Origin of the sequence: Streptomyces sp. NPDC029674, from assembly GCF_044903205.1 — a bacterium.
Taxonomy (GTDB): domain Bacteria; phylum Actinomycetota; class Actinomycetes; order Streptomycetales; family Streptomycetaceae; genus Streptomyces.
On sequence record NZ_JBJDPY010000009.1, the window covers coordinates 177,209 to 234,233 of the forward strand.

A 57,025-nucleotide genomic window follows, 5' to 3' on the forward strand; every position below is an offset into this window, starting at 1 on the left:
CGGGGGGGGGGGGGGGGCCGCGGGGGGGGGGGGGGGGGGGCCCGGGGGCCCGCGGGGGGGGGGGGGGGGGGGGGGCCCGGCGGGGGGGGGGGGGGCCCCCCCGGGGGGGGGGCCCCCCCCCACGGCCGGGCCGCGTCCGGACGGCGCCGGGTGGGCGGTCCGCGCCCACCTGCCGGGCGCGACCGGCACCCCGCACCAACAGGCCGCACGCCACCGTGCCCTGCGCGGCCTCGACCTGACCGACGGGGCCGTCGCCCTCGCCGTCGCCACGCTCCCCGTCTTCGTGGTCGTCGTCGAGGAACCCACCGCCGTCGCCCTGGCCTGCGCTCCGGCCGTCGCGCACGCGCTCCCGCTGCTGTGGCGGCGCCGCGCGCCCTGGGCGGTGCTCTGCGCGGTCCTCGGCACGGCCTGGATCGGGCCGCTCGGCCTCGCGTTCGGGCTGCTCTCGCCCGATGTGGCGCTGTGCCTGGTGACGGCGGGCGGCATGGCGGAGTGCGTCGCCGTGTACGCCGTGGGGGCGTTCGCGGGCCCGGCGCGGGTCACGTGGCCCGTGATGGCCGCGGCGGCCGCGGGCCTGTGTCTGTCCTGCCTCGCCCTCGCGGCGGCCGACGGCATGGCGGAGCTCGAGAAGGACGGCGGCGTCGGGCTCCTGCTGTTCCTGGGCGCCATCGTCGGCTTGGCGTTCCTGCCGCCGATGGCCGCGCTCTGGGGCCTCGGCGCCGTCGTACGGTCCCGGCGGGAACGCGTCAGGGCCTGGGAGGACCACGCGCTCACGGCCACGGTGTGGTCGGCGGTCATCGAGGCGCACGAGGAGCGCCGCCGCATCGCCGTGGAACTGCGCGGCCGAGTCCTGCGGCACGCCGACGCGGTGGTCGCGCGGGCCGAGGCGGGCGACCTGAGCGGCGTCGCGGCGGAGGCGCGGGCGGGCCTCTCCGCGATGCGTGAGCTGCTCGCCGCGCTGAGAGAGGTGACGGCTCCCGACGGCGTACCCGAGCAGCGGCCGCACTCACAGCCGGTGTTTGTGTCGTCCTGACCCCCGCCCGATCCACCCGCTGCCCGAGGAGGCACCCCATCACAGCCGAACACCCGACGGCCGCCGCCCCCATCCGGGTGGTGGTCGTCGACGACCAGGCCGTCGTCCGCGCCGGATTCGCCGCGATCGTCGACGCGGAACCGGACCTTCAGGTGGTGGCCGAGGCGGCGGACGGGGCCGGCGCCGTGCAGCTGGCGTCCGAGCTCGCCCCGGACGTCGTCCTCATGGACATCCGCATGCCCGGCATGGACGGTCTGACGGCGACCCGGCTGCTCACGGCCGCCGCCGGGCCGGGAACCCCGCGCGTACTCGTCCTGACCACCTTCGACCAGGACGCCTACGTCCACGACGCCCTGCGCGCCGGCGCCTCCGGGTTCCTCCTCAAGGACGCGCTGCCCGAGGAACTCCTCGCGGGCATCCGCGTCGTGGCCTCGGGCGAGGCGATGCTCGCCCCCACGGTCACGCGCCGCCTCATCGACGCCTTCGCCGGCACGGCCCAGGACCCCGCCCCGGACCCGGAACTCCTGGAGTCCCTCACGCCCCGCGAACGCGAGGTCCTGACCCTGGTGGCCGCGGGCCACACGAACGCGGAGATCGCCGGCACCCTGGGCGTCACCACCGGCACGGTGAAGTCCCACGTCAACGCGGTGCTGGGCAAACTGGGCCTGCGCGACCGCGTACAGGCCACGATCCTCGCGTACGACCTGGGCCTGGCCAGACCAAGGACCGCGCACCGGCCCTGAACGGCCGACAGCACCCGGCTCCGCGCGGATGCCGGGTGCTGTCGGATGAAGCGGTGAAGCTCGAAGGAAGGTGACGCGGTGCGTCAGGCCTTCTTCGTCTCCCAGAAGATCTTGTCGATCTGGGCGATGTAGTCCAGCGCCTTCTGGCCCGTGGCCGGGTCCGTCGAACCCTTGGCGGCCGAGAGGGCCTTGAGGGTGTCGTTGACCAGCTGGTGCAGCTCCGGGTACTTCTCGAAGTGCGGGGGCTTGAAGTAGTCGCTCCACAGCACGGAGACGTGGTGCTTCGCGAGCTCGGCGCGCTGCTCCTTGATGACCACGGCGCGCGCCTGGAAGTGCGCGTCGTCGTTGGCGGCCATCTTCTCCTGCACGGCCTTGACCGACTCCGCCTCGATACGGGCCTGGGCCGGGTCGTACACGCCGCAGGGCAGGTCGCAGTGGGCGCTGACCTTCACCTTGGGGGCAAACAGGCGGGAAAGCATGTTGCTGTCCTCCTCGTGATCGTCTTCTCAGGTGGGACATTACTCCGTGAGAGACGTGATTTCGCGAGTGCCCCCTAGGGCTTAGGACAAAAGTCCAGGGTCAGACTGGGACTGGTGGAGGATAGGACCGGGGAGGTGCCGGTGATGCCGGAGCTGTCGCAGGAGACCGAGCGCGGGAGGGCCGTCGTGCCGTGGGGAGCCGCGGAGGTGACGGGTCCTTCGATGGTGCCGACGCTGCACCACGGGGACCGGCTGCTCGTGCGGTGGGGCGCGCGGGTGCGTCCGGGTGACGTGGTGATCCTGTGCCATCCCTTCCAGCAGGACCTGTTGGTGGTCAAGCGCGCCAAGGAGCGGCGCCCGGGCGGCTGGTGGGTGCTCGGCGACAACCCGTTCGCGGGCGGCGACAGCACGGACTACGGCGTCGTCCCCGAGGAGCTCGTCCTCGGCAAGGTCCGCTTCCGCTACCGGCCGCCCGCGCCCGGCCGCCGCTCGCCGTTGGCGCTGGTGCGCTGGGCGCTGGGCGCGGTGCGTCCTGTGCCGGCGGACCGCTCCGTCTCCAGGCGCTTCCGGGCCCGGTAGGCGGCGACGTTGGCACGGGTCGCGCAGCGGTCCGAGCAGTAGCGCCGGGAGCGGTTCGTCGACGTGTCGAGGTAGGCGTTGCGGCACGGCGCCGCCTCGCAGAGACCGAGGCGGTCCACCCCGTGCTCGGTGAGGTGGAAGGCGAGACCCATCGCGGCGATCGCGGCGTACCCCGCCGTCGCGTTCGACGGATGGTCGGCCAGGTGCATGTGCCACAGCGGGCGGCCGTCGTCGTCCCGGTGGTCGTGGCCCGAGATCTGCGGGCTGACGGGGAACTCCAGGAGCAGCGAGTTCAGCAGGTCGACCGCGAGCGTCTCGTCGCCGCCGTCCGCCGCCTCGAAGACCGCCCGGAGCCTGGCCCGCACGGACCGGAAGCGCGTGACGTCGGAGTCCGTCGCACGGCGCGCCATCTGCGTGCTCGGCCCGAACAGCTCCCTGATCGCCTCGACGGACGTCAGCGTGTCCTTGTTGCGGCCCGGCTCCTCGCTGTTGACCAGGCGTACGGCGTAGTCCGAGTAATAGGCCAGTTCCACTTGTAGTCCTTACGAGGGCGGGCTAGGGTCATTCCCGTCGGCCGGTAATGGCCGACTGTGGTACCAGGGTATTACGTGTCGGGTATTACGTGTCTTACGCAGTGGAGGGGTTCTGATGACGGATACGGGGACCGGAACCGAGTCCGGAGCCGCGCTCGGCACCGACTGGCGCGCCTGGCAGGACAGCTGGGACCGGCAGCAGCAGTGGTACCTGCCCGACCGCGAGGAGCGGTTCCGGATCATGCTCGACATGGTCGAGGCCGTGGTCGGCACCGCGCCGCGCGTCCTCGATCTGGCGTGCGGTACGGGAAGTATTACGGACCGGCTGCTCAAGAGGTTCCCGGACGCGACGAGCGTCGGCGTCGATCTCGACCCCGCGCTGCTCACCATCGCCGAGGGCACCTTCGCCGGTGACGACCGGGTCACCTTCGTCACCGCCGACCTGAAGGACCCCGGCTGGACCGCCGCGCTGCCGCACGACTCGTACGACGCCGTGCTCACCGCCACCGCCCTGCACTGGCTGTTCAGCGAGCCGCTCGCCGCGCTCTACGGCCAGGTGGCCGGGCTCGTCCGCGATGGCGGCGTCTTCATGAACGCGGATCACATGCCGGATCCCGCCACGCCGCGCATCAACGCCGCGGAGAGCGCGCTGCGGCATCGGCGCATGGAGCGTGAGAAGGCGGAGGGAGTTCTGGACTGGAAGGAGTGGTGGCAGCTGGCCGCGCAGGATCCGGTCCTGGCCGGCCCCACCGCCAAGCGGTTCGAGATCTACGGGGAGCATGCGGACGGTGACATGCCCTCTGCGGAGTGGCATGCCCGCACCCTTCGTGAGGCCGGGTTCGCCGAGGCGCGGGCCGTCTGGGCTTCGCCCTCTGATGCGGTGGTCCTTGGTCTGAAGTAGGACGCCGGCTGCGGGTGCGTCGTGGCTGGTCGCGCGGTTCCCCGCGCCCCTTACGGGGCGCGCCGAAGGGGCCGGTACGGAATCCGTACCGGCCCCTTCGGCAATCAGCTCACCCAGCGAAGCGCTAGAGCACCTTCGACAGGAACGACTGCGTGCGCTCCTGCTGCGGGTTCGTCAGGACGTCGCGCGGGTTGCCGGACTCGACGACCACGCCGCCGTCCATGAAGACGAGGCTGTCGCCGACCTCGCGGGCGAAGCCCATCTCGTGGGTGACGACGACCATCGTCATGCCGGTCTCGGCGAGGTCGCGCATCACGTCGAGGACGTCGCCGACCAGCTCGGGGTCGAGCGCCGACGTCGGCTCGTCGAACAGCATCAGCTTCGGGTCCATCGCCAGCGCGCGGGCGATCGCCACACGCTGCTGCTGGCCGCCGGAGAGCTGCGAGGGGTAGTTGCCCGCCTTGTCGGCGAGGCCCACCCGCTCCAGGAGCTGGCCGGCGCGCTCCCGCGCCTCGGCCTTCGGGACGCCCTTGACCTGGACCGGCGCCTCCATGACGTTCTCCAGCGCCGTCATGTGCGGGAACAGGTTGAAGCGCTGGAAGACCATGCCGATGTCGCGGCGCTTGAGGGCGACCTCGCTGTCCTTCAGCTCGTACAGCTTGTCGCCCTTCTGGCGGTAGCCGACCAGCTCGCCGTCGACGTACAGCCGCCCGGCGTTGATCTTCTCCAGGTGGTTGATGCAGCGCAGGAACGTCGACTTGCCGGAGCCGGACGGGCCGATGAGGCAGAAGACCTCACCCGACTTGACCTCCAGGTCGATGCCCTTGAGGACCTCTACGTTGCCGAAGGACTTGTGGACGCCTTCGGACTTCACCATGGCGGTCATGCGGTGCCTCCCCGCGGGCTGTTGAGGGACAGCATGTTGGCCTTGATCTTCTGCCACGGCGTGTCCGGCAGTGAGCGCGACGAACCGCGCGCGTAGTAACGCTCCAGGTAGAACTGTCCGACGCTGAGGATCGACGTCATGATCAGGTACCAGCAGGCGGCGAGCAGCAGCGTCTCCACCGTCGCGCCGGACGACGTGCCGATGTCCTGGGCGTACTTGAGGAGCTCGTAGTACTGGACGGCGGCGACCAGCGACGTCGTCTTCAGCATGTTGATGAACTCGTTGCCGGTCGGCGGCACGACGACGCGCATCGCCTGCGGAAGGACCACGCGGCGCAGCGTCTTGTTGTGGCTCATGCCGAGGGCGTGTGACGCCTCCGTCTGGCCCTCGTCGACCGAGAGCAGACCGGCGCGGCAGATCTCCGCCATGTACGCGGCTTCGTTGAGGCCGAGGCCGAGCAGCGCCGTCAGGAACGGCGTCATGAAGTCCGACCACTCGTCCTTGTAGACCGGGCCGAGGTTGATGTAGTCGAAGACGAAGCCGAGGTTGAACCAGACGAAGAGCTGGACCAGGACCGGCGTACCGCGGAAGAACCAGATGTAGAACCAGGCGATCGACGAGGTCACCGGGTTCTTCGACAGGCGCATGACCGAGAGGATCACACCGCCGACGACGCCGATGAGCATCGAGAGGAAGGTGAGGATCAGCGTCTCGCGGACACCCTTGAGGATGCGCTCGTCGAAGAAGTTGTCGGGGATCGCGCCCCAGTTGATGTCGCCCTGCGAGAAGGCGTAGACGATCGAGGCGAGGACGCCGATCGCCAGGACCGCGGCGATGTAACGGCCGAAGTGCCGGACCGGGATGGCCTTGATGGCCTCCGCCGGGCGGGCCGTGGGGACGTCGTCCGCCGGGCCCTTCTTGGAGATGTCTGGGGTCACGTGCGTGGCCTTTCAGCGACTGGGAGGGAGAGGGCGGGGGTCACTTGCCGCCGTTGATCTTGGCTTCCTCGACCGCGCCGTCCTCGACGCCCCACTTCTTGATGATCTTTTCGTAGTCGCCGTTCTTGATGATCGCGTCGAGGGCGGCCTGGATCGCGTCACGCAGCTCGGGGTTCTTCTTGGAGACGGCGATGCCGTACGGAGCCGCCTCGACCTGCTCGCCGACCAGCTGGAAGTCCTTGCCGCCGCCCGACGTCTTCACCGCGTACGCGGCCACCGGGAAGTCGGACGAGCCCGCGTCGGCGCCGCCGGAGCGCAGCCGGGTCTGGGCCTGCTGGTCGTTGTCGAACTGCTCGATCGAGATCTTCTTGCCGCCCTTGCACTTCTTCGACTCGGCCTTCGCCAGGTCGTGCGAGACGGTGCCGCGCTGGACGACGATCTTCTTGCCGCAGAGGTCCGCCCAGGTCTTGATCCCCTGGTCGTCGCCCTTCTTGGTGTAGATCGAGACGCCCGCCGTGAAGTAGTCGACGAAGTCGACGCCGTCGCCGACCTTCTTGCCGGTCTCCTCGTCGACGCCTTCCTGGCGGTTCTTGGTGTCGGTCATGGCCGACATCGCGATCTGGTAGCGCTTGGAGCGCAGACCGCCGAGGAGGGTGTCGAAGGTGCCGTTCTCGAACTCGAACTTCACGCCGAGCTGTTTGCCCAGCGCCTCGCCCAGGTCCGGGTCGATGCCGACGGTGTTGCCGGACTTGTCCTTGAACTCGACCGGCGGGTAAGCGATGTCGGACCCGACCTTGATGACGCCCTTGTCGCGGATGTCCTTGGGGAGCTTGTCGGCGAGCGGGGCGTTGCTGACCGTGTTGCTCTCCGTGTCGTCGGTCTGGTCGCCGCAGCCGGAAAGCAGCAGCGAACCGACGACCGCGATCGTGCCGACCACCGCAATCCGGGACTTCGCGGACTTCGCTGCGGTCTTACGACAAATGGAGCGTGCGGTCATGGTGGGTCCTCCGGCGGATGAGGGAGTTGCCGATGGGTCGGGCACACACCTTCGGGTGTCGCGACCTCGTGTGATGACGGCATCTTGCCATTCGGACCGTCCGATTCTGGGTGCCGGAGATGTCAAAATCGGATAACGGGCGAGCCTCGAAAGCCAACATCCCGGTACGGCAAGGGCGTAACGGGGTGGAGCGAATCGTCGCCAACCGATGAATATCCGGTGAATCTCGGAATGTGGACTCTCCGGCTCCTTGAGTGCGCTATGGAGCGCACTATTCGGAGAATTCGGACATCAGGCTGTTTGTGGACGCCGAAAGATCCCTATTTCCCAGTGCCGCTCGTCCCTGCCTCGAGGGACGTCTGCGGAGCATGCTGCAACCAATGTCACTCGCCCGTGCCCGCCGCCTTCGGGTACAAAGGTTGGCTACACCCCTCATCCGGGGCTCAGGGCGCGTGTGCGGCGCGCCCGCGTGTCCGTACCTCCCCCCGCCGACAGGCGGGGAACGGACGCGGTGCCCGCCCACTTCTCAACCGGGAGTGGACACCCTCAACTGATGAATAAGACTTAAGGGGTCAGACAAGTGGCAGCGGAGATCGTCAATCCTCGCAGCGACAGCAGTACGGATCATGAGGGCCCCGCGGGTGCGGCCGAGCCCTTCGATCCGGCGTTTGCGCTGCACCGCGGCGGCAAGATGGCCGTGCAGGCCACCGTGCCGGTCCGCGACAAGGACGACCTGTCCCTGGCTTACACGCCCGGCGTCGCGAAAGTGTGCAGCGCGATCGCCGAGCGGCCGGAGCTCGTCCACGATTACACGTGGAAATCGAATGTCGTCGCCGTGGTGACCGACGGGACCGCGGTGCTCGGTCTCGGGGACATCGGCCCGGAGGCCTCCCTTCCCGTGATGGAGGGCAAGGCCATCCTGTTCAAGCAGTTCGGCGGCGTGGACGCGGTGCCGATCGCGCTCGCGACCACGGACGCCGACGAAATCGTCGAGACGGTGGTGCGGCTCGCCCCCTCCTTCGGTGGCGTCAACCTGGAGGACATCTCGGCGCCGCGGTGCTTCGAGATCGAGCGCAAGCTCCAGGAGCGGCTCGACATTCCCGTCTTCCACGACGACCAGCACGGCACGGCCGTCGTGACGCTCGCCGCGCTGCGGAACGCGGCGAAGCTGACCGGGCGCACGCTCGGTGACCTGCGCGCCGTCATCTCCGGCGCCGGCGCGGCCGGTGTCGCCATCGCCAAGTTCCTGCTCGAAGCGGGGCTCGGCGACGTGGCGGTCGCGGACCGCAAGGGCATCGTGAGCCGCGACCGGGACGACCTCACCCCGGTCAAGCGGGAGCTCGCCGAGCTGACCAACAAGGCCGGGATCAGCGGCTCGCTGGAGACCGCCCTCGACGGTGCCGACGTGTTCATCGGCGTCTCGGGCGGCACCGTTCCCGAGCCGGCCGTCGCCTCCATGGCGCCCGACTCCTTCGTGTTCGCCATGGCCAACCCGAACCCCGAGGTGCACCCGGACGTCGCGCACAAGTACGCGGCCGTGGTGGCGACCGGACGCTCGGACTACCCGAACCAGATCAACAACGTGCTGGCCTTCCCCGGCATCTTCGCGGGCGCGCTCCAGGTGCGGGCCTCCCGCATCACCGAGGGCATGAAGATCGCCGCCGCCGACGCCCTCGCGGACGTCGTGGGCGACGAGCTCTCCGCGGACTACGTGATCCCGTCGCCGTTCGACGAGCGGGTCGCCCCGGCCGTGACGGCCGCGGTGGCCGCCGCGGCACGGGCGGAGGGTGTGGCCCGCAGCTGACGCGTGCCTCGCAGCGGATCTCCGCCGGGTTCTCCCGCGCCCCCTGTCGTGCACATCGCGCGGCAGGGGGCGCGGCGCGTGTCACAGGCGTACGTGGTTCCGTCCGGGCCGCGGTCGCGCCTAGGGTCGCCTCATGTTCGCTGCCTACGCTGCTCGTATCGACCGTGACCAGCCGCTCACCGGCCTCGAGTTGGGGGAGCGGCCCGCCCCCGAGGCGCGCCCCGGCTGGTCGACCGTGAACGTCAGGGCCGCCTCCCTCAACCACCACGACCTCTGGTCGCTGCGCGGGGTCGGACTGCCCGAGGAGAAGCTGCCGATGATCCTCGGCTGCGACGCCGCGGGGATCGACGAGGACGGCAACGAGGTCGTCCTCCACTCCGTCGTCGGACAGACCGGGCACGGCGTCGGGCCCCGCGAGGGCCGCTCCATCCTCACCGAGAAGTACCAGGGCACCTTCGCCGAACGCGTCGCCGTCCCCACCTGGAACGTGCTGCCCAAGCCGAAGGAACTGTCCTTCGCCGAGGCGGCCTGCCTCCCGACCGCATGGCTCACCGCGTACCGCATGCTGTTCACCAACGCCGGGGTACGTCCCGGTGATTCGGTCCTCGTGCAGGGCGCGGGCGGCGGTGTCGCCACGGCCGCGATCGTGCTCGGCAAGGCGGCCGGCCTGCGGGTCTTCGCGACGAGCCGGGACGAGGCCAAGCGCAAGCGTGCCCTTGAGCTGGGCGCCGTGGAGGCGGTCGAGTCGGGCGCGCGGCTCCCGGAGCGGGTGGACGCCGTCATCGAGACGGTGGGCGCGGCGACCTGGTCCCACTCGGTCAAGTCGCTGAAGCCGGGCGGCACGCTGGTGATCTCGGGGGCGACGAGCGGCGACCGGCCCTCGCACGCCGAGCTCACCCGCATCTTCTTCCTGGAGCTGAAGGTCGTCGGCTCGACCATGGGCACGAAGGACGAGCTGGAGGACCTGCTCGCCTTCTGCGCGGCCACGGGCGTGCGGCCGGTCATCGACGAGGTGCTGCCGCTGGACCGGGCCCGCGAGGGCTTCGAACGGCTGGAGTCCGGCGACCTGTTCGGAAAGATCGTGCTGGAGCCCTGAGATCTGAGCTGCCGGTCGGCCTTACGTCAACTTCGGTTGACGCCTGCCTGATGTCAACGTAAGTTGACACGTATGACCGAAGCAACGGATCTCGCCGAGCGCGCGGGTGATCACGACCCACGGGTCGGGCTGCGAGCCGTCACCGCGCTGCGGAAGCTGGTGGAGCAGCTGGAGGCCGTGCAGGTGCGCAGCGCGCGCCTGCAGGGCTGGTCGTGGCAGGAGATCGCCGCGGAGCTCGGAGTGAGCAGGCAGGCCGTGCACAAGAAGTACGGGAGGCAGTGATGTTCGAGCGATTCACCGAGGACGCCCGCGCCGTGGTCCTGGGCGCGGTCGAGCAGGCGGAGCGGGCGGGGGCTTCGTCGGTCGACGACGGGCACATGCTCCTCGCCCTGCTCGCACTGCTCGACGACGGGACGAGCGCCGCTACCCGCGCCTCCTTCGCGCTGACCGCCCTGGGGGCGGCGGACCGGCGCGAGTCGATCGAACGGGCCCTCGCCGAGGCGCGGCGCCGCGGTGGCCTCTCGCAGGCCGACACCGAAGCGCTCGCCGGCCTCGGCATCGACGTCGAGGAGATCGTCGCCCGCGTCGAGGAGGCGCACGGGGCCGGGGTGCTGGCCGGCTCCGGCTCCCACGCGGGCGGGCGGAACCGGGACCGGGACTCGGGCCGTGGCCGGGGCCGGAAGGCCTGGTTCGGCCGGCTGTCCTTCACGCGGGACGCCAAGGACATCCTCACCAAGTCCCTCCGGATCGCGACCGCGCGTCGCGACCGGGTCATCGGAGGACACCACATGCTCCTGGCGCTCACGGTCCGGCCCGGAGTCGTCTCCGAGGTCCTCGCGGACCACGGGGTGACGTACACGGAACTGGAACGGGTCCTCTTCGCCGGAGCCGCCTGACGCCCCCACCCCGAGGCCGACCTTCCTGGGCGGCTCCCCGCACACCCTGGCGGCACAACGGGTCGGGTACGCCGCACGCCGCCCTCCTGACCGTGATGTCACCTCGGCCAGGAAGGCGGCCCGCCGTCACGGGTGAGGCAGGGGGGTCAGGACGGGTCGCCGTACTGGAGGCCGCGGCCGTTGGTGCCGATGTAGACGCGGCCGTAGGTGTCGGGGTCGCCGGTGACGACGCCCTGGCTGCCGATGGCCCCCCACTGGTGGGTGTTGTCGTTGACGCGGGTCCAGGTGGCGCCCTTGTCGGTGGACCGGAAGACGCCGGTGACGTCCTTGACCGTGCCGATCAGGTACAGCGTCTGATACGAGGCGCGCGGCGCGGCCTTGCCGAAGCCGACCGCCGAGGCGGACGTCACCGAGGTGAGCCGCGTGAATGTGCCGCCACCGTCCGTGGAGTGGAACAGGCCCTTGCCGCCGCCCGCGATCCACAGGTCTCCGGCCTGGCCCGGGAGGGCCTTGAGACGGCCGTCGGCGGGCAGGCCGGTCGCGCGGGCGGTGAAGGTCGCGCCGCCGTCGGTGCTGGCGTAGAGGGTGCCGCCGGTCAGGGAGTAGAAGGTGCGGGCCAAGGAGCGGTCGGCGACGACCTCTGCCCCCGTGCCGAGCCCCCGCGCCTTCGACCAGGTCGCTCCCTTGTCCGTCGAGCGGTACGGGGGCTGCCCGGCCTGGGTCCACACCAGCGTGGAGCCGTCTGCCGCGAGGGCGATACGGCCGCTGTGGGCGCTAGTCACCGGTTCGGCGGCGAAGCCCCGCCAGGTGACGCCGCCGTCGGTGGAGTAGGCGCCGTCCTGCGCACCCCCCGTACCGACCCGCGCCATCACCGACGGCTTCGACGCGGCGTAGTCGATGTCGGTGCTGTTGCTCATCAGCGGGTTCTTCATCCGCCCGGACGGCACTTGCGTCAGGTCGGTGTGGCGGAATCCGCCCTGGTCACCCATGGCGGTCAGGACGGTCGCGCCGCCGGGCGGCGCGATGGCGTCGAGGATCGCCGTCTCCTCAAGCCCCTTGGCCCCTACGGTCCAATGGCTCGTCCCGGCGTCGGCGTCCTCGCTCCGCCAGATTCCATTGCCGGTGCCGTACAGCACATGCCCGGAGTCGAACGGGTCGATCGCGAGGGCCGTCATCCAGTGACCGGTGTGGGTGCCGACGTACGGCGCGCCGGAGGCGTCCCGCACGGACTTGCCGGAAAGGGCCGTCCAGGTCGAACCGCCGTCCGTGGTGCGGTAGATCTCGTCCTCGGGGTACCAGCGGTCCAGCGTCGTGACCATCACCGTGGACGGCTTGCGCGGGTCGACCGCGAGTCCGGAGAAGCCGTACGAGCCCTGCGAGGGGGACACGTCCTTCCAGCCCCCGCCGCTCGGCGTGTACTTCCGGACCGAGCCGCCGGTGACGCCGTTGGGCCCCAGGTTGTCGGTGTACGTCACATACAGCGTGCCGTCGCCCGTGACGACACCGTGCTGTGGCAGCTGGCCGGTCGGCTGCCCGGCGACCGCCCGCCAGGTGGCACCGCCGTCGGTCGACCGGTAGAGGGACGTGGACTTGTCGGCGACACCGGCGTACACGGTGTCGCTGCCCTTCGGACCGTACGTCACGAACGAGATGCCGGCACCGCTGCCCGCCCCGTCCTTGACCGGGAAGGACTCGACCTGCCGCCAGGTCGCACCGAAGTCGGTGGACCGCCACAGCCCGTTCTTACGGGAGCCGAGGAGCAGGTTCGAGTGGTCCGACGGGTCGACGACGAGGCGTTCGCCGGCGCCGCGGCCGTCCTCGTTGCCGCCGAGCTTGAAGGGCAGCTCGGTGCGCTGGAAAGTGCGGCCGCGGTCGGTGGAGCGGAGGATCGCGCCGTTGCCCGCCCAGTCATTGGTGTACGTGCCCGCGCCGAGGTAGAGCCGGTCGGGGTCGACGGGGTCGGTGGCGAGGGAGTCGATGCCGAGCAGGTTCCAGTCCTTCTCGCCGAGCCAGTCGGTGAGCGGGGTCCACTTCTCGGCACGGGCGTCCCAGCGGTACGCGCCGCCCATGTCGGTGCGGGCGTACAGCAGACCCCGCTCACGCTGGTTGAAGACGAGGCCGGAGACGTAACCGCCGCCGACGGCCTGCGCGTTCTTCCACTTGTACGGTGCTGTCGCGGTCGTCCGGGCCTTCGCGGCCCGGGAGTCGTCCTGCGTGAGGAGCAGGTACGGCACGGCCGCGGCGGGCACCGCGAGCAGCAGGGCGACGGCGCCCCGGCGGCGACGGTGCAGACCGCGCCGCCGGGAGTTCGTGCGGGTGGGGGGTGAGGTGTTCATGGAGGGGACTTGTGCTCCTTGTACGTGATGGGCTGTCCGCGGAATTGCTCAGCGCTTCAGGGTCAGAACGCCCGGCCGGTACGGCAGCGCGTCGTAGGGGGCATCCGACTTCGGGTCCTTGCCCTGATAGAGCAGCTGGAGGTTGCACGGGTCGACGGTCATGGTCTGGTCCGGGTTGCTGCGGATCAGGTCACCGTGGCTGATGTCGTGGGTCCAGGTCGCACCGCTGTTGGCCTTGCCCGCGAAGGGGTTGGACTCGGTGGCGGCCTGCGGGGTCCACGTACCGTTCAGGCTGGTCGCCGTGAAGGAGCGGAAGTAGCGGCTCTCGTTGGCACCCCGCGCCTCGACGATCATCAGGTACTGGTTCCGGCCCTGGACCTTGTAGACCTGCGGTGCCTCGAAGAGGTTCTTGACCGTGTCGCTCATGACCGTGGTGTACGACGAGCCGAAGTTGCCGGGGAAGTTCCCGATCGGCATGGACGCCCGGTAGATCTTGCCGTTGTCACCGGCGAAGAAGAGGTACATGTTCTGGTCGTCGCCGATCAGCGTCTGGTCGATCGGACCGGTCCGGGAGTCGGGCAGGCTGCCGGTGAACAGCGGCTGCGGCGCGGACCAGCCGTTGGGGTCGGTCGGGTCGGCGGAGGTGCGGTAGCTGAAGGGCGAGGCCCCCCACTGGTACGTCAGCACCCAGATCTTCTTCGGCGCGAAGTAGAAGAGGGTGGGCGCGACCGCGTTCTGGTTCATCTTCGTCTGCGTGGCCGCCCCCATGCCGGACCAGTCGGTGAACGGGGCGAACGCCATCGAGCCGTACGAGGTGCCCGTCGACATCGATCCGTAGACGAGGTGCTTGCCGTTGTACGGGACGTGGGTGAAGTCCTTCAGCGAGGCCCAGCCGTTGGCGGGCTTCGCGAGGACGCCGGTCGAGCTCCACTTGTACGTGGACGGCAGCGCGCACGTGCCACCGGCCGACCCGGAGGGGGCGGTCCACTTCTGGTTGCCGACGTCGGCGCAGGTGTACAGCTGGATCTTGGTGCCGTTGGACGTGCCCGCGCCGACCGCGTCCACGCACTTGCCGGACTGGACGCCGGAGATAGAGCCGTTGGCGTTGATGTTCCACTGCTGGTTCGTGCCGCCGTTGCAGTCCCAGATGACCACCTCGGTGCCGTTCGCCGTACCCTTCGCCTTCGCGTCCAGGCACTTGTCGCCGAACACCTTCAGCTGCTTGGCGGCGGTGTGCGTCCAGCTCTGGTTCGACTGCTCGTTGCAGTCCCTCAGCTGTACTTGGGTGCCGTTGGCGGTCGAGGAGTCGGGGACGTCCATACAGCGACCGGAGGGCACGCCCTTGATCGCGCCGGTGCCGTCGCCCGGGCCCGCCGGGGCCCTGCCCGGCCCGGTGCGGAACGCTTCCTTGACGGCGTCGTACGCGGGCTTCGGCTTGCCGGCCGCGTCGAAGAGCAGTGGTTTCTCGTCCGCGCGCCACGAGTCGCTGTCGCGGACGCCCCACACCGTGATGCCGGTGCAACGCTGCACGCCGAGGCAGGCGTTGACCGCACTCGCGTAGTGCCTGGGGGACGCCTGGGCGATGTCCAGTTCGGTGATCTGCACGTCGACGCCGAGAGCGGCGAAGCTGTCGAGGGTCTTCTTGAAACTGGCCGGCGGGCCGCCCGCCCCGAAGTGGCTCTGGAAGCCGACGCAGTCGATGGGCACACCGCGCGCCTTGAAGTCCTTGACCAGGCGGTACACACCCTGCGTCTTGGCGGCCGACCAGTCCTCGATGTTGTAGTCGTTGTAGCAGAGCTTCGCGGCCGGGTCGGCCGCGCGGGCGGTGCGGAACGCCTCCTCGATGAAGCCGCTGCCGAGCACCTTCTTGAACACCGACTCGCGCAGCGCACCGCTGGCGCCGTCCTGGAAGGCCTCGTTGACGACGTCCCAGGCGTAGATCTTGCCCTTGTAGCGGCCCATCGTGGTCTTGATGTGGTTGTTCGTGACGCCGCGCAGCGTGCTCGGGTCGTTGATCGCTTTCACCCAGTCCGGCAATTGCGAGTGCCACACCGTGGTGTGGCCGCGCAGCCGCTGGCCGCGCTCCAGGGCCCGGTTGACGATCTTGTCGGCGGCCGCGAACCGGAAGGTGCCGCGGGACGGCTCGATCGCGTCCCACTTCATCTCGTTCTCCGGGGTGATCATGTTGAACTCCCGGTCGGCGATCGACGTGTACGTCGAGTCGCTCAGCCGCCCTGCGGCTATCGCCGTGCCGAAGTACCGGCCCGACGAGGATGCCTCGGCCTCCAGGCTCGCGGCCCCGGCGGAGTTGGGGAGCAACGTCACTACACCGGCCACGAGGGCCGAGGCGGTCAGGCCGATCGTCAACGTCCGGCGGGGCCGGCGGAGGCGGTGCAGGCCTTTGCGGGGTTCGTCGGTGTGTCTGGTCATGGGGGGTGGCCTTCTTCAGGGGACAGATCAGCGGGGGACGCCTGTGAAGGGGCGCCCCTGAAGAGGAGGCCGGGAAAAGCGGGTCGGCGTAACGAAAAATGTGCGCGCCCGCGCAGTGAGGGATCTCGCAGCAGAAAAGCGTAATGCGGGGCGCCGTCGTGAAGTCGGCGGATCCCCGCGCTCACCTCTGCGGCGCGCGGACGACGAAAGAGGCCTGGCCGGTGAAGGTACGCGTGCCGTTGAAGCCGTCGAGGTGGATCGATCCGTCGCGGGGGCGCAGGGCGGAGCCCGGGTAGTTGTGCGCGTACAGAGTCACCGATCCGTCGACCGTGCCGGGGCGGGGGCAGAAGGTGGCGTCCTCCCGGAACAACCGACTGCCGTCGTCGGCGCTCAGGCGCAGCCGCAGATAGTGGTGGCGCAGGTACCGGCCGTCGCCCGCCCGGAACGTGACACACCGGCTGTCCGCGAGCCCCTTGCTGACGGTGAAGGCGGCCTCACCGCTGCTGAGCGTCGCGAAGTCGCCGTCATACGTGAGGAATTGACCGGGCCGGTCCACGGACTCGAGGGACCGCACACCGAGCGGAACCACGGCCGGGCCTGACTGCGACGGCGTGGCCGAGGGAGCCGACGTGACCGAGGGAGCCGACGTGGCCGATGTGGCCGACGGAGCCGGGGTGGTCGTACCGGCCGTCGGCGCGGCGGCTGCACCGGGCGCCCGGTGCTCCGGTTCGGGCCAGGCGACGTATGTGGCGGTCCCGGTGACGAGCACCACGCCGGTGGCGAGGGCCGCGATCGGATGGGCGGTCACCGCGTGGAGCTTGCCGAGCAGAGCGCCGCCCCCTGCCGCCGTCCCCGTGGCGCTCGCGGTTGCCACCGTCGTCACCGTCGTACCCGACAGCAGGCCCTTCGCGACCAGCGCCCCGAGGAGCGTCGCCGGCACGGCCAGCGGCGTGAGGCCGGACAGGAGCAACTCGGCCGGTACCCGCTCGGCCGCCGTCGCCGTACATGTCGCGCAGTCGCGCGTGTGCCGAGCGATCCGCTTGCGCCACACGGACGTTCGCGCGCCGTCCCAGCCGGAGACGGTCGCGCTCAGGCCCGGACAACGCGGGTCGGCCGCCAGCGCGGCGACAATCGTCCGGCTCAGGTCCAGCTGCTCGCGCATGCGCTGCAGGCGCACCCCTGTGTGGGAGACGCCGAGGCCTGTCGCGTCGGCGATGTCCTGGCGGTTGAGCAGCCCGGCGCACTCCTGCCACCACAGCGAAAGGAGCGCCCGGTGTTCCGGGTCGAGCCAGCGGCCCGCTTCGGCCGCCTGTGCGCGCTCGTCCGACATGCGCAGCCGCAGGATCGTCGTGTCCTCCAGAGGGGCGGTGGCGTCCGGCAGCGGGAGGGCCTCGTCGATGAGCGTGGCCCGGTCGGCGAGTGTGCGCTGCCGCTGCCAGTACGTATTGATCTGCCGGAGCGTGATCGACACCAGCCACGAACGGAAGCTCTCCGGGGCCCGCAGGGCGGGCAGGTCGCGTACCGCGCGCAGCAGCGTCTCCTGGACCACATCGTCCACGTCGGCATGGCCGCTCAGCGCCCGTCCGACGATGTTGTACAGCAACGGCAGATACGCGGAAACGAGCTCCTCGCGCGCCCGCTCGTCACCGCGCTGCGCCGCGACGACCAGCCTTACGTGATCCGCGTCCATGAGCCCCGGTCCCATCTCTTCAGGGGAGTGATCCGCCGAATACGGCGCCACACCCTAACCGCCGGCTTCCTGTCTGAGGATCACCTGCCGGGACTGGATGGCCCTTCGTGACTCGTTGACAGACCTGTTCGAGATCATGCCCACATGGACTTCGACCTCGCCCCACCGACCGGCGTTGGGACGTTGCGGATCGGCATGACTCGGCACGCGGCCAACACGGCGTTGGACTCGCTCCGCGATCTCTCTGCGGTCTCGGAGTCTGATCGGCCGGGCCAGCACGTCTTCCGTCCCAGCGGGCTGATGATCAGCATCCACTGCATGCGAAACATGCTTGAAGCCATCGAGTTGGGAAGGCCGTCGTCCCAGACGGACCGAGTGTTGTTTCAAGGTGTGGACGTGTTTGCGCTTCCGGCCCGCGAGGTTGTCCAGCACATGAGCGAGTTCGTCTCGATTGAGGAAGACCCTGACGACGATGCTTCCTTCATTGCCCCGGACTTGCTGCTGAGCTTCTGGCGTCCATTCGCAGCCGACGATGAGCCCGAAGAAGAGCAGGGCTACCACTTCAGCTCGGTCCTGCTGGCACGGCCTGGCTATTACGACACCCCTGCTCAGGCTGCGGAGCGACTCCAGCAGGGCTCGTGACGGGCCCGTCAGGACGCCGGCAGGACTCGTTGCCGCAAGAGGCCGGAGCCGGCGCCTCGGTCCCGGCTCGGGGCCGGCCCGGCTCGGGACCGGCCCGGCTCGGGGACGGTGTGAGGTCGGTGTCGCGTCCGGGTCAGTGGCTGGGTGTCCGCAGGGACGCTCCGATGTGTGCCGCCGCCTGGGACAAGTGGCGCCGTGCCTCGCGGAGTTGGTCCTCCGTCACTCCGTGGTCGCGGGCCGCGTCCCGGATGTCGTCGCGGAAGCGGTCCAGGAGGCGGTCGAGGTCTCTGCCGGGGTCGCCGGTGAAGTCCTCGCGGGCCCAGTCCGGGGCGTAGTCCACGGGGATGTCCTCGCGGGCGGCGCTGAACTTGGGCTCGGGGGTGGGTGTCTTGAGGCTCGACTCGGCCTTGGAGTCCGGGTCGCTGTTGGGTCCGGTGCTGGTGCTGGTGCTGGTGCTGGTGCTGGTGCTGGTGCTGGTGCCGGTGTCGGTCTTGGTCCCCGCGCCGTTGCCGGAACCCGTGCCGAAGTTCTTGGCGAAGTCCTTGCCGAACTCCATTCCGAAGCCGCTGAGCTCCTTGGCCAGTTCGGACAGGCCCTCGCGCACGCCCGTCGGCCAGTCGCCCCGCGCGAAGTGGTCCTGGACCTGCTCCTGCACACGCCTGGCGATCCGCTCGACCTCCTCCTGGGCTTCCTTGGCCTGGCGGCGGGCCCGCTGGGCCTCCTCGCGTGCCCTGCGGCTCTCGTCCTTCGCGCGCCGGGCCTGCTCCTTCCACTCCTGCCTCGCGCGCTTGAACTCCTCCTTCGCCTGGCGCCAGCTCTCCTTGTCGCCCCACGTGCCGTCGAAGAAGTCGCTCGGATCGGGGAAGGGTTTGCCGGTGTCCGAACCGCCCGACGCCCGCGCCTCCTTGGCGGCGGCGCGCATCTCGCGGCGCAGCTCGCCCGCGGCGCCCTGGACGCCGTCACGGATCTCGGCGGCGAGGCCGGCGACCGACTCGCGGATCTCCAGCTCCAGATCGGCCAGCTCGCCGCTGCGGCCGGCCAGCTCGGCGCGGCCCGCGTCCGTGATGGCGTAGACCTTCCGGCCGCCCTCGGTGGTGTGGGTGACCAGGCCCTCGGCCTCCAGCTTGGCGAGGCGGGGGTAGACCGTGCCTGCCGAGGGTGCGTACAGCCCCTGGAAGCGTTCTTCGAGGAGGCGGATCACCTCGTAGCCATGGCGCGGGGCCTCGTCGAGCAGCTTGAGCAGGTACAGGCGCAGGCGGCCGTGGGCGAACACGGGGGGCATTTCAGAGCACCTTCTTGTCGGTCGGGCCGTTGGAATCGGAGCCCGCGTTGGAGTTGCGGTCGGCGTCGGAGTCGGCCGGAGGGATGTCCAGGGAGACCTCGTCGTATGGATCTTCCTTCATCGGTCCTCCCGCTGGTCCTCCCGCCGGTTCTTCCTCCGTCTGTGGCTTGCGCAGCAGCGCGATGGATCCGGATATCGTCGTCGCCTTGAGCCGTCCGCGGCCGGTGCCCAGCCGGCCCGTGATCCGCTTGGCGCCCCACTGCCCGCCGACCCGCAAGTCCTCAAAGGCGTTCGACACCGCTCCACTCGCCGTGTCGACCTCGACCTCCGCGTCCGCCGGGTGCGGCAGCCGGACCGCGATCTCGCCCGAGACGCTCGTCAGGGCCACATTGGTCGGGGTGCCCGCCGTGTCGAGGTCCACGATCATCGAGCCGCTCACCGACTCGGCCCTGACGGAGGGGCCCGCGGCCTCGACGACGGTCAGGCTCCCGGACACGGAGTTGAAGCGGAGGGCGCCGGTGACGCCCTGCGCGTCCACGCTCCCGGAGACCGTGTCCGCGCGGACCTGGCCCGCAAGGCCGAGCAGTGTCGTGTCGCCGGTGACACCCTTCACCTCCGAGCGGCCCTCGATACCGGAGACCACGGCGCCCGCGCCGACCACGCCCACCTCGACACCGGTCGCCGAGGGCACGGCCAGGGAGACCACCGCGCTGCGGCGCCAGCCCTTGCGGTCGAGCCACTTGAGAAAGCCCTTCCACGGCAGGTCGTCATAGGCGACGGTGAGGACGCCGTCCTTCAAGGTCACTTGCAGCGGTGGGCCCTCGATCTCGGAGACCTCCAGGCGGGCGGAGCCCTCGTCTGTGCCCACCACGTTCACCGCCCCGTTGACCACGCGGACGTGGAGGGTTGTCACGGGGGCGTCGAACGTGAGCTTCCTGGGCTCGGCGACGGACCACTCCGACATGAGCTGACCTCCTTGGCGGGCCGGACGCGACGCGCCATATCGCGTCTCTGCCATTCACGATATATCGCGGATCGGGGAAGTCAAGACACCCGGCGAGTGAACCCCTCACCCGGGCCTCACTCGCCGAGCTGTATGCGCCGATTGCGGTGATCTGTCTTAGCGTGGGCTCATGTCGTCCCCCGCCCCTTCGCCCGATTCCGCCGGGCCCGCCGCGGCCGTCGGCGCGCTGCTGCTCTGCCGGGCCGAACCCGACCCCGTCGAGCCCCTCGCCCGACTGCTCCGCGAGCGGATGCTGCTCGTGGAGGCCGGCCCCGGCTGGAGCGTGCTGGTGCCCGAGGGTAAGCCGTGGCTGCACGGCGACGAACCGGTCGACCGGGTGCTGACGGGGTGGGCCACCGCCCTCGCCGTCGGCTCGGGCTGGCCCGTCCTCGCCCTCTGGTGGGACGGCGACCGCTCCGGCTACACCCTCGCGGCGGGCTTCCGGCGGACCGTGGGATACGAGTGGCTGGCGAACGGGACGCCGCTCGGGGAGGACGAGGCGATGCGGACGTTCGCCGCGCGCCTCGGCCTCGATCCCGTCCTGGACATGCAGTCCCTGGAGGCGCTCGCCCGGCCCGACACGGAGGCCGACGCGCGCGCCAGGATGCGTGGACTCCTCGCCGTCCTCACCCGCACGGGGCTCGCCCTCCCGCCCGGCCTCGGCCCCGGCGAGCCGGCCGACCGGCTGCGCGAGGTGGCGCGCGTCCAGCAGGGCGTGCGGCAAGTGGAGTGGCCCGGGTGGCGGGACGCGGTGCGGGCGGAGTTCGACGTGGCCGAGCAGGGGCCGCTCGGTCCCTGGATGCGCGGGCCCAGGGCGCGGGCGCTGGCGGCGGCACAGGTCGCGGCCGGGCTGCCGCTCGCGGTGTGGGCGGTGCGGCGGCGCAGCGGGGGGTGGGGCGCGGCGGCCGCGCTGCTGCTGGTGCAGGGAGCGGGGGGCCTTGCGTACGACCGGGTGCGGGCTCGGAGGTGAGGGGTGGGAGGGGGCGAGTCAGGCGAAGGGTGCCCCACCCAACCCCAGCGAGGGTGGCCCACCCAACCCCGGCGAGGCGCTTCAGCGGTGGATGGTTCAGGGCCCCGCACCGGTGGCTCAGGGACGGTGATGCACCGCGTCCAGAACCAGAGCCAGGAGGCGGTCCGGCTGGGACGGGTCCGTCGTGGTGTGGGTCGTCGACAGTGCGACGCCGATCACCAGCTGGACCAGGTCGGCGGCCGTGAGGTCGGGCCGTGCCGTGCCGGACTGCTGGGCCCGGGTCAGGAGCCGGTGTGCCGTGTCCTGGATTCGCTGATGGCAGTCGGAGCCCAGAGCGTCCGGGCCCTCCGGTTCCTCGACCAACAGGGCGCCGCCCAGCCCCTGGTTCACGCGCGCGTGAGCGAGGAAAGCGCGCAGCCATGTGCTCAGCGCGCCGTCGGGCGAGTCGGCCGTGAGCAGTTCGTCCCCGTGTCCGCACAGCGTGTCGATGCGGTCCTGGAGCACTGCCGTCAGGAGCGCGGGACGGGTGGGGAAGTGGCGGTAGAGCGTGCCGGGGCCGACCCCCGCGCGGCGGACGATCTCGTTGAGGGAGGCCTCGGCGCCGTACTCGGCGAACGCCTCGCGTGCCGCGGCGAGGATCCGCTCGCGGTTGCGCCGCGCGTCCGCACGCGGCTGCCTGCCTGCGGAGGCTTCCCGGGATGTCGTCATCGGGCCATCCTCGCGCGCCGCGGTGCCCGGGTGCCAGCCGCAGGTGTCGCCGCTCCGGTCCGCGAACGCGCTGGGCAGGGCGTCGAGGCTAGCCATACGGAGAGGTTCTCCGTATCGTGGGCGCGGTAAACGGAGAGGTTCTCCGGTGCGTTGAAGTGTGGGGTGGGTGCATGAGTGGCGTAAGTGACGGTCGTGGTGGTGGCGGCGGTCTGGCTCGGGACGGGCTCGGCCAGGTCGGGGTGTGGACCTTCGCCTTCGACGGGCAGCCCGCGGGACGAGTGCGGGACGCCGCCGCGGAGATCGAGGAGCTGGGCTACGGAGCCCTCTGGTTCGGGGAGGCCTTCGGGCGGGACACCGTGGGACAGGCGTGGCTGCTGCTGTCCGCGACCCGGCGCATCGTCGTCGCGTCGGGCATCGCCAACATCGCCTTCCGGGACCCGCTGCCGATGGCGGCGGCGGAACGCACGCTCGGAGAGGCCTTTCCGGGGCGCTATCTGCTCGGCCTCGGCGGTCACCGGGTGGACGAAACCGTCGTCGAGGTCGACGGCTACCGCGTCCCCGCGCGCGGAAAGGCGCTCTCGACCATGCGCGGCTACCTGGACTCCATGGACGCCGCCCCCGCGCACGGGCCCGTCCCCGACCCCGCCCCGCGCCGCGTCCTGGCCGCGCTCGGCCCCAAGATGCTGGCGCTGGCCGCCGAGCGCGCCTGGGGCGCCCACCCGTACTTCGTTCCCGTCGAGCACACCGCGCTGGCCCGCCGGACGATGGGGCCGGACGCGTTCCTCGGCGTCGAGCAGGCCGTGGTCCTCGACACCGACGTCGACCGGGCGCGCGAGGTGGCCGCGCGCCACGTGGCGGGCTATGTCACGAGCGCTCCCCATCAGGCGGCGAACGTGCGCCGCATGGGGTTCGGCGACGAAGACATCGCCGGCGGCCGGCCGAGCCGCCGCCTCGTCGACGCGATCGTCGCCTACGGAGACGTCGACGCGCTCCACGCGCGCGTGCGGGCCCACCTCGACGCGGGCGCCGACCACGTCTGCGTACAGGTCCTTACGGCCGATCCCGCCGCCCTGCCGCTGCCGCAGTGGCGGGAGCTCGCCCCCGCCCTGCTCGGCGGGTGACTACTCCGGAGGCTGTTCCGGTGACCGCTCCGGAGACTGCTCTCCGGTGACCTACTCGTCCTCGTCCTCGTCGTCAAGACGCGCCAGCCACGTCGCCAGGCGCTCCACCGGGACCTCGAAGTCGGGGTTGAGGTCCACGAAGGTGCGGAGCTGCTCGGCGAGCCACTCGAAGGTGACCTCCTCCTCGCCGCGCCGCTTCTCCAGCTCCTCGATGCCACGGTCGGTGAAGTACAACTGATGCTCCTGTTGCGGACGGCCTCTGCGCGAAGACGTGAAGACGTAAGGACGGCTGTTTCCGCTTCATGGTAGGCCGTACGCGCACGGCTCCCACCTGGCCGGTTTCGTGCGCCGTTCGGGGACCGCCTGCAACCATCCGGGCCATTAACCTCGTCGCAGGCCAAGTGGCGAGACGCAAGGGTGAGTTGCCCGGAGAGCGGGGGACAGTGGCGGGACACGTCCAGCGGATCGAACTGCCCGGCGGGAAGATCGTGCACGCGCGGATCGGCGCGTCCGGCCGCCACGGCGAGGACGACGAGGACGTCGGCGTGCTCGACACCGCCGTCGCCCGCGTCGAGGAGCTCGGTGAGCTGATCCGCGGGGTCGGCGCCTCCGTGCTCGACGCCGCGGCCGCCGCCAAGCCCGACGAGGCGAGCGTCACCTTCGGAGTGGAGCTCAGCGCCAAGCCGGGCAAGGTCATCGCCGTACTCGCCGAGGGTGAGGCGAAGGCGTCCGTTCAGGTGACGCTCACGTGGCAGCTGGAACGCGCCGGCAGCGCCCCGCGGGACGGCGCCACCACCGCGTCGACCACTGCCACCTCGCCGACCACTCCCACTCCACCGCCCGCCCCGCATGCCTGAGCCCGCCCCCCGGCTCGACGCCCTCGCGCAGGCCGCCACCGTCCACCTCATGGCGGCGGACGGCGACGGCGCCCACGGCACCGAGTCGGCGATGTGGGGCAGCGGCTTCTTCGTCGCGCCCGGGTGGGTGCTGACCTGCGCACACGTGCTGCGGCCGTATCTCGCGAGGGACCGCGCGCGGACGTTCGCCGTGCGCGGCACCGACCTCAACGACGGCATCCCCGTCACCGCCCGCCTGGCGCACTGGCTCATCGGCGACCACGAGCGGCCCGTGCTGCCACCCGAGGAGGACCTCGCCCTGGTCCGGCTCCTCGACGAGACCGTGGAGCACGAGTGCGTGTGGCTCGCCGACCGTGCCGTACGGCCCTTCGGTGACGTCGTCGCGTACGGCTACCGGCCCGACGAGAACGAGAGCAGCGCGGGCGCCAAACCCTGGAGCGCCGACGCCGAGATCAACGTCCGCGACGACGGCACCGGCCTGCGCTTCAAGCCCGACATCGCCTTCCCGAAGGGGGTTTCCGGCGGTCCGCTGCTCGATCCGCGCACCGGCGCCGTCGTCGGCCTGATCAAGTCGCGCCGCAGGGAGCGCGACGGCGGCATGGCCGTCGCGACGCTCGCGCTGCGCCAGTTCGGCGACGCCTACCGCGAGGTGACGGCCGCCCACGACCGCTGGCACGGCACGGCCCCGCGCGTCATCACCGGCGACAACTGGATCGACGAACAGCAGCGGCTGCCCGGCATGGAGCGGCGTCCGGGGCCCGACCAGTGGACCCCCAAGGACCGCCGCGCCGCGCTCGGCCTCCTCGCCCGGCTGCCCGCCCCGGGGGCCGCGCCGTCCGTCGCCAAGATCGTGCGCAAGGTGCGGGGACGCAGGCCGCCCGGTGCCGTGCCCGCGCTGCTCACCTGGCGCGACGGCCACGGACTGCTCTACGACAGCGCCCTGCCCGAGGACGCGCTGACGTTCCTGCACTACCTGCGGCTCGTCGCCGCGTACGTCCACAGTCGCGGCGGCGACGCGCGACGGCTTGAGGAGTGGGTCGCCGAGCGGCTCAGGGAGGACGACCGCGTCCATCTGCACGCCCTGGTCACCGACGCCCGGCTGCCCGACGGGCTGCTCCCCGGCCCCGGCGGCCCCGACCGCGCGGCCGTGCCCTACCCGGGCCCCGGCGAAGGCCCCACGGTCACCGTCCTGCTCGACCCGGTGATCAGCGTGACGCCCGCCCGCTTCCACTGGCAGATCTGGGTCGACCACGGTGACCCGCAGGGGGAGTACGACACGGAGCTGGCCGCCGAGGACTACTCCGGAGAGGGCTTCCTCCCTGGAGAGCTCGTCCAGGCGCTGCGCGCGCCCCTCGGCAGGACCCTGCACCGGCTCGACGGCGAGGGGCCGCCCGTACCGCTCGAATTCGCCCTGCCCGCCGAGCACTTCGACACCCAGGTGCACCGCTGGCGGTTCGACGACATCGCGAAGCTGTACGCCACCGAGCGGCTCGGCACCCAGCGCCGCGTCGTCCTGCGCGACCTGGCACGCCGCGCCGACCCGGACAACCCCGACTGGCACGACCGCTGGCAGTCGATCACCGCGGCACGCGCGCTGGCGCCCGCGCGCGTGCCCGAACGGGACAGCAGGCCGCAGGCCCGGCACTTCCAGAAGCTGCCGCACACCGTGATCCCCGTGATGTGCCGGCCCGCCGGGCGCGGCGTGGGCCGCGACGCCATGAGGCTGGCCCTCGGCAGCGGGCACGGCGTCGTGCTCTGGCACATCGAGGGGCACGCCACCCGCGGCTGCCAGGACACCTGCGAGGACCTGCACGCGGGCGTGGAGCAACTGCTCGGCCGGCTCGGCTCCGTCGCCGAGCTCCCCGACCGGATCCGGCACCTCCGGCAGGACATCAGCAGCGGCAGGGACGACCGGCACTGGGCCGAACCCCTCGCCCTGCTGTACGACGACCCGCGGCGGCCGCTGCCGCCCGAGGACACGATGCCGGCGGACTCGCCGTGAGGCGGCCGACGCGGGTGCGCACGGGTGCGCACGCGGTGGCGAGGGCCGGATCGTGGGTAGATTCCCCCCGACCGTCGACGAGGAGCACGCAGTGAGCGGATGGTTCATCTACGAGGGCGTCGGTGGTCCGGATCCGGACAGGATCCGACGGCTGCCGGCGCCACCGCCCTGGCGCGCCTTCGACGCCGAACCGGTGCCGTACGACGTCCCGGACATCGACTCCGCGACGCGCCGGCGCCTCGGCGACAGCAACGTACCCATGTCCGTGCAGGGCGCCGAGACCCTCGAACTCATCAACGCCGCCCTCTACCTGCGGCGCCCCCTCCTCGTCACCGGCGAACCCGGCTCCGGCAAGAGCACCCTCGCGCACTCCCTCGCGTACGAACTGGGGCTCGGCCGCGTCCTGCAGTGGGCCATCGTCAGCCGCAGCGAACTCAAGGACGGCCTCTACACGTACGACGCGATCGGCCGCCTCCAGGACAACCAGCTCGGCCGCGACCACGCCGAGGACATCGGCCGCTATCTGCGGCTCGGCCCGCTCGGCACCGCGCTCATCGCGTCCGACCGGCCCCGCGTCCTGCTCATCGACGAGCTCGACAAGAGCGACATCGACCTGCCCAACGACCTCCTCAACGTCCTGGAGGAGGGCGAGTTCGGCATCCCCGAGCTGGAGCGGATCGCCGACCGGCCGGGACAGGAGACCGTGCGGGTCCTCACCGACGACGGCCGCCGCGTGCCCGTCACCCGCGGCCGGGTGCGCTGCCGCGCCTTCCCCGTCGTCGTCATGACCAGCAACCGCGAGCGCGAGTTCCCCGGGCCGCTGCTGCGCCGCTGCGTGCCGCTCGACCTCGAACCGCCCCGCGACCAGCGGCTCGCCGCGATGGTCCTCGCGCACTTCGGGACGGGGGCGTACGACATGAACATCGACCTCGTCGACCAGTTCACGGACGCCGAGGCCGACGGCGCGCTGCGCCCCACCGACCAGCTCCTGAACGCCATCTTCCTCGCCCAGCACGCCGCGCGGCAGCAGCCGGAGCGGCGCGAGGAGATCGCCGGGCTGCTCATGCGGCCCCTGGACCGCGGGCCGCGGTGACGCCATGACCTCAGCCCCGCACCGCACCGACGCCGTGAGCGACGCGCTCGCGGTGCTCGTGTCGCGGCTGCGGGACGCCGAACTCGCCCCCACCGTCCAGGAGCTGGCCGACTCGCTGTGGCTGGCGGCGCAGGTCGCCGCGTGCGACGAGGGGGACGGAGCCGGCGGGGCGCGCCGCCCGGAAGCGGACCGGGCGCGGCCCCCGCGGTCCGGCGACGCGCCCGGCGAGGCCGACCCGCACCGGACGTCCGCCCCGCCGGCCCCCACGCCCCACCCGCCGCCCCGCCCCGCGCCCCGCTCCCGCCTCGTCGTCCCCGTCGAGGACGGCGGCGGCCCCGAACGGCCCGGCGGCGTCCCCGTGCAGGTGCCCGCCGCCGCGGTGCTGCCCGCCCCGCTCGCCCTCCAGCGCGCGCTGCGGCCCCTGCAGCGGTACCGGCCGCCCGTCCGTCCCGTGCCGCGCCACCTCGACGAACAGGCCACGGCGGAGCGGGCCGCCGACACCGGCCTCGTGGTCCCCGTGCTGCGGCACGCGCGGCGGCGCGAGGCGCGGCTGCTGCTCGTGATGGACCTGTCGACCTCGACGGTCGTGTGGGAGCAGGCACTCGGCGAGCTGCGCCACGTGTGCGAGCGGTCCGGGGCCTTCCGCGAGGTGCAGGTGCAGTTCCTGCACGAGGGCGCCGACGGCCGGCCCGGATACGCGGCGACGGCCCGCCCCGGCGCCGCGCTCCAGGACCCCGGGCGCCTCAGCGACCCCACGGGCAGCCGGCTGACCCTCGTCCTCAGCGACTGCGCCGGACCCATGTGGCGCGCAGGCCTGATGCAGCGGCTCCTGTACCGGTGGGGCACGCTCGCGCCGGTCGCCGTGGTGCAGCCGCTGCCGCAGCGGATGTGGCGGCGCACGCACCTGCCCGCGCGCCGGGGACGCCTGCACCGGTGGGAAGGGCCCGCCGGACACCTGGAGTTCGAGCCCGCGGACGGCGGTGGCGCGCAGGACCGGCCGCGTCCCGGCATCCCCGTACCGGTGCTCGCCCTGCGCCGGTCGTCCGTGGAGGGCTGGGCCAGGCTCGTGTCGGGCGCGACCGGCCAGTCCCTGGAGGCCGCGGCGGGCCTGGCCTCGGCGGGCCACGGGCCGTCCTCCGCACCCGTGCGGGCCCGGCAGGAGGTCGGCGGCGGGGAACGGGTGCGGGCGTTCCGGCGCACCGCGTCGCCCGCGGCCTGGCAGCTCGCCGTGTACCTGTCGGCGGTGCCGACGATCCTGCCCGTGATGCAGCTCGTGCAACGCGCGATGCTGGCGGGCAGCGGGCCCGAGGTTCTCGCCGAGGTGCTGCTCGGCGGGCTCCTGAAGCGCAGCGAGCGGGACGACGACCCCGAGGTGCTCGCCTACCAGTTCCTCGACGGTGTCGAGGAGGAGCTCATCGGGCACCTCGCGCCGGACGACGCGCGGCTGCTGCAGAAGCACTGTTCGGAGTACTTGGAGCGGAGGTTCGGCCGCAGCGTCCACAACTTCCCCGCCACGGCGGTCGCCCTGCTCGGCGACGCGGGCGAGCCGGCCCGGCCCCCCGGCCCCGGCGGCGACGCCGACCACCCCGGCCTCCGGGCGTTCGCCGAGGTGTCCGGAGAGGTCCTGCGGCGGTTCCTGCCGAGAACGTGGACGGAGCCCGGGCAGGGCCCCGAGGGGGACGACGCGGCCGCGCTGCGTGCGGCGGCGCGGGCGGCCCGCGAACGGTACGCGCAGGGGCGCAGGGCACGTGAACTGGACCGGGCGGTTGACCTGTTGGAGGCCGCTGTCAGGGCCGCGCCGGCCGGTGCGGGGCGCGACGGCATCCTGGCCGAACTGGGCGAGACGCTGTTCCTGCGATGGACGGCCCGGCGGAGCGTGGCGGACCTGCGCGAGGGGCTGCGCGCCGCGGTCTCGATCGCGGACCGGCCGCCGCAGACCCGGCTGCTCCTCGGCGCGGTCCTCATGGAGATCGCCGAGGAGGTGGAACGCGCGGGCACGGCCGCGGCCGCACTCCCCGACGACGTACGAGAACGGGCGGCCCACCTCGCCGGCGCCGTCCCACGCACGCCCCGCGGCCCCCGTGGGACGCGCGGGGCGCTCTGGGCCGAGTACCTCCTCCTGAACGACGCGACAGCCGAACTCCTCCCGATCTCCGCCCACCCCGGCGACGACCCGTCCCACCCGACCTGGCCGGCCCAGCGCGCCCTGGCGGAGACGCTGAGCCGCTTGGCGGTGGTGACGGCGCGATTGGTGGAGGGGGGCGTGCGGGTCGGGGGTGCGGAAGCTGACGGCCCGGGGCCGGGCTCGGGTGGTGACGCGAACTCCGGGTCGGGCTCCGGTCCGTCCTCCGATGCCGTTTCCGGTGGGCGGGGCCTCTGGGGCGGGACCGCGGCCGGAGCGGGGCGTGGTGGGGTGTTCGGCGGGCGGGTCGTGGAGGGCGGGCCCGGGCGTGGAGGGCTCGCGGACACCTTTGGGGGAGCGTCCGGTGGGGCGCCGCGCATCGACTTCAGTGGTGGCGTTTTCCTCGGGTCGGCGGCACGTGGCGGGGGCGCAGGAGCGGCCGGCACCGTGCGGCGTCCCGAGGTCCGCGCGGGCCGCCTCGACCTCGGTGACGCCGCGTTCCACGGCAGCACGCTGGGCCGGCCCCGGCACGGCGTGGACGGCCCCCGGCCGCAGGACGTGTACGTCGACTTCATGCGCCGCGCCGTCGACGCCACCGGCGTACTGACCAGCGGGCCCGACCCGGCCGACGGGTTCCTGCTCAGGGGGCGGCTGCGCAAGCGGCTGGCGAGGCACTGCACCGGGCGGGGCGAGATCGCGCGGGAGGGCGGCGACCGGGGCGCGCCGGACGGGACCGCCATCGCCGCCGATGCCTGCGACGACCTCCAAGAGGCTCTCGCACGCGGCACGTTCGCCGCCGACGAGCGCAGCCTCGCCTGGCTGGACCTCGCGGAGGCGCTGCAGCTCGCCTGGTGCCACGACGCCGACGACGGCGGGCAGCGGCTCATCCACACCGCCCTGGAGGAGGCGCTCGAAGCGGCCGACGGCGACCACGGGCTGACGCTCGCCTGCCATGTGCGGGGCGCGGACGTGTACTGGGCGCGCCACCTGGCCACGGGCCTGCCCGACCACCGCCAACTGGCCATCGGGGGCTGGACGAACGCCCTCCCCCTGACGGCGCGGGACGATCCGAGCAGGGTCGTGCTGATGTCCCGGCTCGGCACCGCCCTCGCCCGGCGCGGCGTCGCGACGTCCTCCGTGGCGGACACCGACGACGCCGTACGCCATCTGCGGGAGGCCGTCGACGCGACGCCCCCGGGCGACCCGGGCCGGGACGAGCGCCGGATGCACCTGGCCAACGCGTACCTCGCGCGCTTCTACGTCCAGCAGGGGCTCGCCGACCTGTACGAGGCGGAGTGGCTCCTCGGCGCCGTCGCCCGCGGCGTCACGGACCCGGTGCTCGCCGCGTACTGCCTGCTGCGGCGCGGTGAGGTGGCCGCGCGCATCCACGCCCGCACCGGGATCCCGGCACAGCTCCACTGGGCCGCCGAGTACTACCGGGAGGCGGCCGACGCGGCCGTTGCCGCCGGTGAGCCGTCGCTCGCCGCCGAGGCACACCAGTCGTACGCCGAGGCCCTCGAAGAACTGGGAGAACCGGAGCGTGCGCTGGCGGAGTACCGCGCGGCGCGGCTGCTGCTTCCCGAGTACGGGCCGCGCGCCACCTACGTCCGCGCCGACGAGATCCGCGCCGCCATCGCCCGCCTGAGCGAAGCGTGAGTTCGACCGAACGCCGGTGGGCCCGGCCCCGAGTCCAGAAGAACTCGGGGGCCGGGCCCACCCACGTACGGCCGGTGAGGCTTACGCCTCGAAGACCTCGCTGAGCAGCTGCTCCTGCTCGGCCTGGTGGCGCTTGGCCGAGCCGACCGCCGGGGACGAGCTGTGCGGCCGCGAGATGCGGCGCAGGCGCTCGCCGTGCGGGATGTCCGCGCCGACCGCCAGGTCCAGGTGGTCGATGAGGTTGAGGGCGATGAAGGGCCACGCGCCCTGGTTCGCCGGCTCCTCCTGCGCCCACAAGTACTTCTCGGCGTTGGGGTACTTGGCGATCTCCGCCTGGAGCTCCGCACCCGGGAGGGGGTACAGCCGCTCGATGCGGATGATCGCCGTGTCCGTGGCGCCGCGCTTCTGCCGCTCGGCCTCCAGGTCGTAGTACAGCTTGCCGGAGCAGAAGACGACCTTGCGGACCGCCGACGCCTCGACGTGGCTGTCGCCGATGACCGGACGGAAGCCGCCCGTCGTGAACTCCTCCGTCTTCGAGGCCGCCGCCTTGAGGCGCAGCATCGACTTCGGGGTGAAGACCACCAGCGGCTTGTGGTGCGGGTTGTGCACCTGCCACCGCAGGAGGTGGAAGTAGTTCGACGGGAGGGTCGGCATGGCGACCGTCATGTTGTTCTGCGCGCACAGCTGGAGGAAGCGCTCGATGCGGGCGGACGAGTGGTCCGGGCCCTGGCCCTCGTAACCGTGCGGCAGGAGCAGCGTGACGCCGGAGTGCTGGTTCCACTTCTGCTCGGCGGCGGAGATGTACTCGTCCACCACCGTCTGCGCGCCGTTGACGAAGTCACCGAACTGCGCTTCCCACATGACGAGCGACTCGGGACGGGCCAGCGAGTAGCCGTACTCGAAGCCCATCACCGCGTACTCGGAGAGCAGCGAGTCGTAGACGTTGTAGCGCGCCTGGTCCTCGGAGAGGTACATCAGCGGCGTGTAGTCCTCGCCCGTCGCGCGGTCGATGAGGACCGCGTGGCGCTGGCCGAACGTGCCGCGGCGGGAGTCCTGGCCCGACAGACGGACCGGGGTGCCCTCCAGGAGCAGCGAGCCGATGGCGAGGGTCTCGCCCATGCCCCAGTCGATCGTGCCCTCTTCGACCATCGTCGCGCGGCGCTGCAGCTGCGGCAGCAGACGCGGGTGGACGGTGACCCGGTCGGGGATGTTGACCTGGGACTCGGCGATCCGCTTGACGACCTCCTGGGAGATCGCGGTGTCGACGTGGACCGGGAACTCGGCCTGCGGTGCGGGCACGTCGGCCTGCGCGGGCTGCGAGACGGCCTCGCGGACCTCGGTGAAGACCTTCTCCAGCTGGCCCTGGAAGTCCTGCAGCGCCTGCTCGGCCTCTTCGAGGGTGATGTCGCCGCGACCGATGAGGGACTCGGTGTAGAGCTTGCGCACCGAGCGCTTCTTGTCGATCAGGTCGTACATCAGCGGCTGCGTGAACGCCGGGTTGTCCGACTCGTTGTGACCGCGGCGGCGGTAGCAGATGAGGTCGATGACGACGTCCTTGTTGAACGCCTGCCGGAACTCGAAGGCGAGGCGCGCGACGCGGACGACGGCCTCGGGGTCGTCGCCGTTCACGTGGAAGATCGGCGCCTCGATCATGCGGGCCACGTCGGTGGCGTACATGGAGGAGCGCGACGACTCCGGGGCGGCGGTGAAGCCGACCTGGTTGTTGATGACGATGTGGACCGTGCCGCCCGTGCGGTAGCCGCGCAGCTGCGACATGTTCAGCGTCTCGGCGACCACACCCTGGCCCGCGAAGGCCGCGTCACCGTGCAGGGCGACGGGCAGGACCGTGAAGTCCGTGCCGCCCTTGTTGATGATGTCCTGCTTGGCGCGGACGATGCCCTCGATGACCGGGTCGACCGTCTCCAGGTGGGACGGGTTGGCGGCCAGCGAGACCTTGATCTGCTCGCCGTCCAGGCCGGTGAAGGTGCCCTCGGCGCCCAGGTGGTACTTCACGTCGCCGGAGCCGTGCATGGACTTGGGGTCCATGTTGCCCTCGAACTCGCGGAAGATCTGGGCGTACGACTTGCCGACGATGTTGGCGAGGACGTTCAGGCGGCCGCGGTGGGCCATGCCGATGACGACCTCGTCCAGGCGCGACTCGGCGGCGCTGTCGAGCACGGCGTCGAGCAGCGGGATGACGGACTCGCCGCCCTCCAGGGAGAACCGCTTCTGGCCGACGTACTTCGTCTGCAGGAAGGTCTCGAAGGCCTCCGCGGAGTTCAGCCGGCGCAGGATGCGCAGCTGCTCCTCGCGCTCGGGCTTGGTGGCGTGGGTCCGCTCGATGCGGTCCTGCAGCCACCTGCGCTGCTTCGGGTCCTGGATGTGCATGAACTCGACGCCGGTGGTGCGGCAGTACGAGTCGCGGAGCACGCCGAGAACGTCGCGCAGCTTCATCATCGACTTGCCGGCGAAGCCGCCGACCGCGAACTCCCGCTCCAGGTCCCACAGGGTGAGGCCGTGCTCGGTGATGTCCAGGTCGGGGTGCTTGCGCTGCTTGTACTCCAGCGGGTCCGTGTCGGCCATGACGTGGCCGCGGACGCGGTAGGAGTGGATCAGCTCGAAGACGCGGGCGGCCTTCGTGACGTCGTCGTCGTGCGAGGCGTCGATGTCCTTGAGCCAGCGGACCGGCTCGTAGGGGATCCGGAGCGCCTTGAAGATCTCGTCGTAGAACTCGTTCTCACCGAGGAGGAGGTTCGCGACGATGCGCAGGAACTCGCCGGAGGCGGCGCCCTGGATCACCCGGTGGTCGTAGGTCGACGTGAGCGTCATGACCTTCGAGATGCCGAGCTTGTTCAGGGTGTCCTGGGAGGTGCCCTGGAACTCCGCGGGGTAGTCCATCGAGCCGACGCCCATGATGACCGACTGGCCGGGCATCAGACGCGGGACCGAGTGGACGGTGCCGAGGCCGCCGGGGTTGGTCAGGGAGACCGTCACACCGGTGAAGTCGTCCATGCCGAGCTTGCCGTCGCGGGCGCGGCGGACGATGTCCTCGTAGGCCTGCCAGAACTCGAAGAAGTTCAGCGTCTCGGCCTTCTTGATGCCCGCGACGACCAGCTGGCGGTCGCCGTTGGGCTTCACCAGGTCGATGGCGAGGCCGAAGTTGATGTGCTCCGGCTTGACCAGGGTCGGCTTGCCGTCCTTCTCCACGAAGGAGTAGTTCATCGACGGCATGGCCTTGATGGCCTGCACCATCGCGTACCCGATGAGGTGCGTGAAGGAGATCTTCCCGCCGCGGGCGCGCTTGAGGTGGTTGTTGATGACGATGCGGTTGTCGAAGAGCAGCTTCACCGGGACCGCGCGGACCGACGTCGCCGTCGGGACCTCGATCGAGGCGTTCATGTTCTTCGCGACCGCGGCGCTCGGGCCGCGCAGCGTCACGTACTCGGGACCGGCCGGGGCCTCGGCCGCGGGCTCAGCCTTGGCGGCCGCGGGCTTCGCGGCGGCGGGCTTGGCGGCGGGGGCCGGAGCGGCGGCGGCCGGCTTCGCGGCGGGGGCGGCCTGCGGCGCGGCCGCGGGCTTGGCAGCCGGTGCGGCGGGCGTCGCGGGTGCGGTCTTGGCCGGGGCGGCCTGAGCCGGAGCGGCCTCGGCCGTCGGTGCGGCGGGAGCGGTGGCCGCGGCCCCCGCGGCCGCGTCACCCGCCGGCTTCGCCGGGGCGGCGGCTACGGAAGCGCCCGACCCTGGCTTGTAGTCGGCGAAGAAGTCCCACCAGGCTCGGTCGACCGAATTCGGGTCCTGGAGGTACTGCTGATAGATCTCGTCGACGAGCCACTCATTGGGACCGAAGGCAGCAGCAGGGCTCTTGCCTTGCCCGTCTTGGTCGGTCGAGATGCTCGAGCTACTGGGGGACTGTGACGACACGGCGGTAACCGCCCTCTTCCGCTTCACAAGGTGATGGACAGCGGAAATAAAGGCTACGCCTCCGAAGCCGCGAGGTGCAGACCGGGCCCGGCATCCGTCGCGTAAGTCACACCGGGACCCTGGTTTCGGCGCTGTAAATGGCGGGAAACAAGCGAGGTTCCGCAACGCGAGATGGCCGCGCGGGTACGTCCGGGGGACGTCTACGCGCGGCGGCGGCACCCGAGTGCCCAGGAACGGCACCCACGAATCGCTTCGACTCGAACCTTACGTCAACTTCACGCTTCGGGCAGGCCCGGAAGAGTGACCTGGATGCGGCAGCCGCGAGGGGATTCGGCCACCCCGATGTGGCCACCGTGGAGATCGACCGCCCAGCGCGCGATGGCGAGGCCGAGCCCCGTCCCGCCGTCGTTGCCGGAGCCCTTCACGGGGGCGCCCGCGTGGCTGCCCCGGTTGAACCGCTCGAAGACGCGGTGCCACTCCGACTCAGGGATGCCGGGGCCCTCGTCGAGCACCTCCAGGTCCAGGGACTCGGGGTAGGGCCCGCGCCGGGCCCGCACCGTCACGCGGCCGTGCGGCGGGCTGTGCTTGACCGCGTTGTCGATGAGGTTGGCCACGACCTGGTGGAGGCGCTCCGCGTCCGCGTGGGCCGTCAGCTCCGGCGGCGAGACGTCGAGGTGCAGATGGACGTCCGTACGCGTGTGACTGCCGGAGCCCGACGCGATGCCCGCGCGCGCGGAGGCCACCATGTTGGCCTCCTTGAGCACGCCCGACAGGTAGGGCCACACCTCGAAGCGACGGGCCTTCAGCGGTACGACGCCGTTGTCCAGGCGGGAGAGGTCGAGCAGCGTCTCGACGAGGCGGCCCAGGCGCTCGGTCTGCTTCAGGGCCGTGCGCATCGTCTCGGGGTCGGCGGCGGAGACGCCGTCGACCACGTTCTCCAGGACCGCGCGCAGCGCCGCGATGGGGGTGCGCAGCTCGTGCGAGACGTTGGCGACGAGCTCCTTGCGCTGGGTGTCCTGGGCCTCCAGGTCGTCCGCCATCGCGTTGATCGTGGAGGCCACGTCGCCCAGCTCGTCGCGCCGGTCCGCGCCACGTGCCCGGCGCGTGTAGTCGCCGTGCGAGACGGCGCGGGCCACCGCGTTCATCTCGTCCAGCGGGGCGGTGAGGCTGTGCGCCACGAACTGCGTGATGAGGAGCGTGGCGATCACCGAGAAGACGGTGATGAAGCGCAGCTCCGTCTCGGTCTTCATGGCCACCAAAAGCAGCCCCGTGGTGATGAACACCGAGACGACCACGAGGGCGCCGAGCTTGGTCTTGATGGAGAACGGCCGCAGCTCTCCGAAGGGCCCGCTCACGGCAGGACCGGCCTCACGGCGTCGGGGTCTCGAGGGCGTAGCCCACGCCGTGGACCGTGCGGATCCGCTCGGCCCCGATCTTCCGGCGCAGCGCCTTGATGTGGCTGTCGACGGTGCGGGTGCCGGACGCGTCGGCCCAGTCCCACACCTCCGCGAGCAGCTGCTCGCGGGAGAGGACGGCGCGCGGGGTGTTGGCCAGGCAGACCAGCAGGTCGAACTCCGTGGGCGTCAGGTGTACGTCCTCGCTGCGCACCCGCACACGCCGCTGGGCGTGGTCGATCTCCAGCTCGCCGAGGCGCAGGATGCCGCTGCGGGGCGTCGTCGCGGCCAGCGCGGCCCGCTCGACGCGGCGCAGCAGAACGTGCACGCGAGCGGCGAGCTCCCGCATGGAGAACGGCTTGGTCATGTAGTCGTCGGCGCCGACCCCGAGCCCGACCAGCATGTCCGTCTCGTCGTCACGCGCGGTGAGCATCAGGACCGGCACGGGCCGCTGGGCCTGCACCCGGCGGCACACCTCCAGGCCGTCGAAGCCCGGCAGCATGATGTCGAGGATCAGCAGGTCGGGCTGCCAGGCCTGGGCGGTGTCGACCGCCGAAGGGCCGTCCCCGGCCGTTTGCACAACAAAACCTTCGGCCCGCAGCCGGGCGGCGATGGCGTCGACGATCGTCGGGTCGTCCTCGACCACCAGCACCCGGCGCTGGGCGCCCGGCGTCGCCGCCGTGGCGCCGTTCTGGGAGGTGTGTGTCTGCTCCATCGCCCGCCCCTGACACTGATCGCTTGTGTTCGGTCAGCAGAGTACGGGGCGCGAAGGCACCTCGGCTACGCAGCCCGGACGCCGAGGTGGACCACGTCCGGGACGCCTCGGGCAACGGGGATCTCTTCGGTTCGTACCCTCTGGAATCCGGCATTCCGTAGAGCGTCGTCGAAAGCGGACGAGGGCTGGGCGGACCACACGGCGAGCACTCCGCCGGGGTTCAGACGGGCTTTGCAGGCGGCCAGACCGGCAGGCGAGTAAAGGGAGTTGTTGCCCTCCGTCACCGTCCAGCCGGGGCCGTTGTCAATGTCGAGACAGAGCGCGTCGTACGTGTCCCCGGTGCCGAAGAGGTGCGCGACGAGGTCCGTGTGAAGAATTTGCGCACGTGGGTCGGCGAGCGCCGCTCCGGACAGTTCGGCGAGGGGGCCCTCGCGGTGCCAGCCGATGATCGCCGCCTCCCGCTCGACGACGTCGACGCGTCCCCAGCGGGGGTCCGCGACGGCGTGCGCGAGGGAGAAGCCGACGCCGAGGCCGCCGATGAGGAGGGCGGGGGACGGGCGGTCGTCGAGGGCGTCGCGGGCCGCGTCGACGAGCAGGCGCTCGGAGCGGCCGTCGGACGTGTCCATCAGGAAACAGCCGTTGGCGATGATCTGCAGCAGCTCACCGTGGCGCCGCAGGACGACCTCGCCGTGAGGGCCCTCGCGCCGGTCGAGCACGACGGGGGCGGTGGTGTGGGTGTGCATGGACGTCAGCGTATTTTCCGTGCCGGTTTCCGGTGGGCGGATCCGGCTTTCGGGACGGCCGGGACCCCCGGCAACGCAGAAGTCACCCCACAGGTTGCTGTGAGACGCACCTCACGTGGCGCCCGTCATAGACAACGCTCGAAAAAAGGGCAAAGGGTGGAGTGGGACGGAAGGAGCGCCTCACCCGTGAACCAGAGCGTGCGGCCCGCCGGGGCCGCGTCCGACGCGGAGACGCCGGGCACCCTGAGCGGCATACCGCGGCAGTCGACGCGTCGGCCCCCGCCGGGAGAGGGCCACGAGCAGGCGGTGCGGGGACGCGCCCCCGGTGCGCCCACCCGGCGCCTCCTCCGCCCCTGGCTGCTCCTGCCCACCCCCACCGGCACGCCCTTCACCTTCGGGTACGCCCTCGTGCTCGCGGCCACCTCGCTGCTCACCCAGTACGGCGATCCCGACCTCGTGGAAACGCTCCTCCACGGGTCGAGCACCGACGTGGCGCACCTCGCGCACAGCCCCGTCCTCGTCCTCGTCGCGAGCGCCCTGTGGATCGCGGGCGGCATCACGTCCCCGTACGCGATCGGCTTCCTGCTGGTCCTCACCGCCCTGGAGCGGCGCATCGGCGGACTGCGCACCGCCGGCGTCTTCCTCCTCGGCCATGTCGTCGCCACGCTCGCGACGGAGGTGCCGGTCGGCTTCTCCGTCCTTGCGGGCCACCTCCCCGACAGCTCGCTGCACCGGCTCGACTACGGCATCAGCTTCGGCGTGGCCGCCAGCGTCGGCGCGCTCGCGGGGCTGCTCACGCCGTGGCTGCGCTGGCCCGTCCTGATCGCCTTCGGCGGGATGCTGATCGACGACCTGCTCGCGTTCACCGACCCGATGACGAACTGGGGGCACCTGCTCGCGCTGCTTGTCGGCGTCGCCACCTGGCCGTTGCTCAGGCGCCGTCCTGGCGCGGCGCGCGGCGCATCGCCCACAGGGTCGGACCGCCGCCCGGCAGTCGCACCTCGCCGAGCACCGTGAAGCCGAAGTGCCCGTAGAAGGGCAGGTTGTCCGCCTTGGAGGACTCCAGGTAAACGGGCAGCCCGGCCCCGTCGGCCTGCGCGAGGCCCGAGCGCAGGAGGGCGGCTCCGTGCCCCTGGCCCTGCGCGGCGGGGTCGGCGCCGAGCACCGCCAGGTACCAGTGCGGCTCCTCGGGGCCGTGTCCGGCGGCGGCCGCCGTGGCCTCGCGGAACAGCGGGGCCCGGTCGCCGAGTATCTCCGCGAGTTCCTCGACGGTCTCCGCGTCGGGCACGGCCTTGTCCTGCGCGCCCGGCGGCACCCAGAACGCGGCCGCCGCGGCGGTCTGCTCGCAGACGCCGTGGCGGCCGTACTGCCGGGTGAGGAGCGTGGCGAAGTAGCGGCCGAGGCCCGCCTCGCGGGTGGCCGCGTCCGGGAAGAACCAGCGCATCATCGGGTCGTCGTCGAAGGCGAGGGCCAGGGTGCGGCCGATCGTCGCGGCGTCGTCGAGGGTCGCGGGGTGCGGGGTGGGGCGGGCCGCCTCGGGGGCGTTTGTCGTCGACATGCGGTCATTCTGCACTTGTTGATCTTCACGGTCTGAGCCAGGGGCGTCCGCGCACCTGAGCGGCGCGTCCCCCTCGCCCGGCTGGTGCTCTGCGCCTTGGCCGCCATGGGCTGCCGCCTGTTTCGGTGTCGGGTGCCGGTTGGGTGTGGCTGGTCGCGCAGTTCCCCGCGCCCCTTAGGGGCGTCTTCGGCTCAGGCCGCCGTTACCGCCTCCACTATCGACGGGAACGCCTCCGTCGGCAGGATGCGGGTCAGTCGTAGGCCCGCGCCGACGAGCAGGGCGGCGAACTCGTCCTCCGTGCGTTCCTGGCCGTCCACGATCGCTGCCATGGCCACGTCCAGGGTCTTGCCGATGTGGGGTTCGTTGCCGGAGGGCAGGACGCAGTCGACGATCAGGAGGCGGGTGTCCGGGGCCATCGCCGCGCGGCAGTTGCGCAGGATCCGTACGCAGTCGGCGTCCGGCCAGTCGTGCAGGACGTGCTTGAGCACGTAGATGTCGCCGCCCTCCGGGACCCCGGTGAAGAAGTCGCCGGACTCGGCCCGCCACCTGCCCCGGATCTCCTCGTCCCCGGCGAGGACGTGCGTGCTCACCGCGGGCGCCTGGTCGAAGAGGACGCCGGTCAGGCCGGGCCGGCCCCGCAGGACCGCGCGGATCAGTCCGCCGCGGCCGCCGCCGACGTCGACGACGGTGCCCTTCTCCGGGAAGGGGTACGTCCCGGCGATCACCGCGTCGACCGGACCCGACAGCGACGACATGCCGCTGTCGAAGAGCTCCCGCAGCGCGGGGTCCCCGGCCAGGTACGCGAAGAACGGCTTCCCGAAGACCCGCTCGAAGGACGGGCCCGCCTTGCGCACCGTCTCCTCAAGGCCCGCCGACGTCCGTTGGAACGCCGGGTCGGTGAGCATCACGACCGCCGCGTGCAAGGAGTCCGGCACGTCGGTGCGGAGCGCGTCCGCGAGCGGGGTGAGGTGGAAGGAGCCCGCCGCGTCCTCGCGGAACACACCGCGTGTGGCGAGGTAGCGCAGGACGCGGCGGAGGTGCCCGGCGTGGGTGTCGGTCGGTCCGGCCAGCTGCTCGGCGGTGCGCGGGCCCGCCGCGAGGTGGTCGGCCACCCGGCAGAGCGCCGCCGTGCGCAGCGCCGCCGAGAAGAGATGCCCCAGTGCGTGGTCCACGAGCTGCCCGGTGACGTCCCGCACGCCGCCGTCACCGTTCTCGGGTGTGTCCACCTTGGAATCCCCTCCGTGAGAGTCGGAGGTCCACGGTCCCAAGGGGACGGCCGGGAGGGAACGGCATGGGGGAGACGCGTGACCGGAACGAGCCATAACGAGCCAGGGGGCCCCGGAGCACTTTTCCGTACTTTTCCGTGATCGCTCAGAGCGAACACGGACCGGGGAACAATCAGTAGCTCATAACCATTGAGTCGATACAGCTCAACTTGAATGCCGAAGGGGAGATCATGGCTACTGAGTCCACCTCGTACACACCGCTCACTCTGCCTGTGCTGCCGCTCGACGACGAGGTGGTCCTGCCCGGCATGGTGGTTCCGTTCGACCTGTCCGACGCCGACGTGCGCGCCGCGGTGGAGGCCGCGCAGGCCGCCGCCCGTTCCAGTGGCGACAGCAAGCCGAAGGTGCTGCTTGTTCCGCGCATCGACGGGACGTACGCCGCGACCGGCGTCCTCGGCACCGTCGAGCAGGTCGGCCGGCTCTCCGACGGCGACCCGGGCGCCCTCATCCGCGGCCGGAGCCGCGTGCGCATCGGCGCGGGCACGACCGGTCCCGGCGCCGCCCTCTGGGTCGAGGGACAGCAGGTCGAGGACTCCGTGCCCGACCCCCTGCCCGGCGCCGTCACCGAGCTCGTCAAGGAGTACAAGGCGCTCGCCACCAGCTGGCTGAAGAAGCGCGGCGCCTGGCAGGTCGTCGACCGGGTCACCCAGATCGACGATGTCTCCGCGCTCGCCGACAACTCCGGATACTCGCCGTTCCTGACCACTCAGCAGAAGGTCCAGCTCCTGGAGACCGAGGACGCGGTCGCCCGTCTGAAGCTCGCCACCGAGCAGCTGCGCGAGCATCTCGCCGAGCAGGACGTCGCCGAGTCCATCGCCAAGGACGTACAGGAGGGCGTGGACAAGCAGCAGCGCGAGTTCCTGCTGCGGCGCCAGCTCGATGCCGTCCGCAAGGAGCTGCGCGAGATCAACGGCGAGAAGGAGGGCGAGGAGTCCGACGACTACCGCGCCCGCGTCGAGGCCGCCGATCTCCCCGAGAAGGTCCGAGAGGCCGCCCTCAAGGAGGTCGACAAGCTGGAGCGCGCGAGCGACCAGTCGCCCGAGGGCTCCTGGATCAGGACGTGGCTGGACACCGTCCTCGAACTGCCGTGGAACGAGCGCACTGAGGACGAGTACGACATCAAGGGCGCCCAGCGGATCCTCGACGCCGAGCACGCGGGCCTCGATGACGTGAAGGAGCGCATCACCGAGTACCTCGCCGTGCGCAAGCGCCGCGCCGACCGCGGCCTCGGGGTCGTCGGCGGGCGCCGCGGCGGCGCCGTGCTGGCCCTCGTCGGCCCGCCCGGCGTCGGCAAGACCTCGCTCGGCGAGTCCGTCGCGCACGCCATGGGCCGCAAGTTCGTGCGGGTCGCGCTCGGCGGCGTGCGGGACGAGGCGGAGATCCGCGGCCACCGCCGTACGTACGTGGGGGCGCTGCCCGGACGCATCGTGCGGGCCATCAAGGAGGCCGGGTCGATGAACCCGGTGGTGCTCCTCGACGAGATCGACAAGGTGGGCTCGGACTTCCGGGGCGACCCGGCCGCCGCCCTCCTCGAAGTCCTCGACCCCGCGCAGAACCACACCTTCCGGGACCACTACCTGGAGGTGGAGCTGGACCTGAGCGACGTCGTCTTCCTCGCCACCGCCAACGTCCTCGAAGCCATCCCGGAGGCGCTGCTCGACCGCATGGAGCTCGTCCGCCTCGACGGCTACACCGAGGACGAGAAGGTCGTCATCGCCCGCGACCACCTGCTCCCGCGCCAGCTCGACCGGGCGGGCCTGGAGAAGGACGAGGTCACCCTCGACGAGAGCGCGCTGCGCAAGCTCGCCGGTGAGTACACGCGCGAGGCGGGCGTCCGCAACCTGGAGCGGTCGGTGGCGCGGCTGCTCCGCAAGGTCGCGGCCCAGCACGAACTGGGCGACAGGGAGCTGCCGTTCACCGTCACCGACGACGACCTGCGCGGTCTGCTCGGGCGGCCGCGGCACGTGCCCGAGTCCGCCCAGGACCCGGCCGAGCGGCGCACGGCGGTGCCGGGCGTGGCGACCGGGCTCGCGGTCACCGGGGCGGGCGGCGACGTGCTCTTCGTGGAGGCGTCGCTCGCCGATCCGGAGACCGGCGCCTCGGGGCTCACGCTCACCGGCCAGCTGGGCGACGTGATGAAGGAGTCGGCGCAGATCGCGCTGAGCTTCCTGCGCTCGCGCGGCGCGGAGCTGGAGCTGCCCGTCGCCGACCTGAAGGAGCGCGGCGTGCACATCCACTTCCCGGCGGGCGCCGTGCCCAAGGACGGTCCGAGCGCGGGCGTCACGATGACGACGGCCCTCGCCTCGCTGCTCAGCGGGCGGCTCGTCCGCACGGACGTGGCGATGACCGGTGAGGTCTCGCTGACCGGCCGCGTCCTGCCGATCGGCGGCGTCAAGCAGAAGCTGCTCGCCGCGCACCGCGCCGGGATCACCACGGTGATCATCCCGAAGCGGAACGAGGCGGACCTCGACGACGTGCCCGCCGAGGTCCTGGAGAAGCTGGACGTGCACGCGGTCACGGACGTGCGCCAGGTGCTGGAGCTCGCCCTCACCGAGGCCGAGGTGAAGATCCCGGCCGCCGCGTAGGCGCCGCGGAGAACGGTGGCCGCCCCGGGACGTCCGGGGCGGCCACCGTCGCGCGCTCAGCCGTTGGCGAGCGCCTGCACCCGGTCGAGGGCGCCGTTGAACTTGTTGTGGTCGCCGACCGTCGGGCCCGACGACGTGTACTGCCACATGGTGTGGAAGCCCCAGCCTGCCGGGAGTTCACCGGGGCTGGTGTTGTAGCGGGCGATCCACAGCGGGTTGCTGGCGCCGAAGCCGGCGTAGTTGCCGGTGCACTGCTTCCACCAGCTGGTGGCGGTGTAGATGACGGCGTCGCGCCCGGTGCGGGCCTTGTAGGTGTTCAGGAAGTCACGGATCCAGCTGACCATCCCGGACTGGGACTTGCCGAAGCAGGCCGCCCCGTACGGGTTCCACTCGATGTCCAGCGCGCCGGGCAGCGTCCTGCCGTCGCGCGACCAGCCGCCGCCGTTGTCCACGAAGTAGTTGGCCTGGGCGGCGCCGCTCGTGGTGTCGGGCGTCGCGAAGTGGTACGCGCCGCGGATCATGCCCACGTTGTACGAACCGTTGTACTGCTGGGCGAAGTAGGGGTTCTTGTAGTACGTCCCCTCGGTGGCCTTCACGTAGGCCCACTTCACGCCGCTGTTCCACAGCGTGGACCAGGCGACGTTGCCCTGGTGGCTGCTGACGTCGACGCCCTCGGTCTGGGTGGCGCCGCCGCCGCTGGGCAGACCGCCCTGGCCGTCGTGTTCGATGACGCCCTGGCCGAGGCGGGCGGAGCCGCGCGGCGGGACGTCGTCCGCCGCCTGAGCCGCCGTGGGGAGCGCCAGGAGGAGGGAGAGGGCGGAGAGTGCTGCGAGGAGAACCCCCGCCGGCGACAAGCGCGAGCGGCGGGCAGGTCCGGGTCTGTGCACGGGCATGGGTATGCCTCCGAAGGCCTCGGTGGTGCGCTGGGGGGACCTTGCGACATGTCCAGTGGTGTGAACATGTCACTTGAAAGCTACGCACGTAGACCGCCCCCGCGGAAGAGGGCCAGAGGTATGCCGTTGGTCCACTCCTGTGGCGGTGCCCGCTGAGCGGGACCGTCTCCACCTTGCGAAATACTGGTCAGGCCGCTGCCGCCACGGCCGCGGCGCGAGAGCCTTCCGGCGATAACTTTCAGGATCGGGAAAGCGACGACATGGGTGCTGCAGAAGAGGGCGTGGAGCGCGGCGCGCGGGGAGACGTCAAGCAGGGCGAGGACCAGGAGTTCCTCTCCCTCGAACGGGAGTTGTCGCTCCTGCTGCGCCGTGCGCGGGCCTCGTCGGGCGAGATGGCCCGCCAGGTCCACCCCGACCTGGAACCCGCCGCGTACGGGCTGCTCGTCTGCCTGGACGACTCAGGCCCGCAGCGGGCCACCGACCTCGCCGCCTTCATCGGCGTCGGCAAGGCCACGATGAGCCGCCAGCTGCGGGCGCTCGAGGAACTCGGCCTGGTCTCCCGCGAGCCGGACCCGGCCGACGGGCGCGCCTGGCTCATCCGGCTCACGCCCGACGGCCGCACCCGCTTCCGGACGGTGCGCGCCGCCCGCCGCGCCAGTTACGTACGCCGCCTCGCGAGCTGGGACCGGGCGGAGGTCGCCGAACTCGCCAGGCTGCTCGGGCGACTGAACGCGAGCGCGGACTCGTGAGCCGTACGTGCGTGGCTGGCGCGTGACCTGGGCCTTGGTCGTACGTGCATGCCTGGCGCGTGACCTGGGCCTCGGTCGTACGCGCATGCCTGGCGCGTGACCCGGTCCTCGGTCGTACGTGCATGGCTGGCGCGTGGCCTGGGTCTCAGTCGTACGTGCATGCCTGGCGCGTGACCTGGGTCTCGGTCGTACGTGCATGGCTGGCGCGTGACCTGGGTCTCGGTCGTACGTGCATGGCTGGCGCGTGACCTGGGCCTTGGTCGTACGCGCGCGCCTGGCGCGTGACCTGGGCCTCGGTCGTACGCGCATGCCTGGCGCGTGACCCGGTCCTCGGTCGTACGCGCATGGCTGGCGCGTGACCCGGGCCTCAGTCGCACGTACACGCCTGGCGCGTGACCTGCCTCAGCCGTACGCGCATGCCTCGCGCGTGGCCCGGGCCCCGCGGAGCCGTGTCACAGCTCCGCGTACACCACCGCCGCGTCGTCGTGCCGCTTCCCGCGCGGAAAGGCGAGGCGGTCCGGATCCGCGCGCTCCAACTCCCGCACCCGGTCGACCAGATGCTGCGGACCCTGCTTGCGCAGCAGCGCGAAGCAGTCGGCCCAGTCGCCCTCGCGGAACGTCTCGACCCACCGCCCGGCCCCGTCGGTGAGCGCCGCCACCGCCGTGACCTCCGCCCGCGGCGTCTCGCCCGTCACGGCGCGCAGGGCGGCCGACGGGTCGGCGGCGGCCGTGAAGAAGCCGTCCTCCGCGTTGCGCAGCGCCTCGACCGCGGCCGCATAGGCCCGGCCCGCCGTGTCCCGCTCGGCCGAACCCCGGGGCAGCGCGCGCACCTCGTCGCGCAGGGCGCGGACGGCGGGCGGCAGTTCGGCCAGGCGGCGGTCGAGGACGGCGGTCACCTCGCCGCCGGGGCTCGCCACGAGGAGCGCCGAGTCGGAGAGGACCAGATGCTCGACGCGGTCCGCGTCCCACCGCACGAGCACGACCGTTGCCTGAGGGGTGCGCGGGTGAGAAAGGTCACAGGTTGAACCATGCGACTCGGCGGTACGCGAGATGGCGGCCGCGAGGATCTCAGTGAGCGTCATATCCGGGCGTGAAACGGACAGTTCGCCCAGCGCGCCACCGAGTCGCGAAGTGAACCAGGGGACTGAATGCGGACAGCCCACCGACCCCTCGGGCGGTGTCACACCGTCCAGGAGGACGAGCGAACCACCCTGTCCGGACGCGGGAAGCGCGACCGCCGCGTAGTCCTCGTTGGGGCGTGCGGGGTCGCCGGGTTCGGTGGCGAGTTCGATACGCATCCGGCCAGTCTGCACGAGGCCTTCACAAGGTCCGCCAGAAGCCGTGAAGAGGCGCCGGACCGGCTCGTACGACCGGGCGCCGCGCCGGAATTCGACCGGAATGATCACCTCCGACGCGGGTGTGGCGGCGCATCCTGCCAAAGCGGATCGGAGACGTCCAACCGGCGCACCGGACGGGCCCCGCACCGGTCGTGCCGGGACTTGCCCGCCAACTCCCCGCCGATGTTCACTCCTTCGGGTGGCCGGCCAGGCGATGCGCGACCGCCACTCACCGGCACTGGAAGGGTCAGGAGCCGTACCGGGGGAGCGCTCGTGTGTTGACAGGTCGTCACCCGGGCCCAAGGGCAGACGAAAACGAGAATGCGAGCACCGGTGCAGAAGATGCGGCCTCGGCGCAAAGGCAAGCAGACGGCCCCTGAAGGGGCCACGCCGGGCGCGACCACTCCGACCGAGCATGCGCCGGAGGGCACGGCCCCGGGCACCGCTCCGTCGCCGGGAACGACTCCCTCCGCGGGCGCGGGCGAAGGCGAAGCGGGCGCGAAGGCCGGGGCCCCTACCGGCCAGGCTGCCGCTCCTGCCGACCAGGCCACTGCCCCTGGCGGTCAGGCTTCCGGTCCGGGCGGTCAGGCCTCCGCCTCCGCGGGCAAGGCAGCCGCTCCTGCCGGTCAGGCCTCCGCTCCTGGCGGTCAGGCAACCGTTCCTGGCGGTCGGGCCACTGCTCCGGGTGGTCAGGCCTCCGCTCCGGGTGGTCAGGCCTCCGCCCTCGCGGGCCAGGCAGCCGCCCCTGGCGGTCGGGCCACCGGTCCGGGCGGTCAGGCCTCCGCTCCTGGCGGTCGGGCCACTGCTCCTGGCGGTCAGGCCTCCGCTCCGGGCGGTAAAACCCCCGCCCCCGCCGGCAAGGCAGCCGCAGCCGCCCCCGACGCCCCCGCCCCGACGCCCCCCGCCCCGGCGCCCCCGGTCAACAAGGCGCCCACCGCCCGCGTGCGCAATCGGCTGATTGTCGCCGTCGCGGTCGTGGCCGCCACCGTCGCGGGAGCGGGCGCGCCCGCCGTCATCGCGGCGTCCGACCGGCTGAACGACACCCAGAGTCTGGTGACGCTCGCCGAGCAGACCCAGCAGGCGGTCTCGCTCGGCCACTCCCTCGCGGACGAGCGGGACGAGGTCACGGCGTTCATCGCCGCCGGGCGCCCGCAGGGCAGGGGGCTCTCCGAGAGCCGCAGCGCCCGCGTGGACCGGCAGGTCGACGAGTTGCGCGGCGCCGACGCGCCGGCCGCGCTCCGAGCCGACCTCGCCGACATCGCCGCCGTGCGCAGAGCGGCGCTCACCGGCAAGAGCACCGCTCTCGAAGCCCACGAGGCGTACACCAAGGTCATCGCCGAACTCCACGGCCTCACCCGCGACCTCGCCGAGCAGCTGCCCCCGGAGGCGAACAAGGGCGCCCTCGCCCTCGCCGACCTCGACCACGCCGTCGAACAGGCCGCCGCCACCCGCGGCCTGCTCCTCGCCGCCCTCTCCCTGCCGCGCCCCACCGGCACCCCCGCCGTCGACCCCGTCACCGGCCTGCCCACCACCGGCACCGAGGAGGCCCCGGCCGACGCCAAGCGCCGCGACGAGCTCAGCGGCGCCGCCCAGCAGGCCCGCGTCCGCGAGCTCGCCGCGCTCGCCGACTTCCGCGACGCGGCGGGCGACCCGGCCCGCGCCACGTACGAGTCGACCGTCACGGGCGCCGAGGTCAGCGCCGCCGAGAAGTACCTCGAGCGCCTCACCGACCAGCCCACGCTCTCCGCAGAAGAGCGGCGCTACGACCGCAAGAAGGTCGACGCCGCACTGTCCGCCCGCATCGAGACGATGCGCGGCGCCGAGTCCGCGCTCGGCGTCGAGCGCACCAAGCACCTCGCCCAGCTGCGCGACGACGACGTCACGGCGCTGGAGATCCGCATCGCGCTCGTCGGCGTCTGCCTGCTCCTCGCGGTCGGCTTCGCCATGGGCACGGCCCGCTCGCTGACCCGCCCGCTCGCCGTCCTGCGCCTCGGCTCGGCCCGCCTCGCCACCGAGCCCGCGCCCCAGGAGCCGATCCGCTTCACCGGCCGCGACGACGAGTTCGCCCAGGTCGTCCGCTCCGTCAACGCGCTGCACGGCCACGCGGCCGCCCTCACCGAGCGCCTGGCCACCCTCGAATCGGACCGCAAGCACCTCATCGGGCAGCGGCAGTCCATGGCCGACGAGCGCGCGGCGCTGCGCGAGGAGCTCGCCGAGGCCTCCGCGCACCTGGAGCAGGTGCGCCAGTCCATCCACGGCACCTTCGTCAACCTCGCCCTGCGCACCCTCGGCCTGGTCGAGCGCCAGCTCGCCGTCATCGAGAACCTGGAGGACCGCGAGCAGGACCCCGACCGGCTCGCCACCCTCTTCAAGCTCGACCACCTCGCCACGGTCATGCGCAGGCACAGCGAGAACCTCCTGGTCCTCGCCGGCGCCGAGCACGGCCACCAGCACCCCGGCGCGGTCCCGCTCGTCGACGTCGTCCGCGCCGCGGTCTCCGAGATCGAGCGGTACGAGCGCGTTCGCATCGCCACGCTGCCGCCGCACGCGCACGTGGCGGGGTTCGCCGCCGACGACATCAGCCACCTCACCGCCGAACTCCTGGAGAACGCGACGTCGTTCTCGCCGCCGGACGCCTCCGTCGAGGTCTCCGGCTGGCTCCTGGAGAACGGCGAGGTCATGCTCTCCGTCCAGGACGAGGGCATTGGCGTCCCGCAGGACCGGATGCGGGAGCTCAACGCCCGCCTCGCGGACTTCGACCCCGACGCCGTGCACGACCAGGAGAGCGGGGACGGGCTCGGGCTCGGCCTCTACGTCGTCGCGCGGCTCGCGGCCCGGCACGGGGCGCGGGTGCGACTGCGGGAGCAGAAGCAGGGCGGTGTCGCGGCGGTCGTGGTGCTGCCCGAGGGGATCCTCGCGGACGCGCCCGCGCCTGCCGCGCCGCCCGCCGTGGTCGCGCCGCCGCGCACCGGTGAGCCCCTGACCCACCTGCCGGGCTCCGAGGCCGAGGCCAACTCCAACGTCCTGCCCGGGCGTCTGACCGGCGCACCCGGTGAGGACCCGCTGATCGCGGCGGCCGAGCGGACGCTGGAGACGGCGCTCCCTTCGCCCTCGGCGGAGACGACCATGGAGCTCGTCGCGCCCCCGGCGCCGGAGGAGACCACCGCCCCGGAGCCGGAGCCGGAGCCGGAGTCCGCGCCCGAGCCGGACGAGGAGTCCGCGCCCGAGCCCACTCCCGATGAGGAGCCCGCGTCGACCCCCGCGCCCCCCAAGTGGGAGCGCGTCACCGACAAGGGCCTGCCCAAGCGCACCCCGAAGATCACCGCTCCCGCGGCCGCCGCGCCGAAGCCGCGCGCCGGCGCCGTGGACGCCGAGGCGCTCCGCCGCCGCCTCGGCGGCTTCCACCAGGGCGCGATCAGCGGCCGACGGGACGTGGAGGCCGAGATCGCGGGGGAAGGCGCGGGGGAAGAGACGGCGAAGCCGTCGGACCAGAATGAACGAGCCGCAGACGTAATGGGGGACTCAGTCGAGGAGGCAAGCAGTTGACTGCGCCCATGCGCACGCCCAGTTCGTCCGCCAAACCCGCCGCACCCGCCGCACCCGCCACATCCACCGCGTCGGCCGGATCCACGGCACCGGCCGGACCCACCGCACCGGCCGGGTCCGCGGGCCTGAGCCACGAGGCCCGCAATCTGCACTGGCTCCTGACGAACCTGGTGGAGGAGGTCCCGGGACTGCTCTCCGTCGCGGTCGTCTCCTCAGACGGGCTGCTGCTGCTCTCCTCCGACCCCGGGCGCAACGCGGAGCGTCCCGCGGCGAAGCCCTCGGGGCCGAAGGGTTCCAGCGCGGACCTCGCCACCATCGTCTCCGGGCTCGGCTCCCTCACCATCGGCGCCGCCAAGCTGATGGACGGCGGCGCGGTCAAGCAGACCGTGGTGGCGATGGAGGAGGGCAGCCTCTTCGTGATGGCGATCAGCGACGGCTCGCTGCTCGGCGTGCACGCCACCCCGGACTGCGACATGAGCGTCGTCGCGTACCACATGGCGCTCTTCGTCGGCCGCGCCGGGCACGTCCTCACCCCCGAACTCCGCAGCGAACTGCGCCAGTCGATGGAGAGCGCCCGATGAGCAGCAGGAGCAGCAGCCGCAAGACACCCAAGACTCCGAAGCTGCCGCAGCGCGGCGGCGACCGAAAACCCGCCCGCGTGCGTCCCTACTCGCTGACCGGCGGGCGGACCAGGTTCGGCCACGTCCTGCTCGTCGAGACGTTCGTGGCCAGCAACCCGGCGCTCGAAGCGCCCGACGAGCGCCTCGAACTGCCCAAGGGCACGCTGTCGAAGGTCATGCCGGAGATGCGGGCGATCGTCGAGATCTGCCGCCGCATGCGTACGGTCGCGGAGATCGCGGCGCTCCTGAAGATGCCGCTCGGCGTGGTCCGCGTACTGCTCAGTGACCTCGCCGACCAGGGAAAGATCCGCGTGTACGGAACGGGCCACGGCCCGGGACAGCCCGACCGCGCACTGCTGGAAAGGGTGCTGAGTGGACTCCGCCGTCTCTGAACTCCTCGACAACGAGGGTCAGTTGCAGGCCTGGCAGACGGACAGGTCACGCGCCCCGATCGCCACGAAGATAGTGGTGGCGGGCGGCTTCGGCGTCGGCAAGACGACGCTGGTGACCGCCGTCTCCGAGATCACGCCCCTCCAGACGGAGGCGCTGATGACGCAGGCGAGCGCCGACACCGACGACCTGACCGCGACCCCGGAGAAGACGACCACCACGGTCGCCATGGACTTCGGCCGCATCACGCTCGACGACGACCTGGTGCTCTACCTCTTCGGCACGCCGGGGCAGCAGCGCTTCTGGTTCATGTGGGACGACCTGGTGCGCGGCGCGATCGGCGCCGTCGTGCTCGCCGACACCCGCCGCCTGACCGACTGCTTCCCCGCGCTCGACTACTTCGAGAGCTGCGGCCTGCCGTACATCGTGGCCGTCAACCACTTCGACGGCAGCGAGAAGTTCGAGCCGGCGGACGTGCGCGAGGCCCTGACGGTGCCGCCGCACATACCGGTACTGATCATGGACGCACGGCAGCGCATCTCGGTCATCGAGTCGCTGCTCGCCCTGGTCGGCCACGCGCTCGACGTAACCCCTGAGTAAGAGAAGGACCCTCATGCGGAAGATACTTGTCGTCGGAGCCGGGCAGTCCGGGCTCCAGATCGCTCTCGGGCTCCAGGCGCAGGGGTACGAGGTCACCCTGATGTCCAACCGCACGGCGGACGAGATCCGGTCGGGCCGGGTCATGTCCACGCAGTGCATGTTCCACACCGCGCTGCAGCACGAGCGCGACATCCAGGCCAACTTCTGGGAGTCGCAGGCCCCGAAGATCGAGGGCGTCGGCGTCTCCGTGGCCGGCCCTGACTCCTCCCGCGTCATCGACTGGGTCGGCAAGCTCGACGGGTACGCCCAGTCCGTCGACCAGCGCGTGAAGATGGCCGGCTGGATGGAGACGTTCGCGCAGCGCGGCGGCCAGCTCGTCATCCACGGCGCGGCGGTCTCCGACCTCGACTACTTCTCGCGCACCTACGACCTGGTGCTCGTCTCCGCCGGCAAGGGCGAGCTCGTCTCGATGTTCGAGCGCGACGCGTCCCGCTCCCCGTTCACGGAGCCGCAGCGCGCGCTCTCGGTGGCGTACGTCCACGGGCTCGGCCCGCGCCCCGAGCACCCCGAGTTCGACGCGGTGCGCTGCAACCTCGTGCCCGGCGTCGGCGAGCTCTTCGTCATGCCGACGCTCACCACGTCGGGCCGCGCGGACATCCTCTTCTGGGAGGGCATCCCCGGCGGGCCGCTCGACGTCTTCCAGGGCGTCAAGGACCCGAGCGAGCACCTGGCGCTCACCCTCGAACTCCTGGAGAAGTTCCTGCCCTGGGAGTACGCGCGCGCCACGAAGGTCGAGCTGACCGACGCGGGCGGCACGCTGGCCGGGCGGTACGCCCCCACCGTGCGCAAGCCCATCGGCCGGCTCCCCAGTGGCGGCCTGGTCCTCGGCGTCGCCGATGTCGTCGTCGCCAACGACCCGATCACCGGCCAGGGCTCCAACTCGGCGTCCAAGTGCGCCGCCTCGTACATCTCCTCCATCGTCGAGCACGGCGACAAGCCGTTCGACGCGGAGTGGATGCAGTCGGCGTTCGACCGCTACTGGGACACCGCCCAGTGGGTCACCAAGTGGACCAACGCCATGCTGGGCGCCCCGCCGGAGCACGTCCTGAACATCCTCGGCGCGGCCGGCCAGCTGCAGCCGGTCGCCGACCGGTTCGCCAACGGCTTCAACGACCCGGCCGACTTCGAGAACTTCTTCTTCGACCCGGAGAAGGCGGCCGCCTACCTGGAGTCGGTGGCGCCCGGCGCCTGACCCCCGCCGTACCCGAGGTCGCTGCCCGAGGTGGCGCCCTCGGGCAGCTTCGGCGGCGTGTACGTCGACACGGCCCGGCCCCCGGGGTCGGGTCGCACCGCCCCGAGCACCGGGTTCGCCGCGATCGGCGAGACCTTGACGCGGGCGCCGGGGCGCGGCGCCTGGACGACCTTGCCGTCGCCCAGGTACATGGCCACGTGCGTGGCCTTGCGGAAGTAGACGACGAGGTCGCCGGGGCGCAGCTTCGACAGGGGGATGCGGCGCAGCTCGGCCCACTGCTCCTGGCTGGTCCGCGGGATCTTCCGGCCCGCGTGCGCCCAGGCCCGCGAGGTCAGCCCCGAGCAGTCGAACGCCTTCGGGCCCTCGGCGCCCCACTTGTAGGGCCGCCCGATCTGCCGCACCGCGTAGTCGAGGGCCTTGTCGCCCTGGCGGGATGGGGGCCGGGTGGCGGGGCTCCCACCGCGCGCGCCGGACGCCCCGGGCGCCCCGTATACCCCGGGCGCTCCGTACGCCCCAGGCTCCCCGAGCGCGCCCGACGCCAGGAATTCCTCCTGCGCCTCGGCCGTGCCCGCCTCCTCCGCCTCCCTGAGCGCGGCCAGCTGGTCCGCGCTCAGGGAGGAGAGCAGCTCCTCGACCTCCCGCAGCTGCCCCTCGACCTTGTCGCGCTGCTTCTTCTGGCGTGCGGCGAGGGCGGCCTGGGCGGTCAGTGCCTTCTTCGCCGCCCTCGCGAGGTCGTCCGCCTTCTTCTCGCCGCCGACCAGCCGCTGCACGGTGGCGGCCCGGCCCGCGGCCACCCGCCCGATCACGTGCCCCTGGTCGAGGGCGCGCTGCGGGTCGCGGGCGAGCAGCAGGCGTACGTAGGGGGAGAGCTCGGTGGTGCCCTGGTACTGCTGCCGGGCGAACAGGCCCGCGTCGCCCCGGCTGTCGCGCACGGCGGCGCGCGCCTTCGCCAACGCGTCGTCCAGGGCCTTCGCCCTGGCTCGCTGCTTCTTCAGCTTCTCCTCGGTCGCGTTGTACGTCTCCGAGGCTTCCTCGGCCGATCGGTAGAGCCGGTGAAGGTCCGTCAGGAGGGCGGTGACGCTCTGCCCTTCCGGGGTCGGGGCCGCCTGGGCCGGGGGAGCGGTCATGCACAGGGCGCCGAGGGCGGCCCCTGTGCAGACCCACCGCAGCAGCGTGTCTGACACGTCATCACCTCCGGTGCGCGGAGGGCTCTCCTGCGCGCAGGGTGAGCTTCAGGCCCGGCCGAGGGGTTCGCCTCCCGGCGGGAGCGGTCGGCGCAACCTGGGTCACCCTTGCAGGGGGCGTCGGCGTGGTGGGTTGCGTCCCGTCGTTCACGTCTGCGGGTGGATGGGGGCCGGTCGCGCAGTTCCCCGCGCCCCTGAAATCCCCGCGTCCCGCCGTTTGTGCCTGCGGGTGGGCGGTGGCTGGTCGCGCAGTTCCCCGCGCCCCTGGAATCCCCCCTGCACGGGGCGCTTCAGGGGGGCGGGGCGAAGGTGCAGGGTCAGGGGCGCGGGGAACTGCGCGACCGGCCACGACCTACCCGCAGAGGCGCACGGTCAGCGGGGCCCCGGTTTGGACCACGGCCACTTCAGGCCGCCCCCCTTGTCGCCCTCCGGGTCGAACTCGTAGTGCCACTTGCCGGGCCTGGTGGGGGTGCGGCGGTACACCAGGACCGTCGGCGGGCCGCCCGCGTCGTCCGGGACGGGCACGCGGTATGTCTTCGGGGGGTGCCCGGTCGGCCCGACGAGGACCGGGAGGACCCGGCCGTCCAGGGGGCCGCCCACGAACGGGGTGTCTTCGCTCTTCACGCCCCCAGTGTCACACCCTGACGTGCGACGGGGCTCAGAGCAGGTGCGCCGCGTCGGCCACCACGGGCAGCACGCCCCGCGCGAGGTCGCCGACGGGTCCTTCCGGCGACTCCAGGGTCAGCGCCCACCGGACGACGTCCGCGGTCTGCGCGTCGCGTCCCGCCGTCGTCACGAGCACCGCCATGAACTGCTCCACGAGCATGTCCCGCAGGTCGTCGAGCGGCGGCTGCTTCTCCTCGTCGAGCCAGATCAGCGAGGCCGCCTCGACCGCGGTGATCCACATCCGTACGGTCATCCGCAGCCGCGGGCCCGGCTCCGGCACGCCCAGGTGGCTGAGGATGTGCTCGGCGGCGGCCCGGCGCACGCCGTCCACGATGGCGGTCGTCCGCGAGGTCTCCACCACGCTGCCGCCCTGCAACAGCGCGCTGAACCCCGTGTCGTGCTGGTCGACGAAGGCCAGGTACCGGTCGAGCGCCCGGGAGAGCCGCCGGGTGAGCGGCCCGTCCGGCGGCTCGGCGAAGCACTGCTCGAGGTCGTCGGCGGCGGACCGCAGCGCGGCCTCGTACAGCTGCTGCTTCCCGCCGGGGAAGTACCGGTACACGAGCGGCCGCGAGACCCCGGCCGCCTCCGCGACGTCGTCGAGGTTGACCTCCTCGGGCGCACGGTGCGCGAAGAGGGTGAGCGCGGAGTCCAGCAACTGCCGCCGCCGCGCCTCGACGCTCATGCGACGGTAGGCAGGGGTGGCGGCAGGCGAAGTCATGCCCGCAGCGTAACTCGGGGTGCGCCCCTTCAGGGGGGCGCGACCACCCCGGGGCGCCCCGCAGGGGCGCTTCAGGGGCGCGGGGAACTGCGCGACCAGCCACACACAACCCGCAGCGAAGAACCCTAGGCCAGCAACCCCGAAGACCGCCAAAGCCGTCGGCCGACACCTCGCATCACACCAATGTCATCCAAAAAGTCCGTCAACCTCTTCGCCCCCGCCTGCATGACCTCCCTCCGGTGCCCGCTAGCCTTCACCTGCGCCACCGCTTCCCGCCGGTCGAGGCCGACGTTCGTGTAGACCTCCGGGTTCACGAAGGCGATGGAGAAGACCCGTGCGGCCTCGCCGCAGCTGAGCCGGGTGAGTTCGCGCTCCCAGCGGGGCGCGGTCACCATCTGGCGCCGCAACTCCTCACGGGCGTAACGGACATGGCGCGCCTCCTCCACGACGTGGATGCGGGTCACGCCGCGCACCAGCGTCTGGACCCGCTCGTCCGGGAAGGTGAGCCGCTGCATCCAGTCGAGGATCTCCTCGCCGAGGAGGGTGCAGGCGAAGGAGCCGGGGGTGGTGGAGACCGTCTTCAGGACGCGCGCGAGGTTGTGGTTGAGGCGCGTGACCGGGTACGTCGGGGCGCCGCCCTTCTGGATCATCCGGGCGAACATCATCGAGTGCCGGCACTCGTCGGCGATCTCGGTGAGCGCGTACCGCACATGCGCGCTGGTCACGGACTTGTCGTAGATGTGCCGGACGAGCAGCTGCATCAGGATGATCTCGAACCAGATGCCGAGCGAGGCGAGCGAGGCGGCCTCGTGCCGGGCGAGGTCGAGCCGCTGCTCCTCGGACATCCGCTTCCACATCGGGGTGTCGTAGAGGGAGACGAGCTCCGGCGGCCAGAACCACTTGCCCTCCTCGACGGGCGCGTCCCAGTCGAGCTCCTTGTCGGGGTCGAAGGAGTGCTTGGCGGACGACTCCAGGAGCCGGGCGGCCACCTGCTCCCGGTCCTTGAGCAGCCCGAGCGCGTCCCGCAGGCCGTCGAGCGAAACGTCTTCCGTCACGGTCGTCATGGCTGTTCCTGCCTTGTCGCGGGGTTACCGGCGGTCAAGTCTTATGAGACTGCTTGTCAGCAAGGCCGTCAATCCCTTGCGCGCGACTTGTTGACCCCTTGTCCATCAGCGTGTGAGCCTGCCGTCATGGCGACGCACGAGCTTTACACCAGTCCGCCGGCTGGGCTCAACTGGCAAGTACCGTCCGCCGGTTCGGCCCGTTTCAGCTGGGAGTACGACGACGGCCGCGACCGCCTCCTCGCTCTCTACCAGAAGGGCAAGGACAAGCAGTGGGACGGCGCCAAGCGCATCGAATGGGACCTCGAAGTGGACCCGCTCGACCCCCTCGGCACCCCCGACGAGTCGATGACCCTCTACGGCACGCCGCACTGGGCCAAGATGACCGACAGGGACAAGGGCGAGCTGCGCAAGCACTACGCGTCCTGGCAGTTCAGCCAGTTCCTGCACGGCGAGCAGGGTGCCATGGTCTGCGCGGCCCGCATCGTCGAGTCCGTCCCCGACCTGGACGCCAAGTTCTACTCCGCCACCCAGACCATGGACGAGGCGCGGCACGCGGAGATCTACGGCCGTTTCCTGCACGAGAAGATCGGGATGCTCTACCCGATCAACGACAACCTCCAGGAGCTGCTCGGCGACACCCTGCGCGACTCGCGCTGGGACATGCCCTACCTCGGCATGCAGGTGCTCATCGAGGGCCTCGCCCTCGCCGCGTTCGGCATGATCCGCGACACCACGGACAAGCCGCTGCCCCAGCAGATCCTCGCCTACGTCATGCAGGACGAGGCCCGGCACGTGGCCTTCGGCCGGATGGCGCTGCGCGACTACTACAAGCAGCTCACGGACGCCGAACTGCGCGAGCGCGAGGAGTTCGTCATCGAGGGCTGCTACCTGATGCGCGACAGGCTGCGCGGCGTCGAGGTCCTGGAGAACTTCGGCATCCCCAGGGCGCAGGCCCAGGAGTACAGCGAGCAGTCCGAGTTCCTGGCGCTCTTCCGGCAGCTGCTGTTCTC

48 protein-coding genes (1 of these 48 only partly in view) are annotated in these 57,025 nt (G+C 71.9%); 24 read left to right on the plus strand and 24 right to left on the minus strand.

Annotated elements, in window-relative coordinates; translation table 11 throughout:
- Positions 1-283: 283 nt before the first annotated feature.
- Both ACI2L3_RS22735 and ACI2L3_RS22740 read left to right on the plus strand, forming a co-directional pair.
- Entirely contained in the window at positions 284-1,033 is a 750-nt protein-coding gene (locus ACI2L3_RS22735) for a hypothetical protein (RefSeq protein ID WP_404754201.1), read from the plus strand.
- Between the two features lie 77 nt (positions 1,034-1,110).
- Positions 1,111-1,776 (plus strand): response regulator, encoded by a 666-nt coding sequence (locus ACI2L3_RS22740; RefSeq protein WP_404754202.1) that lies wholly within the window; start codon positions 1,111-1,113, stop codon positions 1,774-1,776.
- An 83-nt stretch (positions 1,777-1,859) separates the two neighbouring features.
- Here the strand turns inward: ACI2L3_RS22740 and sodN are convergent, their stop codons facing one another.
- Positions 1,860-2,255 (minus strand): superoxide dismutase, Ni, encoded by a 396-nt coding sequence (sodN, locus tag ACI2L3_RS22745; RefSeq protein ID WP_365358679.1) that lies wholly within the window; start codon positions 2,253-2,255, stop codon positions 1,860-1,862.
- 144 nt (positions 2,256-2,399) lie between these two features.
- Here sodN and sodX point away from each other — a divergent pair, with 144 nt between their 5' ends.
- Complete coding sequence (sodX, locus tag ACI2L3_RS22750) at positions 2,400-2,834, plus strand: nickel-type superoxide dismutase maturation protease (protein ID WP_404754386.1); 435 nt, start codon at positions 2,400-2,402, stop codon at positions 2,832-2,834.
- Here the strand turns inward: sodX and ACI2L3_RS22755 are convergent.
- Entirely contained in the window at positions 2,717-3,367 is a 651-nt protein-coding gene (locus ACI2L3_RS22755) for a CGNR zinc finger domain-containing protein (protein WP_404754203.1), read from the minus strand. The two genes, sodX and ACI2L3_RS22755, sit on opposite strands and share 118 nt — an antisense overlap.
- Positions 3,368-3,482: 115 nt before the next feature.
- Between ACI2L3_RS22755 and ACI2L3_RS22760 the strand changes: the two genes are divergently transcribed.
- Positions 3,483-4,268, plus strand: a complete 786-nt coding sequence (locus ACI2L3_RS22760; RefSeq protein WP_404754204.1) for a class I SAM-dependent methyltransferase — start codon at positions 3,483-3,485, stop codon at positions 4,266-4,268.
- Positions 4,269-4,392: 124 nt separating this feature from the next.
- Here ACI2L3_RS22760 and ACI2L3_RS22765 read toward each other — a convergent pair whose 3' ends face one another.
- From ACI2L3_RS22765 to ACI2L3_RS22775, 3 genes are read right to left on the minus strand one after another with little or no spacing between them, the layout of a single operon-like run.
- On the minus strand, positions 4,393-5,154 hold the full coding sequence (locus ACI2L3_RS22765) for an amino acid ABC transporter ATP-binding protein (protein WP_404754205.1): 762 nt from the start codon (positions 5,152-5,154) through the stop codon (positions 4,393-4,395).
- Positions 5,151-6,092 carry an amino acid ABC transporter permease gene (locus tag ACI2L3_RS22770; protein ID WP_404754206.1) on the minus strand — a complete coding sequence of 314 codons (942 nt, stop codon included), beginning with the start codon at positions 6,090-6,092 and terminating at the stop codon, positions 5,151-5,153. The genes ACI2L3_RS22765 and ACI2L3_RS22770 overlap by 4 nt, the downstream gene beginning before the upstream one ends.
- A 40-nt stretch (positions 6,093-6,132) precedes the next feature.
- On the minus strand, positions 6,133-7,089 hold the full coding sequence (locus ACI2L3_RS22775) for an ABC transporter substrate-binding protein (protein ID WP_404754207.1): 957 nt from the start codon (positions 7,087-7,089) through the stop codon (positions 6,133-6,135).
- Between the two features lie 580 nt (positions 7,090-7,669).
- Here ACI2L3_RS22775 and ACI2L3_RS22780 point away from each other — a divergent pair.
- From ACI2L3_RS22780 to ACI2L3_RS22795, 4 genes are all read left to right on the plus strand, one after another.
- Positions 7,670-8,893 (plus strand): NADP-dependent malic enzyme, encoded by a 1,224-nt coding sequence (locus tag ACI2L3_RS22780; protein ID WP_404754208.1) that lies wholly within the window; start codon positions 7,670-7,672, stop codon positions 8,891-8,893.
- A gap of 133 nt (positions 8,894-9,026) precedes the next feature.
- Positions 9,027-9,989, plus strand: a complete 963-nt coding sequence (locus ACI2L3_RS22785; RefSeq protein WP_404754209.1) for a zinc-binding dehydrogenase — start codon at positions 9,027-9,029, stop codon at positions 9,987-9,989.
- A 72-nt stretch (positions 9,990-10,061) separates the two neighbouring features.
- Positions 10,062-10,271 (plus strand): sigma factor-like helix-turn-helix DNA-binding protein, encoded by a 210-nt coding sequence (locus ACI2L3_RS22790; RefSeq protein ID WP_362990112.1) that lies wholly within the window; start codon positions 10,062-10,064, stop codon positions 10,269-10,271.
- On the plus strand, positions 10,271-10,885 hold the full coding sequence (locus ACI2L3_RS22795) for a Clp protease N-terminal domain-containing protein (RefSeq protein WP_404754210.1): 615 nt from the start codon (positions 10,271-10,273) through the stop codon (positions 10,883-10,885). The genes ACI2L3_RS22790 and ACI2L3_RS22795 overlap by 1 nt, the downstream gene beginning before the upstream one ends.
- Before the next feature lie 146 nt (positions 10,886-11,031).
- Here ACI2L3_RS22795 and ACI2L3_RS22800 read toward each other — a convergent pair whose 3' ends face one another.
- The 3 genes from ACI2L3_RS22800 to ACI2L3_RS22810 all read right to left on the minus strand — a co-directional run bounded on the left by ACI2L3_RS22800 (position 11,032) and on the right by ACI2L3_RS22810 (position 17,341).
- Positions 11,032-13,221: a WD40/YVTN/BNR-like repeat-containing protein gene (locus ACI2L3_RS22800; protein WP_404754211.1), complete on the minus strand. Its 2,190-nt coding sequence runs from the start codon at positions 13,219-13,221 to the stop codon at positions 11,032-11,034.
- A gap of 48 nt (positions 13,222-13,269) precedes the next feature.
- Positions 13,270-15,651 carry a non-reducing end alpha-L-arabinofuranosidase family hydrolase gene (locus ACI2L3_RS22805; RefSeq protein WP_404754212.1) on the minus strand — a complete coding sequence of 794 codons (2,382 nt, stop codon included), beginning with the start codon at positions 15,649-15,651 and terminating at the stop codon, positions 13,270-13,272.
- A 181-nt stretch (positions 15,652-15,832) separates the two neighbouring features.
- Positions 15,833-17,341, minus strand: a complete 1,509-nt coding sequence (locus ACI2L3_RS22810) for a sigma-70 family RNA polymerase sigma factor (protein ID WP_404754213.1) — start codon at positions 17,339-17,341, stop codon at positions 15,833-15,835.
- 144 nt (positions 17,342-17,485) lie between these two features.
- Here ACI2L3_RS22810 and ACI2L3_RS22815 point away from each other — a divergent pair, with 144 nt between their 5' ends.
- A complete protein-coding gene (locus ACI2L3_RS22815) occupies positions 17,486-17,983 on the plus strand; it encodes a hypothetical protein (RefSeq protein WP_404754214.1) in 498 nt (165 codons plus the stop codon).
- Positions 17,984-18,116: 133 nt separating this feature from the next.
- Here ACI2L3_RS22815 and ACI2L3_RS22820 read toward each other — a convergent pair whose 3' ends face one another.
- The gene (locus ACI2L3_RS22820) at positions 18,117-19,265 is read right to left on the minus strand and encodes a helix-turn-helix transcriptional regulator (RefSeq protein WP_404754215.1); all 1,149 of its coding nucleotides are present in this window, start codon (positions 19,263-19,265) and stop codon (positions 18,117-18,119) included.
- A 1-nt stretch (position 19,266) separates the two neighbouring features.
- Positions 19,267-20,229, minus strand: coding sequence for a DUF4097 family beta strand repeat-containing protein (locus ACI2L3_RS22825; protein ID WP_404754216.1), 963 nt, complete (start codon positions 20,227-20,229; stop codon positions 19,267-19,269).
- Positions 20,230-20,398: 169 nt separating this feature from the next.
- On the opposite strand from ACI2L3_RS22825, the gene ACI2L3_RS22830 reads away from it, so the two are divergent.
- Positions 20,399-21,238 (plus strand): hypothetical protein, encoded by an 840-nt coding sequence (locus ACI2L3_RS22830; RefSeq protein WP_404754217.1) that lies wholly within the window; start codon positions 20,399-20,401, stop codon positions 21,236-21,238.
- A gap of 117 nt (positions 21,239-21,355) precedes the next feature.
- On the opposite strand, the gene ACI2L3_RS22835 is transcribed toward ACI2L3_RS22830, so the two are convergent.
- Positions 21,356-21,946, minus strand: a complete 591-nt coding sequence (locus ACI2L3_RS22835; protein WP_404754387.1) for a TetR/AcrR family transcriptional regulator — start codon at positions 21,944-21,946, stop codon at positions 21,356-21,358.
- A gap of 170 nt (positions 21,947-22,116) precedes the next feature.
- Between ACI2L3_RS22835 and ACI2L3_RS22840 the strand changes: the two genes are divergently transcribed.
- Positions 22,117-23,067: a TIGR03620 family F420-dependent LLM class oxidoreductase gene (locus ACI2L3_RS22840; protein WP_404754218.1), complete on the plus strand. Its 951-nt coding sequence runs from the start codon at positions 22,117-22,119 to the stop codon at positions 23,065-23,067.
- Between the two features lie 51 nt (positions 23,068-23,118).
- On the opposite strand, the gene ACI2L3_RS22845 is transcribed toward ACI2L3_RS22840, so the two are convergent.
- The gene (locus ACI2L3_RS22845) at positions 23,119-23,301 is read right to left on the minus strand and encodes a DUF6104 family protein (protein WP_003961784.1); all 183 of its coding nucleotides are present in this window, start codon (positions 23,299-23,301) and stop codon (positions 23,119-23,121) included.
- Positions 23,302-23,510: 209 nt separating this feature from the next.
- Here ACI2L3_RS22845 and ACI2L3_RS22850 point away from each other — a divergent pair, with 209 nt between their 5' ends.
- From ACI2L3_RS22850 to ACI2L3_RS22865, 4 genes are all read left to right on the plus strand, one after another.
- On the plus strand, positions 23,511-23,924 hold the full coding sequence (locus ACI2L3_RS22850; protein ID WP_404754219.1) for a CU044_2847 family protein: 414 nt from the start codon (positions 23,511-23,513) through the stop codon (positions 23,922-23,924).
- Positions 23,917-25,926, plus strand: a complete 2,010-nt coding sequence (locus tag ACI2L3_RS22855; RefSeq protein WP_404754220.1) for a trypsin-like peptidase domain-containing protein — start codon at positions 23,917-23,919, stop codon at positions 25,924-25,926. The genes ACI2L3_RS22850 and ACI2L3_RS22855 overlap by 8 nt, the downstream gene beginning before the upstream one ends.
- A gap of 91 nt (positions 25,927-26,017) precedes the next feature.
- Positions 26,018-27,019, plus strand: a complete 1,002-nt coding sequence (locus ACI2L3_RS22860) for an AAA family ATPase (protein ID WP_404754221.1) — start codon at positions 26,018-26,020, stop codon at positions 27,017-27,019.
- 4 nt (positions 27,020-27,023) lie between these two features.
- Positions 27,024-30,797 carry an SAV_2336 N-terminal domain-related protein gene (locus ACI2L3_RS22865; protein WP_404754222.1) on the plus strand — a complete coding sequence of 1,258 codons (3,774 nt, stop codon included), beginning with the start codon at positions 27,024-27,026 and terminating at the stop codon, positions 30,795-30,797.
- A gap of 81 nt (positions 30,798-30,878) precedes the next feature.
- Here the strand turns inward: ACI2L3_RS22865 and ACI2L3_RS22870 are convergent, their stop codons facing one another.
- The 4 genes from ACI2L3_RS22870 to ACI2L3_RS22885 form a co-directional block, all read right to left on the minus strand.
- Complete coding sequence (locus tag ACI2L3_RS22870; RefSeq protein WP_404754223.1) at positions 30,879-34,715, minus strand: multifunctional oxoglutarate decarboxylase/oxoglutarate dehydrogenase thiamine pyrophosphate-binding subunit/dihydrolipoyllysine-residue succinyltransferase subunit; 3,837 nt, start codon at positions 34,713-34,715, stop codon at positions 30,879-30,881.
- A 275-nt stretch (positions 34,716-34,990) separates the two neighbouring features.
- The gene (locus ACI2L3_RS22875; RefSeq protein WP_404754224.1) at positions 34,991-36,070 is read right to left on the minus strand and encodes an ATP-binding protein; all 1,080 of its coding nucleotides are present in this window, start codon (positions 36,068-36,070) and stop codon (positions 34,991-34,993) included.
- A gap of 13 nt (positions 36,071-36,083) precedes the next feature.
- Entirely contained in the window at positions 36,084-36,824 is a 741-nt protein-coding gene (locus ACI2L3_RS22880; protein WP_404754225.1) for a response regulator transcription factor, read from the minus strand.
- Between the two features lie 65 nt (positions 36,825-36,889).
- Entirely contained in the window at positions 36,890-37,567 is a 678-nt protein-coding gene (locus tag ACI2L3_RS22885; protein WP_404754226.1) for a spermidine synthase, read from the minus strand.
- A gap of 186 nt (positions 37,568-37,753) precedes the next feature.
- Here ACI2L3_RS22885 and ACI2L3_RS22890 point away from each other — a divergent pair, with 186 nt between their 5' ends.
- Positions 37,754-38,584 (plus strand): rhomboid-like protein, encoded by an 831-nt coding sequence (locus ACI2L3_RS22890; protein ID WP_404754227.1) that lies wholly within the window; start codon positions 37,754-37,756, stop codon positions 38,582-38,584.
- Here ACI2L3_RS22890 and ACI2L3_RS22895 read toward each other — a convergent pair.
- Both ACI2L3_RS22895 and ACI2L3_RS22900 read right to left on the minus strand, forming a co-directional pair.
- Positions 38,499-39,125 (minus strand): GNAT family N-acetyltransferase, encoded by a 627-nt coding sequence (locus ACI2L3_RS22895; protein ID WP_404754228.1) that lies wholly within the window; start codon positions 39,123-39,125, stop codon positions 38,499-38,501. The genes ACI2L3_RS22890 and ACI2L3_RS22895 overlap by 86 nt on opposite strands.
- A gap of 191 nt (positions 39,126-39,316) precedes the next feature.
- Complete coding sequence (locus tag ACI2L3_RS22900) at positions 39,317-40,351, minus strand: methyltransferase (protein ID WP_404754229.1); 1,035 nt, start codon at positions 40,349-40,351, stop codon at positions 39,317-39,319.
- 230 nt (positions 40,352-40,581) lie between these two features.
- Here ACI2L3_RS22900 and lon point away from each other — a divergent pair, with 230 nt between their 5' ends.
- Positions 40,582-42,996 carry an endopeptidase La gene (gene lon / locus ACI2L3_RS22905; protein ID WP_404754230.1) on the plus strand — a complete coding sequence of 805 codons (2,415 nt, stop codon included), beginning with the start codon at positions 40,582-40,584 and terminating at the stop codon, positions 42,994-42,996.
- A 56-nt stretch (positions 42,997-43,052) separates the two neighbouring features.
- On the opposite strand, the gene ACI2L3_RS22910 is transcribed toward lon, so the two are convergent.
- Positions 43,053-43,889, minus strand: coding sequence for a lysozyme (locus ACI2L3_RS22910; RefSeq protein WP_404754231.1), 837 nt, complete (start codon positions 43,887-43,889; stop codon positions 43,053-43,055).
- 260 nt (positions 43,890-44,149) lie between these two features.
- Here ACI2L3_RS22910 and ACI2L3_RS22915 point away from each other — a divergent pair, with 260 nt between their 5' ends.
- On the plus strand, positions 44,150-44,638 hold the full coding sequence (locus ACI2L3_RS22915) for a MarR family winged helix-turn-helix transcriptional regulator (RefSeq protein ID WP_404754232.1): 489 nt from the start codon (positions 44,150-44,152) through the stop codon (positions 44,636-44,638).
- A 452-nt stretch (positions 44,639-45,090) separates the two neighbouring features.
- Here ACI2L3_RS22915 and ACI2L3_RS22920 read toward each other — a convergent pair whose 3' ends face one another.
- Positions 45,091-45,936 carry a protein phosphatase 2C domain-containing protein gene (locus ACI2L3_RS22920; protein WP_404754233.1) on the minus strand — a complete coding sequence of 282 codons (846 nt, stop codon included), beginning with the start codon at positions 45,934-45,936 and terminating at the stop codon, positions 45,091-45,093.
- 981 nt (positions 45,937-46,917) lie between these two features.
- Here ACI2L3_RS22920 and ACI2L3_RS22925 point away from each other — a divergent pair.
- The 5 genes from ACI2L3_RS22925 to ACI2L3_RS22945 are packed head-to-tail and all read left to right on the plus strand — an operon-like array spanning position 46,918 to position 52,383.
- Positions 46,918-49,521, plus strand: coding sequence for a nitrate- and nitrite sensing domain-containing protein (locus ACI2L3_RS22925; protein ID WP_404754234.1), 2,604 nt, complete (start codon positions 46,918-46,920; stop codon positions 49,519-49,521).
- Positions 49,522-49,529: 8 nt separating this feature from the next.
- Complete coding sequence (locus ACI2L3_RS22930) at positions 49,530-50,102, plus strand: roadblock/LC7 domain-containing protein (RefSeq protein WP_404754235.1); 573 nt, start codon at positions 49,530-49,532, stop codon at positions 50,100-50,102.
- Positions 50,099-50,533: a DUF742 domain-containing protein gene (locus ACI2L3_RS22935; protein WP_404754236.1), complete on the plus strand. Its 435-nt coding sequence runs from the start codon at positions 50,099-50,101 to the stop codon at positions 50,531-50,533. Before ACI2L3_RS22930 ends, ACI2L3_RS22935 begins: the two co-directional genes overlap by 4 nt.
- Entirely contained in the window at positions 50,514-51,131 is a 618-nt protein-coding gene (locus tag ACI2L3_RS22940) for a GTP-binding protein (protein ID WP_404754237.1), read from the plus strand. The genes ACI2L3_RS22935 and ACI2L3_RS22940 overlap by 20 nt, the downstream gene beginning before the upstream one ends.
- A 13-nt stretch (positions 51,132-51,144) precedes the next feature.
- On the plus strand, positions 51,145-52,383 hold the full coding sequence (locus ACI2L3_RS22945; protein ID WP_404754238.1) for a styrene monooxygenase/indole monooxygenase family protein: 1,239 nt from the start codon (positions 51,145-51,147) through the stop codon (positions 52,381-52,383).
- Here the strand turns inward: ACI2L3_RS22945 and ACI2L3_RS22950 are convergent.
- From ACI2L3_RS22950 to ACI2L3_RS22965, 4 genes are all read right to left on the minus strand, one after another.
- Positions 52,353-53,567, minus strand: a complete 1,215-nt coding sequence (locus ACI2L3_RS22950) for a C40 family peptidase (protein ID WP_404754239.1) — start codon at positions 53,565-53,567, stop codon at positions 52,353-52,355. The genes ACI2L3_RS22945 and ACI2L3_RS22950 overlap by 31 nt on opposite strands.
- A 372-nt stretch (positions 53,568-53,939) precedes the next feature.
- Positions 53,940-54,191: a hypothetical protein gene (locus ACI2L3_RS22955; protein ID WP_404754240.1), complete on the minus strand. Its 252-nt coding sequence runs from the start codon at positions 54,189-54,191 to the stop codon at positions 53,940-53,942.
- A 34-nt stretch (positions 54,192-54,225) separates the two neighbouring features.
- A complete protein-coding gene (locus ACI2L3_RS22960) occupies positions 54,226-54,951 on the minus strand; it encodes a TetR/AcrR family transcriptional regulator (protein ID WP_404754241.1) in 726 nt (241 codons plus the stop codon).
- Between the two features lie 125 nt (positions 54,952-55,076).
- Positions 55,077-56,015 (minus strand): diiron oxygenase, encoded by a 939-nt coding sequence (locus ACI2L3_RS22965; RefSeq protein WP_404754242.1) that lies wholly within the window; start codon positions 56,013-56,015, stop codon positions 55,077-55,079.
- 126 nt (positions 56,016-56,141) lie between these two features.
- On the opposite strand from ACI2L3_RS22965, the gene ACI2L3_RS22970 reads away from it, so the two are divergent.
- A protein-coding gene (locus tag ACI2L3_RS22970) for a ferritin-like domain-containing protein (protein ID WP_404754243.1) crosses the window boundary here: on the plus strand, positions 56,142-57,025 show its 5' portion. The gene runs 223 nt beyond the window's last position; only the first 884 of its 1,107 coding nucleotides appear in the window; its start codon is at positions 56,142-56,144; its stop codon lies off the right edge, out of view.

Coding starts and splice junctions, on each gene's coding strand:
- sodN (WP_365358679.1), bottom strand. CDS start 2,255: ATGCTTTCCCGCCTGTTTGCCCCCAAGGTGAAGGTCAGCGCCCACTGC.
- sodX (WP_404754386.1), top strand. CDS start 2,400: ATGCCGGAGCTGTCGCAGGAGACCGAGCGCGGGAGGGCCGTCGTGCCG.
- ACI2L3_RS22760 (WP_404754204.1), top strand. CDS start 3,483: ATGACGGATACGGGGACCGGAACCGAGTCCGGAGCCGCGCTCGGCACC.
- ACI2L3_RS22765 (WP_404754205.1), bottom strand. CDS start 5,154: ATGACCGCCATGGTGAAGTCCGAAGGCGTCCACAAGTCCTTCGGCAAC.
- ACI2L3_RS22775 (WP_404754207.1), bottom strand. CDS start 7,089: ATGACCGCACGCTCCATTTGTCGTAAGACCGCAGCGAAGTCCGCGAAG.
- ACI2L3_RS22785 (WP_404754209.1), top strand. CDS start 9,027: ATGTTCGCTGCCTACGCTGCTCGTATCGACCGTGACCAGCCGCTCACC.
- ACI2L3_RS22790 (WP_362990112.1), top strand. CDS start 10,062: ATGACCGAAGCAACGGATCTCGCCGAGCGCGCGGGTGATCACGACCCA.
- ACI2L3_RS22795 (WP_404754210.1), top strand. CDS start 10,271: ATGTTCGAGCGATTCACCGAGGACGCCCGCGCCGTGGTCCTGGGCGCG.
- ACI2L3_RS22800 (WP_404754211.1), bottom strand. CDS start 13,221: ATGAACACCTCACCCCCCACCCGCACGAACTCCCGGCGGCGCGGTCTG.
- ACI2L3_RS22805 (WP_404754212.1), bottom strand. CDS start 15,651: ATGACCAGACACACCGACGAACCCCGCAAAGGCCTGCACCGCCTCCGC.
- ACI2L3_RS22810 (WP_404754213.1), bottom strand. CDS start 17,341: ATGGACGCGGATCACGTAAGGCTGGTCGTCGCGGCGCAGCGCGGTGAC.
- ACI2L3_RS22815 (WP_404754214.1), top strand. CDS start 17,486: ATGGACTTCGACCTCGCCCCACCGACCGGCGTTGGGACGTTGCGGATC.
- ACI2L3_RS22820 (WP_404754215.1), bottom strand. CDS start 19,265: ATGCCCCCCGTGTTCGCCCACGGCCGCCTGCGCCTGTACCTGCTCAAG.
- ACI2L3_RS22825 (WP_404754216.1), bottom strand. CDS start 20,229: ATGTCGGAGTGGTCCGTCGCCGAGCCCAGGAAGCTCACGTTCGACGCC.
- ACI2L3_RS22830 (WP_404754217.1), top strand. CDS start 20,399: ATGTCGTCCCCCGCCCCTTCGCCCGATTCCGCCGGGCCCGCCGCGGCC.
- ACI2L3_RS22835 (WP_404754387.1), bottom strand. CDS start 21,946: ATGACGACATCCCGGGAAGCCTCCGCAGGCAGGCAGCCGCGTGCGGAC.
- ACI2L3_RS22840 (WP_404754218.1), top strand. CDS start 22,117: ATGAGTGGCGTAAGTGACGGTCGTGGTGGTGGCGGCGGTCTGGCTCGG.
- ACI2L3_RS22855 (WP_404754220.1), top strand. CDS start 23,917: ATGCCTGAGCCCGCCCCCCGGCTCGACGCCCTCGCGCAGGCCGCCACC.
- ACI2L3_RS22865 (WP_404754222.1), top strand. CDS start 27,024: ATGACCTCAGCCCCGCACCGCACCGACGCCGTGAGCGACGCGCTCGCG.
- ACI2L3_RS22880 (WP_404754225.1), bottom strand. CDS start 36,824: ATGGAGCAGACACACACCTCCCAGAACGGCGCCACGGCGGCGACGCCG.
- ACI2L3_RS22885 (WP_404754226.1), bottom strand. CDS start 37,567: ATGCACACCCACACCACCGCCCCCGTCGTGCTCGACCGGCGCGAGGGC.
- ACI2L3_RS22895 (WP_404754228.1), bottom strand. CDS start 39,125: ATGTCGACGACAAACGCCCCCGAGGCGGCCCGCCCCACCCCGCACCCC.
- lon (WP_404754230.1), top strand. CDS start 40,582: ATGGCTACTGAGTCCACCTCGTACACACCGCTCACTCTGCCTGTGCTG.
- ACI2L3_RS22910 (WP_404754231.1), bottom strand. CDS start 43,889: ATGCCCGTGCACAGACCCGGACCTGCCCGCCGCTCGCGCTTGTCGCCG.
- ACI2L3_RS22915 (WP_404754232.1), top strand. CDS start 44,150: ATGGGTGCTGCAGAAGAGGGCGTGGAGCGCGGCGCGCGGGGAGACGTC.
- ACI2L3_RS22920 (WP_404754233.1), bottom strand. CDS start 45,936: ATGCGTATCGAACTCGCCACCGAACCCGGCGACCCCGCACGCCCCAAC.
- ACI2L3_RS22930 (WP_404754235.1), top strand. CDS start 49,530: ATGCGCACGCCCAGTTCGTCCGCCAAACCCGCCGCACCCGCCGCACCC.
- ACI2L3_RS22935 (WP_404754236.1), top strand. CDS start 50,099: ATGAGCAGCAGGAGCAGCAGCCGCAAGACACCCAAGACTCCGAAGCTG.
- ACI2L3_RS22945 (WP_404754238.1), top strand. CDS start 51,145: ATGCGGAAGATACTTGTCGTCGGAGCCGGGCAGTCCGGGCTCCAGATC.
- ACI2L3_RS22960 (WP_404754241.1), bottom strand. CDS start 54,951: ATGACTTCGCCTGCCGCCACCCCTGCCTACCGTCGCATGAGCGTCGAG.
- ACI2L3_RS22965 (WP_404754242.1), bottom strand. CDS start 56,015: ATGACGACCGTGACGGAAGACGTTTCGCTCGACGGCCTGCGGGACGCG.